Genomic DNA, 56,311 nt, shown 5'->3' with positions numbered 1-56,311 from the left:
CGGTTTGGAGATGCAAGCGTGACCGTGGCGCCAGCATCGAGCAGTGCCGAACGAGGGCTGTAGAGTTCGGCATCCTCAAAGCCATCGGTGGCCAGGATCAGGATACGGCTGTTTGCAATATTGGTCATGACGGTCTCCTCGGTTAAACAGCGGACGCCACATCGGCTCCATCTGACTGACCAATTTATCTCTCATCACGCCGGTGCCGTGTTGCCGGAAACTCCTGTAGTCTTGCCTAATCATCCAGACCGGCTTGCATGGGAACCCGGTTCGCGTTTTATTATGCTCATCGATCCCGAGCATCGGATGACACACTGTGAGCAGTACCCTTCTTGAATGCGTCCGCCGCTATGCTGATGCCAATGCCGACAGGTTTGGCGTCGCGCAAACACCGATTCCGGGCCTGTTTGCCATGCGCGCGACGGCTCCGAGCGAAATGCAGTATGCGATCTCGAAGCCGCTCGTGGCGCTTGTCCTGCAGGGAGCCAAGCGCGTGACCATGGGCAGCACGACCTTTGATTTCGGCGCTGGCGACTCACTTCTCATTGCGGCCGATGTTCCGAACGTCAGTCAGATCACCCGCGCGAATGCCGGCGTGCCCTATTATTCGCTGGTGCTCGACATCGATCCAGCGGTCACGCAATCACTAGTTCTGGAGATCGGTGTTGCGCAGACCGAGACGGGCCTTCCCGTTCGCGTCGATCCGACCGAAGCGGAAGTCGCTGACGCGGCACTTCGGCTTATGCGTCTCCTTGATCGACCGCAGTCGATCGCGATCCTCCAAGACCAGTTGGTGCGGGAAATGCACTACTGGCTGCTGAGCGGCCGTCACGGAGCGGGCATTCGTGCGCTCGGCTTTGCCGACAGCCATGCCAACCGTATCGCACGGGCCGTGGCTGTCATCAGAGCCGAATACGCTGAGACGCTCCCGGTGGAACGTCTGGCTGAAGTCGCCGGGATGAGCATCTCGTCATTCCACCAGCACTTCCGCACGGTGACCTCTCTTGCGCCTTTGCAGTTCCAGAAGCAGCTCCGCCTGATCGAGGCCCGGCGGATGATGATCTCCGAGGGCGCAGCGATCAGCAATGCCGCCTATGCGGTCGGCTACGAGAGCATCCCGCAGTTCACACGCGAATATGGTCGGTTGTTCGGTTCATCTCCGGCCAAGGATGTTCGGGAGAGTATTGGGAAATCGCAAATCGCCGCTTAAGCGGATAACACGGCACATATCGAGGCTAATCGCTCATCCCCGTGAGGAGGTGGCCGCTAGCAGCGCTGCTGGTCGAGACAGGGAGAATGTTTCCTGCACACCGTGAATGATTGGCTGTACAGCTGTCAGGGTAAGGGCAGCGGTCGATAAATCGTTTGCCCGGAGTACTGGTGCGGATAGCGGTCGATGTGGTCGGCTTTCAATCCGACGCGCTCCAGCAGTTCAATGACCTTGCCGCGCCAAGCATTGCGCGGCAGGTCAACCCCGCACCCATCAAAGTGCCGACGGCCAGGCACGCGATTGGGCGACAATGGGAGCCTTCTCATCATCAGCGCCAACCAGGCCGTAAGAAGGACGACAGCACCGAGGATGGTCAGAGTGACGATATTCAAATCCATTCACCCTGCCTCTGCCGGTCATTCAATTCTTTCTGAAGTTCGGTATTGTGTCGCGAATGTGACGACGACAAACGGTTTCAAGCGGACTGCACGACTTTCTCGACATCCTGAACAGAGTGGCCCGTCAGATCCTTGGGGATTTCCAGAAGCACTTTGGCGGAAAGGAACTTGTGATAATGCTTTCGCAGTTCGCCCAGTGAACGCGGCGCCGAAATGACCACGAGATTGACAATCCCGCCCTCCAGCACCTGCTTGTTGAGGTATTGAGCGACACCAGCGGAAAATCCGTCTTCCGCCATCTGGCTTTCATCCGGGTTCGCCGAGGTGCTTCCGTGGCGACCGCCCGAGCCTTTGGCCTCGTCCTCTATGGCAACGTCAGGCAGTGCGGTTAGACTGAGTTCGGAGCCAGTCCCGGTGTTGTGATAGAGGTCTAGTTTCTCACCGTCGGTCACGGCGACGACTGTACCTTGCGGAAGTATCATTGATTTCCCATAAAGTTGGCTCGAGGCGCTTCACGAAGAATTTCGCGAACGACGAGAACGTCGCGTTTTCCGCGAAGAAGTACTAGAGACGGCGATTGTGGCTTTTCGACGTGAATTGGTGCTCCCGGTCAAGCACGTGCCACATCGCCCGCACCATATGCCGCGAACGAGGACACGCACCCTTCCCGATCTTTCTGGCTTCCCTCCATATTGAGTGGGCTCGCTGACGCGCTGCTGGGCGGTGAAGAACGTCGGCAGGACCTTGCCCTTGTCGCCGAGCAAGCAGACGAACCTGTCCGGCTTTCCGGTCTTTTCCTTCCGGGCGATGTAGGCCTCTCCAAGAATGACGGTCTTCACGGCCACATCCTCGACTTTAGTATCAGACTTGCTGATGGCGAGGCTTTCCACGTCCATGACAAGATCCCTGACCTCCGGCGAACGCTCCCGAAGAGCGAGGAGGCCTGTGTTCTTGCAGGCGTTGACGCCGGATCCTCAGTTGTCTGGGCAGATGCGCTTTCTGTAAGAAGCCCGACAGCGACGGCCGCAATGGCGAGTGCTACACGTTTCATGGTCGCTTGTTTCGTGAAAAAAAGCCCGCGACCAGCGCGGGCGAATATGGCTATGCCTTATCGACGACCTTTTTCAGGGCGTCCTTGACATCGCCCTTTGCAACTTGGGCCTTGCCCTTGGCTTCCTTTAGGGCACCCTTTGTCTGTTCCTAGAGAAAGAAGTGCCAACGTCCAGGCGCCTGGTTCCTCAGTCGATGATTCTGTTGCGGAAAGCGGCGGCGATCAAGGCAGTGTCCTTATAAACGTTGAACTCGTCCTTTAAGCGGCCGATGTGTGTGCGCACCGTATAGACGGAACAACCCAGGATCATCGCAATTTCCTGGGCGCTTTTTCCCTCGCACATGAGCGTTAGTACTTCCTTTTCACGCGGCGTTATTCGAGGCTCCATAAACCACATATGGTGCTTCCGTTGCCCCTTTGACAGCCGATTCCTGTGAACTCGACATGGCCGTCATAGGCGACTGTGATCCCAGCAAAGAGGTGCCGTCGAAGACGACGGCGGTCACGTTGTCGAACCTCCCTTGCCGTTTAGGGCATTGTGCCGCGGGCGAGCCTGACATGGATTGCTAACTTTAAAAGGCGGGGTTTGCATCAGTTCGCTCCTGCGTTCGGGGCTGGTTGCTCAGTCGATATGGCATCCGTCGTCCGTCCTGGAAGTTCCGGAGATCCGTCGGCATGTTCGATGGTGATGAGAACTGGACCGGCCTCCATCTCGCCGAACGGAGATGCAAAGGCGATCTCCGCTGCGTCACGCCCTACGCCGATGCGTACGAGACCGTCGAGATTGGCCTGCCGCGTGGCATCGAACAGCCACCATCGTCCATCGAGATATGCCTCGAAGACCGCGTGGAAATCCCGTGGCTCGAGGCCATAGGCGTAACAGGAGACGAACCGCGCGGGAATGTTGAGCGCCCGGCAGAACGCGATGCCGATATGCGAGAAGTCGCGGCAAATGCCCGCACGCTTGATGAGGCTCTCAGTGGCAGTCGTTTGCTCGTTCGAAGAGCCTCGCTGATAGTCGATGTTATCGTAAATCCAGTTACAGATCGCCGTGACCCTGCGATGTCCTTTGGGCATGGCGCCAAACTCCTTTTCCGCGAACGCAGAGAGGCGGTCAGACGGCACGAAGCGCGACGGCAGCAGGAATGGCATAATGTCGAGCGGGATGGCGTTCAACGGAACCTCGTCGATCGTGTTCGGATCGGCCCGGAAGACGTCGAGCGTGACGTCTGCCTGATATCGGACGTTCAACGGGCCGGGCTGCGCGTAGAGGCTGAAATACCGGTTGTGGATGTCGGGAACGACGTGGGCGCGCCGTTCGTGGCCAGGCGTGATAGTCAGCTGCTCGACCAGATCGTGGTGGCGCATGAGCTTCGCGACCTCTAGGTTGAAGATGAAGACCGTAGGCGACTTAACGTCGTACGATAGGTCGCAGCCTAGGGTGTAGCGGACGGTCATTGGAAGCCTATCGCGTGAGAGGTCCCTGCGAAACTCCGAAGGAACCGACAAGTTCCGACGCAGCTGTGAAGCCGCCGCCTTCGCGATCTATTCGAAGTCAACGTCGGCGACGGGTGTGTCGGGCCACTGGCTGTCGAGGCTCTCCATGTAGGGGACGCAGCCCCGCATGGACCTCAGCTATGGCCTATCGCGGCACCGCAATGTCGGGCTGGCTAGGTCGTAGTGCATTGAAATCATTACAAGCATGATACCGCCATTCAGTTCCGCGGTGGAATGGGTTGGCAGTTGTTTATCGATGGTAGATTGATTTCAGAGCGCAAATCTCCGAAATACGTGCCCCGGACGGCTTATGCGGACGAACGCATTCTGCGCCCTCGTTTTGTTACCTAGCCGGTTGCCATGAGAGTTGCATTGCCTCCGGCAGCCCAGTGTCAATCGACGTCGACACTTGCTCCAGAACGAACCTGCTTGGGGCCGCCCCCCCGCCTCGAGACCGCAGCGCTTGTCCGCCAGGCGTTGGAGACCCATGTTCGCGTGGAATCGGGAAAACGCCTCAGTGCGCTGGGAGGAACCATGCCCGACGCCAAGGCAGCTCCGCGCCGCCGGAGTACGGCGTCTAAGTGATACTCGCAGACACCTCCATTTGGATTGATCACTTCCGCTAAATGAGTGCCGAGCTGCGCTGGGTCATCGAAGGCGATCGACTACTTTGTCACCCGAGCGTCATCGGCGAACTGGCTCTTGGCAGCTTGCGGGATCGCCGCAACGTCCTAGCTTTCCTTACGGCTCAGCGCAAAGCGATCGTCGCCACGCATGACGAAGTCATGACAATGATCGATCGGCATGGCATTTTCAGCATGGGTATCGGCTACACGGATGCCCGCTTGTTGGCTTCGATCCTCCTGGAGCAGCGAGCCACGTCGTGGACAAGAGACAAGCGCTTGCGAGCAGCCGCCGAAAAGGCGGGAATTGCCCTGCATATACCGGTCGAAAGATCCCATTGAGCTCAAGCCGATCCTCCCTCGAGAGCCGGTGTTTCAGCTATGGCAGCGATCGACATGCGCTGCTCCTGGCCGGTCGAATTCTCGTGTCGACGCCCTGCCGGCCACGGCAGGGCAACCCGATGACGCGAGCTACATCGCCGGTGCTGAATTATGCGTTGACGGCGGCTTGCGGCAATTCTAAGCGGTCGCCGAAACGGTGTTTCCGATCTCGAATAGGTCGGGTACATCAAAACGCTCTCGATGACAGAACGACTTCATATTGAAGCTAGCTGAAAGAGGCAAAAGTCAATGAAATCTGCTCTGGGTGTTACGCCTATTCTGGTTTTCCTCAGCACGGTCCCGGCTTTGGTTGCCTGCTCCGCAGGCTCTGAAGTTCCCAGTGGTCGGTGTGATCCCATAGCTGCACGGGCACTTAATGGGCAACCAAAGCCGACCGACGAGCAAGCCAAGCGACGAACTGGAGCGACCATCGTACGCCAGATCGCCCCCGGCCAACCCGTCACCCATGATTACCGAGATAACAGGGTGACCTTGGAGACCGATCCCACCTCGGGCCGCGTGGTGGGGGCGACCTGTGGGTAATCGTACGAGAGAAACATGACTAAAGCGGTTCGCGCGGGTTATCGACCTTAGCGTCTTTTACGGGCGCTTGCGCCGAAAAGTCTGAATTTTTTATTCGACCAGAGCGGTACCAGTTTGTCCTCGGCAGTCGAATGCCCCGACCGCTGAGAGTTCAAGACTGGATATCTGATCTAGGCATGAAATTCTGAGAGAAGCGGCCCTGGAAGGCTCGGAAATCTCCTATGCGCCGGAATCGTTCGCCCGGAACTTCCTGGCCGTCCCGAAGCTCGCGGCTGTTCTAGCGGACTGGTCACCGTGCCGTCGGCTCTTCGGGTATTCATCGACTTTCTCCAGGAGAGAAGCCGGCGGTCGCAGTCGCAAAAGGGTGAGATTTGATTTAGTCCCGATTGCCTGGATTGGCGCCTTCGAAGAACGCCGTTCAGCCCGGCATGAGTTTGCGGCAATCATTCCATAGTGGTCATGAACGCAGGGACCTGCTGCTCGAAGAACTTAGAGAAAGACGCGATGCGCGGCGGCAGCGACTGGTATGGCGGATAGTAGAGGGTCAGCCATAGATCCGGCGGCGACCAGTTTTTCAGAATATGAACCAGCCGCCCGGTGCGCAGATGCTCGGCGATATGGAATTTAGGCAGCATGGCGACACCGAGCCCGTCGGCCGCCATGCTCGCCAGGACTTCGCCGCTGTTGGCGCTGAACGCCCGCCCCGCTGAGATGTTGGCACTGCCGCTACCGTCCGACAACACCCAGTTTTCCCGCCGGCTCTCGCCGCTATATGCTAGGCAGTCGTCTGGGGTCAGCTCGCTTGGATGCTTCATTTCCGTAAATCGGCTGCCTGGCGCAGCCACCAGGATACGCCGGACCATGCTGATTTTCCTCCAGATCGTGAACTTGTCGGACGGCGCCGCAGAGATCCGGATCGCGAGGTCGTAGTCGTCGTCGATAATGTTGACGAGCGCGTCAGCGAGTGAAATCTCAAAACTTATCTTCGGGTACAACTCTTTGAAACCGGCCAGGATCGGGGGCAGAGCCTGCTGCCCGAACCAGGTCGGTGCACTGATCCGCAGGCGACCATGGTCAGCCTTGTGCGTGTTCATGAGGTCGGCACGTGCCTTCTCCAACGCCTCCATCGCCGGCTTAATCTGGGCTGCATAGATCGCACCGTCGGTCGTCAATGAAACCTGCCGTGTCGTCCGCACGAAAAGCTGCACTCCCAACTCGTTCTCGAGTGCGGCAATCGCTCTGGTGACCGCCGCCGGCGTCATATCGAGCTCCCGCGCGACTTGCGCGAAATTGCGCTTTTCCGCAGCCATCAAGAACGTCCTAAGCGCCCTATAGTCGTTCATTTATTATTTCATCCTGAGCAATTCACTCGAAATCTTTATTGCAATTCCGGAGAGCAGGCAAGCGAACTAGATTTCAAGCACGCACAACGAACGACATCGGCGATGAAAGGAAAACATCATGATCAAGGATATCAAAGGGCTGCACCACGTCACCTCGATGGCTTCGGACGCCCGTCAGAACAATGCGTTCTTCACCGACACACTCGGGCTTCGCCGTGTGAAGAAGACCGTGAACTTCGACGACCCGGCGGTCTACCACCTCTACTACGGTGACGAGAACGGCACTCCCGGCACAGTCATGACCTACTTCCCTTTTCCCGACGTGATGCGCGGCCGCGCAGGCGTTGGCGAAGTCAGCGAAACGCAGTTCGCAGTCCCCAGGGGCTCGCTCTCGTTCTGGCAGGATCGACTGTCTGCAAAGGGAGCCGACAACCTGCAAACCGACACTGCCTTCGGCGCTGCCCGCCTCCTGTTCAAAGGGCCTGATGGCGAAGGGTTTGCCCTTGTCGAAGCGGAAAACGACGGTCGCAAGGCCTGGGACGGCGCCGGCATCGACGAAAGCGTCGGCATCCGCGGCTTTACCGGTGCCAAGTTTCGCCTGCATGACGCCGCTGCCACGTCCGAACTGCTCGGTTTCATGGGTTACCAGCGTGTCGAGACGGATGGCGATGTCACCCGCTTCGTCATCCCCGGCGGCAATGGTGCGGATACGATCGATCTCGAGGTTCTTCCGAAAATGCCTTTCGCAAGGCAGGGCGCGGGTTCGGTGCATCACATCGCTTTCGCCGTCGAGAACCGCGCAAAGCAGCTCGAGGTCCGCAAGGCCCTGATGGATACTGGATACCAGGTGACACCTGTCATCGACCGCGATTACTTCTGGGCCATCTACTTCCGGACACCCGGCGGCGTGCTCTTCGAAATCGCCACGAACGAACCCGGCTTCGACCGGGACGAAGACACGGCACATCTTGGCGAGGTCTTAAAATTGCCGGCACGCTACGAGCCCTATCGTGACCAGATCGAAGCCGGCCTGACCCCGCTCGCCGCCTGAGGTCGCTTTCCAACAATACGGCGGCATAACTTTCAAGACGTGCCGCCTTCCCTGCCCCATTACCTACCTTCAACCTAGTCAAAGGAAGACACGAGATGTCCAGCAAGCTTCAGGTCCTCACCCCGCAGAACAGTCAGATCATCTTCATCGACCAGCAGCCGCAGATGGCCTTCGGTGTTCAGTCGATCGACCGCCAGGTCTTGAAGAACAACGTCGTCGGTCTTGCCAAAGCGGCCAAGATCTTCAACATCCCGACCACCATCACCACCGTCGAGACCGACAGCTTTTCGGGCAACACTTTCCCGGAACTGCTCGCGGTCGTTCCTGAGAACGATATCCTCGAGCGCACGTCGATGAACTCCTGGGACGACCAGAACGTCCGGGACGCGCTTGCCAAGCATGCCGCCGACGGCCGCAAAAAGGTCGTGGTCGCGGGTCTGTGGACCGAGGTTTGCAACACGACTTTCGCGCTCTCCTGCATGAACGACACCGACTATGAAATCTACATGGTCGCAGATGCCTCCGGCGGCACCTCCGTCGATGCGCACAAATATGCGATGGACCGCATGGTGCAGGCCGGCGTCGTTCCGGTCACCTGGCAGCAGGTCCTTTTGGAATGGCAGCGCGACTGGGCCCGCAAGGAAACCTATGACGCGGTCACGTCGCTGGTGAAGGAGCATTCCGGCGCCTACGGCATGGGCATCGACTATGCCGTCACCCACGTCCACGGCGGCGCCGAGCGGGTCAGCCATGGCAAGCGTATCGGCCCGAATCCCGCGAAGTAGAACCGTCATTACACCGGCAGGCCGCCGCCTGCCGGTGTGAACTGCTTCTCCCCAAGCAAAGGTGATCCGCGATGAAAATCTATCTCCTGTCCCTCGGTGCCGGCCTGCTGGTGGGCGTGATCTACAGCCTGCTCAATGTCCGCTCGCCTGCCCCGCCCGTGGTCGCGCTTATCGGGCTGCTCGGCATCCTTGTCGGCGAGCAGCTCGTGCCCCTGGCAAAGAGCATCTGGGCCCGCGAGCCTGCCGCCGTCTCCTGGCTTCACCAGATAAAGCCGCACATGTTCGGGCACCTCCCGAAGGGCGGCGAAAACGTGGTGGCGGTGAACCCGCCCCGTCAAGATTCGACATCGAGGAAAAGCTGATGACGACGCGCCGCACATTCCTGGGCGCAGCATCGAGCCTCGCCTTTTCGAACCTGTTTTCGACGGCCAATGCCGCCGATCCCACCAAAACCGGAGCCGCCGCCATGCACGCCGACATCGTCCTTCACAACGGCTTGATCACAACGCTTGATCGCACAAATCCGAGCGCCACCGCAGTGGCCGTCAAGGACGGTCTGTTCCTGGAGGTCGGCAGCGACAGCGACATCATGGCGCTGGCTGGGCCTGATACAAGGATCGTCGACCTCAAGGGCAAGCGCGTGCTGCCCGGCCTGATTGACAACCACACCCACGTTGTGCGGGGCGGCCTTAACTTCAACATGGAACTCCGCTGGGACGGTGTTCGGTCGCTTGCCGATGCGATGGACATGTTGAAGCGACAGGTCGCCATCACCCCGGCTCCGCAATGGGTGCGTGTCGTCGGCGGCTTCACCGAGCATCAGTTTGCCGAAAAACGCCTGCCGACGATCGACGAGATCAACGCGATCGCACCTGACACCCCGGTCTTCCTGCTCCATCTCTATGACCGGGCCTTGCTGAACGCTGCGGCACTCAGGGCTGTGGGCTACACGAAGGACACGCCGAACCCTCCCGGTGGCGAGATTACGCACGACGCCAACGGCAATCCCACCGGCCTGCTACTGGCCAAGCCAAACGCCGGCATCCTTTATTCGACACTCGCCAAGGGACCGAAACTACCCTTCGATTACCAGGTGAATTCCACCCGCCATTTCATGCGGGAACTGAATCGGCTGGGCATCACCGGCGTCATCGATGCGGGCGGCGGATTTCAGAACTATCCAGACGACTATGCAGTCATCCAAAAACTATCGGACGAACATCAGCTGACCGTCCGGCTTGCCTACAACCTCTTCACCCAGAAGCCGAAGCAGGAGAAAGAGGATTTCCTCAACTGGACGGCCTCAGTCAAATATAAGCAGGGCAACGATTATTTTCGTCACAACGGCGCGGGCGAGATGCTGGTGTTTTCCGCCGCCGACTTCGAGGATTTCCGTCAACCACGGCCCGAAATGGCGCCGGAAATGGAAGGCGAACTTGAGGAAGTGGTTCGCGTGCTTGCCGAGAACCGTTGGCCCTGGCGCATGCATGCCACCTATGACGAGACCATCTCCCGTTCGCTCGACGTCTTCGAGAAGGTCAACAAGGACATTCCGCTCGAAGGTTTGAACTGGTTCTTCGACCATGCCGAAACGATCTCGGATCGTTCGATCGACCGGATCGCGGCGCTCGGCGGCGGCATCGCAACTCAGCACCGCATGGCCTATCAGGGCGAATATTTCGTTGAGCGCTACGGCCACGGTGTCGCCGAAGCCACTCCGCCGATCCGGCGCATGCTCGACAAGGGTGTCAACGTCTCGGCCGGCACGGATGCGACCCGCGTTGCCTCCTATAACCCCTGGGTCTCGCTGTCCTGGATGGTCACCGGCAAGACTGTCGGCGGCATGCAGCTCTACCCGCGTGCCAATTGTCTCGACCGTGAGACGGCGCTGCGGATGTGGACCGAAAAGGTCACCTGGTTCTCCAACGAGGAGGGCAAGAAGGGGCGCATCGAAAAGGGCCAGTTTGCCGATCTCGTCGTCCCGGACAAGGACTTCTTCGCCTGCGCCGAGGACGAGATTTCGTTCCTGACGTCGGACCTCACCATGGTGGGCGGCAAGATCGTCTACGGTGCCGGCACTTTTGCCACCCTGGATGAAAGCGACATTCCGCCCGCCATGCCGGACTGGTCACCGGTTCGCAAGTTCGGCGGTTATGCCGCCTGGGGCGAGCCCGACGGTGCAGGCAGACACTCGCTGCGCCGTACGGCGATCACCTCCTGCAGCTGCGCCATCGATTGCGGTGTCCATGGCCACGATCATGCCAGTGCCTGGACATCGAAGCTGCCCATTGCCGACCTGAAGGGCTTCTTTGGCGCCCTTGGCTGCTCCTGCTGGGCCGTCTGAGAACGCGGCCTATCGATACAAGCTCCTGTCCGGCACGATCTGGAGAGGGGCTTCCCGCAAACGAAGAGGCCAGGCGAAATGGCCGCAGCCCGGAGAAATCATGTCCGCTATTCCACTCGTTGAACCGGCTCAGCCAGTCGTTCAGATGATCGATCGACAAGACGGTCTCGCCTTTTGGCGTCGGGTCGACGGATCGTCAGCTCCTTCTCGGCAACATGGTCGCGCTGGCAAGGACAGAGAAAGCATTCAAGCTCCCGGTGATCGCTTCAACGTCGGCGCGATCACAAGTGTTTTGAGGATACTCCTATGACGACCATACATGCTCGAGAAACCTTCAGCTTCGCCGGCAAGGCCTTCGTCGCCGAATTCCTGGCATTGCTCGCGCTCTGCTCCGCCTACATCCAGGGTCCGCTGACGAAGGTTTTCGACTTCCAGGGGGCAGTCGCCGAGATGAACCATTTCGGGCTGGCTCCGGCGCCACTTTTTGCAGTCGGCGTGCCGATCTTCGAACTCGCCATGTCCGCCCTCATCCTTTCGGGGCGCTTGCGCTGGCTGGGAGCTCTTGCCCTGGCGATATTCACATTGATGGCGACATTCCTTGCCCTGCGGTTCTGGGAGATCCCGGCCGGATTCGAGCATTCGGCAGCCATGAACGGCTTCTTCGAGCACGTCGGTCTTAGCGGTGCCTTCGTCTTCGTTGCTATTTTTGACCTGCGCAAACGCGCGAGAGGAAAATAGAGCGCATCGTCCTATGCCTGCCATGATGACGTCAAATCCCTCCATTGCTGAGCCGTCCTTGCGGCCAACAAAGCCGGGCTGAGATCTTGAAAACGCACCGCGCTGGCGAGATCCACGAGGCCGTCATGCGACAGCTCGAGTATGAACTCGACCTCAAAAAAATGGCGGCGCGAAATCGCCGGTAGCCAGCGATCGAAAATACTTGCCCGGCGGACTTTCGCGGCCCTATTATTGCGAAAATGGCAATTCAATTGACGGAATTATTGCAATTTTCCACCTTTGACGCTTGGACCACTATCCCTTCACAGACAGATGCCCGCCGGAACCGACCTAACCATGAGGATGTATCCATGAGTTTTCCATCAGCTGGATTGAAATTCGCCGTCGCCGTTGCCGTAGCCACGATCATGGCCTCTTCTGCTACAGCCGCAGGGGCTGCCGGCAAGAACGTGGCGGTTGGCGCGCAATACGACACGACCCATGTCTATGTTCCGGTCACCGACGTCGATGCCTTCGCGGCGAGCTTCGTCGCCACGTTCGGCGGTGCATCGACCAAGCAGATCGTCGCCACGGTGACGCCGACACCGAGCAGCACGACCTCGCAACTGATCCAAACGCCCGCGGGCACAGTCTCGCTGTTCGGATTCAAGACGCCGATCCCCTATCCCTTCGGCAAGGAACGGACAGGATACCTCGTGACGGACATGGACCGGGCGATCCGCGATGCTCGAAATGCCGGAGCCTCAGTCATTGTCGATGCCTTCCCTGACCCGATCGGCCGCGATGCCGTCATCCAATGGCCGGGCGGCATCAACATGCAGCTCTACTGGCACACCAAGGCGCCGGATTATCCCAAGTTCGATACGGTCCCTGAAAACAGAATATATGTTTCAAAGGATTCCGTCGGCGCCTTCATTGATGATTTCCTGACCTTCTCGAAGGGCAAAATCGTCTCCGACGACAGAAGGGCACCCGGCGTCGAGATCGGTCGCCAGAGCGACACCTACCGGCGCGTCCGTATCACATCGGACTTCGGCAACATGTCGATCCTCGTAACCGATGGCCACCTTCCTTACCCCTATGGCTATGAGACCACCGGTTACGCGGTGAAGGAGCTCGATTCAACCCTCGCAAAGGCCACCGCTTCCGGCGCGACCGTGCTCGTCCAGCCTTACAAGGCAGACAAGCGTCAGGCAGCCATCGTTCAGTTCCCCGGCGGGTACATCGCCGAGATCCACGCACAACTTGTCTCGGAATAACCGACCGCTCGGGCCTGGTGTGGCGGCGGACGACCAAGGATGCCGTCCATGTCGGTGGGACATCGAGGGGCGCTTACATCGAGGCATGCGTAGACAACGCCTTCAATACCAACCTAGCGGGTGCCATCGAGGCCATTCCTTAAGAGGTCGGCTAAACGACCCGCCAGGCCGGCGGCCACAATAAAAGCTGTCTCGGCGCCAAGCCGAGACTCTCCCGCAGCGGGACGGCAAAGGAAAAGCACGTATGAAAAAAATCTCTCTCGCAACAGTCTTGAGCTTCGACGCCGGATATGTCGATACAGCAGGCTTTCTGGCGCTTCAGGGGCTGTTCACGGCGCATGTCACAGGCAATTTCGTGACATTCGGCGCAGCCGTCGTGCTCGGCACGTCCGGGATCATCGCCAAGCTTCTCGCTCTGCCGGTCTTCTGCGCTGTCATCCTCGTAACCAGACTGGCGAGCTTCTGGCTCGCCGGGCGCAAATACCCGGTTTTAAGCACGATGATGAGGGTGAAGCTTCTGTTGCTGGTCGTGGCGGCAGTCCTTGCGGTTTCCTATGGTCCTTTCCCGAAGGGAGACGGATGGCCGGCGATCCTGACGGGGATGGTGCTGGTGGCCGCGATGGCTATCCAGAACGCCGCCCATAAGATCCATCTGGCGAAGGCACCACCGACGACGATGATGACCGGCAACACCACCCAGATCATGATCGATTTGGCTGATGTCATTCGCGGCGAAAGCCTGGAAGCGAAAAATGCAGCCAAGAAGCGGATGATCAAGATGCTGACGAGCGTCTGCGCATTCGCCCTCGGCTGCGGTGTCGCCGCCGCGGCCTTCATGTGGCTTGGCATCTGGTGCCTTGCGATCCCGCCACTGCTCGGTCTCTTGGCGCTGATCGCCGAGATCGAGACACCGGAAGGCGACGCGAAATAGCTGCTCACCCGCGATCGGCGGCGAACATTTTCCACCCCCACCTCAATCAAGGAGACAAGAGAATGGGCTACATCACCACCAAGGACGGCGTCGAGATCTTTTATAAGGATTGGGGGCGGAAGGATGCCCAGCCGATTGTCTTTCACCATGGCTGGCCTCTGTCGTCGGACGACTGGGACGCGCAGATGCTGTTCTTCCTGTCTAAGGGTTACCGCGTCGTCGCCCATGACCGTCGGGGTCACGGCCGTTCGGCACAGGTTTCCGACGGACACGACATGGACCACTATGCCGCCGACGCCTTCGCTGTCGTCGAAGCGCTCGATCTGAAGAATGCCGTTCATATCGGCCATTCGACCGGCGGGGGAGAAGTCGCCCGCTACGTCGCAAAATACGGCCAGCCGGCCGGGCGCGTCGCCAAGGCGGTCCTGGTTTCCGCCGTACCGCCGCTGATGCTGAAGACCGAGACAAATCCCGCTGGCGTTCCGCTGGAAGTGTTCGACGGCATCCGTAAGGGCGTCGCCGAAAACCGCGCGCAGCTGTTCATCGACTTCCCCACCGGTCCGTTCTATGGCTTCAACCGGTCCGACGCGAAGGTCTACCCGGGCGTCATCCAGAATTGGTGGCGCCAAGGCATGATGGGCAGCGCCAAGGCCCATTACGATGGGATCAAGGCCTTCTCCGAAACCGATCAGACGGAAGACTTGAAGGCAATCACCGTTCCGACGCTCGTCATGCATGGCGATGACGATCAGGTCGTGCCGATCGACAATGCCGGCCGGCTGTCGGCAAAACTGCTGCAGAACGGCACCTTGAAAGTCTACAACGGCTATCCGCACGGCATGTTGACCACCCATGCCGATGTCCTGAATGCCGATCTTCTGGCATTCGTCGAAGCCTGATCCGTCAGTCCGGGTGCGGCTTCAGTGCCGCATCCGGACCGCGCAAAACGCGTCTGAAGCTGTTTTCACCATGATGTTATCGGCGACTTTCCTTGAAACCGAGGTCGAGTGAAAAGATCGCGTTGCAGCGTCGCTCCAACTTCAACTCGCCTAGTGCCGATTGCGTGAGCGCCACTCCGCCGGAGCCACTCCCACAGTCTTCGAGAAGGTGTCGATGAATGTGTCCTCATCAGCAAAACCGCACGCCGCGGCCACCTGCGCGATGGTATCACCGGTCCTGCTCAGCTGTGATTTAGCCCTGGTCATCCGGTACGCCGACATCCATTCGCTAACGGACTGCCCGGTTGCATTCAAGAAGCCTGAACAGAGCTCATTCACCGAAAAACCTGTGGCGTCGGCAATCTGATCGACGGTCATGTTGGCCGACAGGTTTGCGGCCATGTACGTCTTGATGCGCTTTTCCTGCAGGGGAGACAGCCGACCGCTCGTCGACAGTCGCTGCGCGGGTGAGCGTCCGTAACGATGGGCGAGATGGGCGTTCAGCGCCAGCCCTATATGAGGAAGCAACTGATCCCTGACTTCGTCCGGCATGTCAAACATCGGCATCAGTGCTCCACCAATGTTGCGGATCACCTGATCGTCGATCCCTCGGCAGGTCGCGAGGTCTTCGACGTGCGGTTCGCCTGCTTCCTCGGCGAGCTCGGCAAAGTGAGAGTTCGGGATATGAAAGGCAAGCGCCTCGAAATGACCACCAACCGAGATCGCGGCGCCATGCCTCAGACTGATGAGACAGACGGAACCCTTGGGATAGGTCTTCAAAGGTGTGACGGTCTGGTCCGCACAGATGTCGCGATGATCGACATCGACGAGATAAAGCATGACCAGGAAGGCATCATCGGCCGGGAGGAAGACGGGATGCCCCGCACCTTCATAAACGTGGTCAAGATGAACGACAGAGAGCTTCGCCTCGCGAAGAGGCCTGATAACCAGGGCCCTCGCAGCACTGATGCCAAAACATGCTGCAATCCTGTCGCTGACCGCCAACGCTTCACTCAAATGTGTCTCGATCCTCCGGGCTGGGAACGGTATAGCCCGACCGTGGCGATGCCACGATTTGCGAGTTTCTATACATCTTCGAAGCATCTATCTTGCACAAAAGCATCCTCGTCGATGAGATTCGGCGAATTTCCAGAAGGCTGCGCTGAAGGGCTGAGCCGCGAGATTGGCCTTAGAAAAACGAAAGCTGGGCGTCTTGGTTCCTATGTCCGACAACCACGTGAAATCACTCGGCGCAACGGCAACCGACACCTTCGGATGTCCACTAAAACAGTTGTCGATCAACCAGGCGCTGGCAGGGTCCGATATTGCGGTCTTTCGCAAGGGAACGAGCGTCTTGGGGCTCGATCAGGTCAAGACAACGGCAAGCGACCGGGGGTTCGTCGTTGGTGTCTCATCGATCGGCGGTCACACACGGCGCATCCATCACCAACATCATGTGACGACCCACGACTTTGCGGAGAACTCGATCTACATTCGCGATCTGTCCGAGGCCTACAAGGCAGATCTAAGCGGTTCTTTCGATTTTCTCCTGTTCGAAATTTCGCCTGCGGCTCTCATCCGGATTGCCGATGGTGCGGAACTTTCCGGCATCACCTCGCTCGCGGCCGAAACCGGTTCGAAAGACATCGTGCTTGCCAACCTCGCTCGGGCGCTGATCCCGGCACTCGAAAAACCGGAGGAGGCAAGCGCGCTGTTCATCGACCAGATGACCACTGCCATCGGAACCTACCTGGTTCAACGCTATGGCGGCCGGGCCGTTGCAACTCCCAACAAATCACGAAGCCTGTCGCGCACGCACGAGCATCTGGCGAAAACTCTGCTTCTCGAAAACCTTGACGGGGACATCTCGATCGAGCAAGTGGCGCAGGCCTGCAATCTGTCTCGCGGCTATTTCATTCGCGCCTTTCGCGAGACGACGGGCATGACGCCATATCAATGGCTTCTCAGCCAACGAATAGATCGCGCCCGCACCCTGCTGCGTACTTCAAATGCTCCGCTCGCCGAAGTGGCGATCGCCTGCGGCTTCGCCGATCAAAGCCACTTCACAAGGGTTTTCGCAACTGTCGTTGGCGCAACGCCCGGCAATTGGCGGCGTAACGTGTAGTCTATTTGAAACGGACCCGACCAAGGAATTACAGCTGACCGGCAGAGCAGAAGGCAGGACAATCGGGCTTGTGTCCTGCTGTTCGGTCCGCCAGACGAGCACCAGGCCGGAGCGGAAGCGAGTTTAAGATGGGGATCTTGGCAGCTTGCGGGATCGCCGCAACGTCCTAACTTTCCTTACGGCCCAGAGCGAAGCGATCGTCGCCACGCATGACGAAGTCATGACAATGATCGATCGACATGGCATTTTCAGCATGGGTATCGGCTACACGGATGCCCACTTGTTGGCTTCGATCCTCCTGGAGCAGCGAGCCACGTCGTGGACAAGAGACAAGCGCTTGCGAGCAGCCGCCGAAAAGGCGGGAACTACCCTGCATATACCGGTCGAAAGATCCCATTGAGTGCTCAAGCCGATCCTCCCTCGAGAGGCGGTGTTCAGCTATAGCGGTGATCGTGCGCTGCTTCTGGCCGGTCGAATTCTCCCGTCGACGCCCTGCCGGCCACGGCAGGGCAACCTCCAAACAATGAGCATACCAGGCGAAGGCGCGTCCGCGCCGGCGCCAGTTCGCGCACGGCTTGACCGGTTAAAAGGGCAGCCGCAGGAGAGTTAGCGGAGCGCCGCTCAACGAGCGGAACCCGGGACCGACTGCCCCCGGCAAGCCGTTCCGCTTGAGTGGTACCCGTGGGCATCCCTCGCCTCACCGGCCCGGCCGTGCCAGTGACCGTGCGATATCGACGATGTCGTCACGCGAGGCGGTTGGAACGACAAATAGGGCTTCTGCAAAATTCCTGATTTTTTGATGCGGATGATTGTGCGAAGAGCGGACTTGCCGCAGTCGACTAAACTTGCGTGCCTAGAATGAGCTGCTGATGGTCAAAGGATCGGCGTCTGCAATCTTGTCGTGTCCGGCAGCAAAGTCGTATAACGCGCCATGACGTCTGATTCAAAGATTTTTGTCGGCCTGAGACCGACGCGAAACAAACCGGCTGAACATCGCGAAACAAGTGGCCCGAGATGCCAATGGGACGGATGCGACAAACAAGGCATGCATCGCGCCCCCGTGGGAGCGGATGCTGAGGGACTGTACCTGCTGTTTTGCCGTAGCCACGCAAAAGAGTATAGCGAAGGCTACAATTACGTGACGAAGCTCTCGAACCCCGTCACGGCCCGCTATCAGAGGGAAGCGGCAAGTGGGAGCCGCCCTAGCTGGGGAGTTAGAGTCAATCACTCTTCTGGAACGCCCCTCCCCTCCTCAATTCGCTCCGGGACCGCGAAGACGATCAATGCAAGAAAAAACGCCACTCAAAGGCAAGCGGCAAGAGTTGCCCTTCAATCCCGCAAACCTAGGGTGCTAGAAGCAAAAGCATTCCAAACGCTCGCTCTCTCACCGGACGCAACGCCGGATGAAATTAGAAGCCGGTACAAGCAGAAGCTTAAGATGCACCATCCCGACGCAAACGATGGAGATCGCGCGTCAGAGGAGATTCTGCAGGCGACGATCGATGCCTATAAAATCCTGAAGCTCAATGGCTTCTGTTAGGTGCGATACACACTGGCCGCCTTGAACCGATACGAACCGGTGATACCCTACCCAAGTCGGCTACATGACTGATTTGATTACCACTAAGATTTTTGCTAATCTTCGGACCCATTCTCCCGAAGTTATGCGCGCAAGCGACCGACGCATGGCCTCATATGCCATCGCTAACCATCTCTGGCTTGATGCGCGCAATCGGCACGGATATGCGCGGTCATCTGAAGCGGGGGATGTCCCTTGATGATATCGCGCGGCACTGAAGCATTTCACGTCAGATACTGGTACCCGAACTGGGTTTAAGCGACATGAAAACGCGCCTGTCGCACATGTGGCTGATGTGGCGCCGAGCGCGACGGGTGTGCGGACATTGCATCGATAAAGGTCGAGGGTGTCTCTAGATATTGCTCCAGCTTGTCCTCTCTCATCAATGATACGAACAACGCGCACGACTTTGCCTGACAGTTAATCGATCTGTTTGGATTAAATTCGATGTCTGTAAAACCATCATACCGCTTCTCACCGTCCACACGATTTTTGAGCCATTGGCGGTGTGGGAAAATTGCGTTGAGATAGAGCCAGTCGTAAAACACCGTCGTAGGTTCTAGGGGAAATCGAAATCCATTGTATTCGAAACCAGTGAGGGCTCCAGAACTGCGAAGGCGCGGGTCCCGTTTCGCTTCTCTTGGATCAACGTCATAGAGCTCAGTATAGGGGCCACCGTGCTCAAACACCTTGCTGCCTTGAAAGGCGTTCTCAAGCGGCATCTCGCCGCCATCGCTGGTAACTCGGAGATGAAACGCACTCAGGTGACGTCCCGCCACCTCGTCGGATTTGGTCGAAACCTCCAGGAGAGATTCATATCCAGCGGCCTTGGCGGCGTCATGGAGCGAACGAATGTTCTTCTTTTTTTGAACCTCGGCAAACCCGCCCGCCCACGGAATCTCGAAATCGATGCGCCTGACGTAGCCATCTTCCTCAGACGTGGGAACGAAGATCGGTCTCTCTGCCATGCTATATGTTCCTTATATAGGCGAGCGGAATGACATGAGGGACAAGCACCTCATATTTCTCCACTTGGGAAAGACGCGCTTTAATGGCAGGGTCTTTCCAGTCTGTTCGAGTGTACAAAACTTCGAAGTCAATGAGAGCTTCAGCATCTGCAATCGCAACTGATTCGACCCCGGCCTTGTTCGCTACGTCATTCGTGAAGCGGACACCGTCAAACTGCATGACCGACGGGTGGATTTGCAAAAAGATTGTGTCCGTAATCCGCCCCTCCTGACGTGCCACAAATTCCATAGGATGGGAGCTGCGAAAGCAGAGATGGACGTAGTTGCCCATTCCCTTTAACGCGTCCGCGTCCCGGCTCCACTCATTGCCACCAGGTGCAGGAACCTTGACCCTTCTCTGATCAAGCTGCGCCAAAGGGTAGAGACCCCCATCTCCTTGATGATCGATAGGTTTCTCCGGTCAGTAAAATGATAAAGTAGAGGCACTTTCTCTAGACTATCAATAGCCATTCATCCTCCGAAGGACCACTGTCTGGTCTCATTCAGAAGAATGTTAATGGAAAACGCCCACAATTCGAAGTGCGAAAAACACAGATGTATCATTTACCTCAGTCTTGCAGGGAGACCAAACGGCTGTAGGGGCCCATCAACATCAGCCGACAAGGATCGTTCTACCTCTAGCAATTTCTGACGCTTCTCCGCCAGCTTATCGACGAAGGCGAAGGTGCCGGCTCTCCGCGACTTTTAGGACGCCAGACGACGCTGGCATGCCTCCAGCCGCTGGCGATAACCCTCGCGCGCCAAACCCGTTGAGTTCATTTTCGAGTTGGAAGATGGGCCCGCGATGCGCCGGGTCGCGGTTTCGATCTCCCGTTCCGCTTCATGGATGTGGCGCCGCACCGCATACTGGTCATCATGGCCTGCTCGCAACCACTCCAGGCGGCCTATATCGGTTTCAAGTCCTGTTTCTGCATATCGCTCATCGCTACTGGCGAACGCCTTTGTCATGGCGAACTGCCTTGCCTGCCCCTCGCCCATGTCTTCCAGACGCAGGATCGACGGGTCGCCGGAAAGCGCCGCCCCTAGGGATGACTGTGGCTGGCATAGATTGGCAGCCGGCATTAGCAGCAGTTTGACTTCTTATCTGTCGTTTGCTATCGGTACATGTCAATTGGTGGGTTCAGACATGGCAAACGAGACATCTTGGCTTTCGCTCGAAGATACTGCTTCCTACCTCGGCATGGGGAAGACTGCTCTTTACGCGTTGGCACGCGAGGGCAAGATCCCTGCGCGGAAGCTGGGCAAGAAGTGGACATTCGAAAAAGCGGGCCTGGATGCCTGGGTTCGGTCGAGTCGCCCTCTGCAGGCATTCTTTCTCGACTTGGAATTCAAGATCGATGGGAACGAGAACCTGCGCGACCCGCAGAGGGAAGGCTACCTTCGGACGTATGAGTTTTTCAGAGCTGGCAAGAATAAGGCGATACTGCAGATACCTGTCGGGTGCGGCAAAACGGGCCTAGCGACAATCTTGCCTTTGGGCCTCGCAGAGGGCCGAGTCATCGTGATCGCGCCGAATCTGACGATACGTGACGGCTTGTATGAAGCGATGGACATCACCAACCGTCAAAAGTGTTTCTGGCGGAAAGCGGCAGTGCTGAGCCAAGATCAGATGATCTCAGGTCCCCTGGCGACGACCCTGGATAGCGGGAACATTACGGTCGCTTCCAAGTCGCACGTGGTGATCACGAATGTGCAACAGCTTGCAACCAACGTGGACAAGTGGTTGACGCAGTTCCCCGATGATTTCTTTGACATGATCATCGTCGATGAAGCCCACCACAGTGCCGCGGCAAGCTGGCAGCGCGTCATTGAGAGGTTCCCGAAAGCGAAGGTTGTCTTGCTGACCGCCACACCGTTTCGCAGCGATCGTCAGGAGTTGGACGGCCAACTCGTGTTCCGGTACCCATTCAGAAACGCGACTTTGAAGGGCTACATCAAGCGACTGAAGGCGAGCTACGTCGCGCCATCGACCATCCAGCTTAGCTTCACCGATGAGGGCGGAAGAACTTACACACTCGCCGAAGTCGAGAAGCTTAAGGAAGAGGATTGGTTCAGCCGTGGCGTCGCTCTGGCGCGGGTTTGCAACCAGCATATCGTCGACAGCAGTCTTCAGAAGCTCGAGGAGCTTCGACAGAGTGGGACACAACATCAGCTCATCGCGGTCGCGTGCTCGATCAATCACGCGAAGGAAATCCGCTCACTGTATCAGGAGCGCGGCTTCACGGCCGATGTGATACACAGCAAGCAATCCTCCGACGAACAGGCCGACATCCTGGCGGCACTGCGTAATGGGACGCTCGATTGTATCATCCAAGTTCAGATGCTCGGCGAAGGTTTTGACCACCCAAAACTGAGCGTAGCCGCCATTTTCAGGCCGTTTCGCACGCTCGCACCATACATCCAGTTCGTCGGTCGAGTGATGCGTGTGGTGGTGCAGAACGATCCTACCCACCCGGATAATATGGGGCACATCGTTACGCATCTCGGCATGAACCTCGATCAGCGGCTGAAGGAGTTTAAAGACTTCGAGAATGACGACCAGTCATTTTGGGACAAGGTGATCGGTGGAGAGGAGCCGGAGGTTCCGCAGGAGGTGCTGGATGGAACCAAACGGCTCCGCGCCGGAGAAAACGTGGTCGTCCATGGTGAAATCGTAGAATCGCTTTGGGAGGAGGACTTCACCAGCCTCGAGGACGCTCAGATCGTGGAAGACATTCGCGAGCGTTTCAAACTCCTAGGGCTTGACCCAAGCCAGGTCGAAGAAATGGTGAAGCGAGCGATCAAATCGCCGCTGCGCAAACAAGCCCCGACGGCCCCGTTCCTTGTTCAGCCGCAACGGGAGTGGGAGGAGGCGAGAAAAAGACTTAACGAGCAGTCGAAACGCTTGGCAACGTTGCTGCTCAATCTTGTTGAGTTGAATGTGAATGGGACGGAACTGACCTACAAGTACCGCTCGCTCAAGCTCTCTGGGCGAACAAATTTTATCTCGGCACTGACGATGGTCAATCACGAGATTAACAAGCGTCTGGGAAAAGACCGGGGCGAAGCATCGATTGAAGAGTTCCGAGAGATACTCGATAATTTAGACGATATATTGCAAACGCTGGCCCGCCGAGTCCGAAAGGCAAAGTCTGATTATGACAAAGAAAATACCTAGGGGGCCCACTCCATCGCTTATTGGTGGCGCCAATGGACGGCCACGCAGGGTCGACGTGTTGCGTAAGGGCAAATGCTACCGCTGTGAGGATACGCTGCCATCCGGCACGCAGTGCATTGAGATTCCGAAGCTAGGCACCGGGTTTTCGGATTCAAAACGGTGTTGCGACGAATGCTATGAGAAGATCATCGCCAAGACCATGAGCGATCTGGAGGGTCTGAAGGTTTTGTAGCGGCGGGGGAAATCGATGGGTGATGGCTACAATTTCAAACAACTGAAAGAGCGTATTCTCGCGCTCAGCTTGGCGACCGACTGGGAGGTTGCACGGAAAGAGTGGAGCCTCGTTGGAATCCATGAATCGGACGCCCCTGAAACCTGTATTTGTGGGCATTTCCCGATTGTTGAAATCTGCGAAATTCACAACAGTATAACGAAGCACCGCACCGAGGTTGGTAATCAATGCGTCAAGCGCTTCCTTGGCCTCAGATCGGATCTGGTTTTCACCGCGATTAAACGTATCCGAAAGGACATCACCAAAAGCCTGAATGCCGATGCGATCGCTTTCTTTTACGAGCGCGGCCAACTCAATACTTGGGAATACACATTTTCGCAGGACACTATGGCCAAGCGAAACCTTTCGGCTCTGCAACTCCTAAAAAGAAGGGTTATCAACGAGAAGATCCTCGCCGTAATTGGCCGTCGTGGATTCCAGGGGCCGGAATAAGAAGGGGTCGATATGTTTTGTCTGCGGAAGAATTTAGGGCCTGCTTATAATACGTCGTGATAAGAGGGCATGAACAAATTCTCAAAACGGGTGCATAACTGCCCGCGCCCGGCCGAAGCTAGCGAGCGTCATGGCCCATAAGCTTCGACCGGCACGGAAATCCTGTGTAATATGAAGGGGGACAGCACCATGGATACGGAAAGATCAAGCCAGGGCGTCCTGTTTGATGACCGGTTTCTGGACAAATACGCCGGGCCGATTATTTCCGATCCCGCAGTGGCCATCGTTGAGCTTGTCGCGAATGCTTGGGACGCCTATGCGACGAAGGTGGATATCGTCTGGCCGAAGCGAAGCCAGGACATCCCATTTTCCATCACCGACAACGGCAAAGGGATGACGCCGGCGCAGTTCGAGAGGCGCTGGAAGACCCTTGACTACAATCGCTTTGCCGACGAGGGCACCAAGTCGGCGCCCCCGGCTGATCTGCCAGACTCCCCTCCTCGAAACCCCTATGGCCGAAACGGTAAAGGCCGCCACGCGGCCTTCAAGTTCTCTGATCCTTATCATGTTCGCACGTGGCGGGACGGTATCGAAACCGTCTATGAAGTTCGTCGCGGCGTGACCCAGCCATTTGACGTCACGGTGATCAGTTCTCGCGACAAGGTCATTGGGCATGGTACGGAGATAGCGGCGACCGCCTCCGACGGCACTTCTATGGACGCGGACACAGCCCGCGAAATCATCGGGACGCGGTTTCTCGCAGACCCAAACTTCGTCGTTACGCTCGACGGAACTTTGGTGACATTCGATGACATCCCGACGCGCAACATCCAGAAGGTCAATGTCGAAGTACCCGGCTTTGGGGTGGTCCAGATCGTCATGATCGATAGCCAGAAAGCCGATCGGACCACGAGGCAGCACGGCATCGCGTGGCGCGTAAACTCGCGGCTGGTCGGAAACCCAGGCTGGGTTGGGTTCGACCATGAGCGTATCCTGGACGGGCGAAGCACCGAAGCAAAGCGTTTCCAGTTTATCGTCTCGGCAGACATACTTGAGAATGCAGTGCAGCCGGACTGGAGCGGGTTCCTACCCGATGACCAGGCATGGCAGGCCACGCGGCCGGCCGTCCATGCGCAGATCAAGCAGTACCTTTCTACCTTTTCTGCAGATCGTCGCCGCGAGGCAAAAAATTCGGTTAAGGAACAGCTGGTCAAAACGGTGCGGCAAATGCCTCCCGTTGGGCGCGAACGCTGGAACCAGTTCGTGGATGAGGTGATCGACAATTGCCCCTCGATCTCGACGGAGGAGGTCGGCAAGGTCGCCAGCATCCTTGCCAATCTCGAATTGAGCACATCTAAATTCAGTTTGGTTGGGAAGCTCAATGAGCTGCAGCCGGGCGATCTCGATGCCCTCTACGAGCTCCTAGACGACTGGACACTCAGGCTCGCGAAGGACGCGCTTGATGAGATCCAGACGCGGCTGAAGCTGATCGAAGACCTCGATAAAAAGCTTCGCGATGAAACTATGGACGAAGTCGGCGACCTGCAGCCGCTGTTCGAGCGATCGCTGTGGGTTTTCGGCCCTGAATTCGAGAGCCTCGAGTTCACGAGTAACAAAGGTATGACGGAGGTCATTCGCAAAATATTTGGATCGACTGAGGGCGGCAGCCGGCAGCGGCCCGATTTTGTGATGCTGCCCGATGGTAGCGTCGGGCTCTATAGCCGCGACGCGCATGATCTCGGACATGAAGTGAATGGCGTGTCACGCCTGGTCGTCGCCGAGATCAAGAAACCCGGTGTGGGTATAGGCTCGGAGCAAAAGGATCAGGCGTGGCGGTATGTGAAGGAGCTCAGGAACAAGGGGCTCCTGACCGAAGCGGCCGTGACAACCTGCTACATCCTCGGATCAAAGATCGATGTCGCCGAGGGCGGCAATCGAACCGAATGGGACGGGCGCGTTACGATCATCCCGATGACTTACAATACTTTCATTCGTAGAGCAGAAAAACGAATGCTCGGCCTTCGAGAAAAACTCAAGGAGGCTCCCTTCCTCAAGGAACACGGTGTAGATGGTGATGCCTTCGTCACACCGCCGGTGGATCCACAGCGGGACCTACTTGGAGCTTTCGGCTCGGGTTCGCCGGCACACTCATAGGATCAGCATGGCGAGCTTCGGCCCACGATTTGGGGAGGACGACCAAGGCACCTTGTCCCTTGAGGCACGAGGAGCTGGCATCGTGGAAGTGTTTTTTCAACCTTCAGCCACGCGATTAAAGATCGCGCATCGTGAGGGGGACCCTGCGACACGCGTCCTGCTTATGAGGTTCGATGCGAAAATGGACACGACCACGCTCTATCCCGTCAACACCATGCCCACGTCCGCGAGCTTCCTAGCGCCTAAGCACGATCCCATCGTTTCGATCGAGCTGGTGCTAAAGAACGGGTTCGCCTACATCGTCGATGATGCCAACGGAGCCGAACATTTCCTCGTACCGAACACTCTCGACGAGGTGCAGATGTACCTTGAGGAGTGCATGCCTTCGGGTTTCACCAAGGACCCGAATTTCGGGCTGGGGCTTGACCGCACACTCTCCTTCATCACCCAAGCGCTGTCAGAGATCGACGGTATCAAGCATTTACGCTTGACTGACGAGAAGACTCTTGAGGTCTCGCGATCGCCCGATAGCAAGACTTTCGAGATGGGCTATCGCCTTTTTGACGAGTTGCGCCGCGGGGCCAACCGCTTTGATGATAAGGCGCGCGCCTCGAGCAGGAAGAAGAAGCAGCAATCCGCCTACACCAACCTTCTTACCAGGCTCGATCGAACAAAGTTTCCGCTGAAGCTGCTCGAACGTGCACCTGATGATCTGGCGGAAGTCATCGGCGAGACCATTGTCGATGACCGCCTTTCCGAAAATGACCGGGCCGCGGTCGTCAGCCTCGCCGGCGCGACTGTGCGCAAATCGATAAAAACTCAGCGCGCAGGGCTTGTGAAGCTTCATGACGAAATCGAGCTTGCGTCCCTCGACGAACTGATCGTTCATATGGAGACGCAGTTCGCGGCGAAAGCCACCGAGCCACAATGGCAGAAGCTGTTCGAGGCCAATCCGTTCATTTTGGACATGGCATTTAACGTTCCGGTGCTTTTGCTGCAGGGGCAGGCCCATGTGGGGGGCAAGATCCTAGATGGTTCAGGCGAGAAGATCGCCGATTTCCTGTTCACCAACAAGCTGACCGACAGTATCGCCATCCTTGAGATCAAAACACCCGGGATGGAGCTTGTCAGCAAGAAGCAGTACCGCAGCGGCGTTCTGGCGCCCTCCCCTGAGCTGGTCGGCGCGGTCGTGCAGACCCTGGACCAGATCGACAAGCTCCGCAGTGATATCTACCGGGTGAAGGCTGTTAACCCCCAGCATAAGCTGGAAACGTATGGCGTCAAAGGTGTTGTGCTGGCAGGTCTGATCCCAGATGCCGGGCGGAAACGCTCTTTTGAATTGTACCGAAACAGCGTATCTGGCTTGTCCATCATTACGTTCGACGAACTGCTGGCGAAGCTGAAATCCCTTCGCGAGCTGCTGACGGCGAAGCCGGCGTAGCAGCCGTGACGCGGGGATGCCGCTGGGGTTCAGCAAGAATGAGATACGCCGCTCAAGGGTCCACCTGGGAAAGACATGGTCCCGGCATAAGCCCTCGTTTTAGATCAGCAACGAGCATTCTTAGAATGCGATTTTTTTAAACATTCTTCAAGGCATCGACACATTGCTTTACGGCACTTGTCGCGGAACCAATGATCGGCTCACATCGCCCCCCACGCGCGAAACCTCCCCCTGCCCGTCATCTCTCTCAATCCCAGCTCCAAAACAATCCGCCGCGCCGCCTGCGGCGTCACATCCAGCGTCTTCGCCACCATCCCAGCCGACACCAACGGTTTTGCCATCACCAGCTCGACCAGCTCCGGCAGCTTTGAAGACGTCCGGCGTCCGTCCAGCTTTCGCTCGAACATCGTGCGCGCCAACGCAAGCCGGTCATGCTCTTTCCGACCGAGCTCGGCGGCCGCGATCAGACCGTGAGCAATGGCGAACAGCCGGGTCTCCCGATCTCGGTGCCGGCGCCGATCGACGGGAATGGTTTTGAGGCCGAGATTGATGGCGGCCAGATGGGCGCCGCTGGTGATACCGGCCCGCCGTAGGATCGAGGCGGCCAACAGCCGGCCGAGCCAAGGGGCGTGCTGAAGGACGAACAATTCGTTCCAGGCATCCAGCGCGACGATCGCTTGAAACATCGCCGGCAGGTCTTGCGCCTGCCGCAGCACCCCGCGCCATTCGTCCAGCCGCGCATCTTCGTCCCAGTCGAGATCATAGACCAGTTCGTCTCTATCCGCCGCGCCACTCCGACCGGGCCGAGTTGCGTTCTCGATCGCGGCCTCCGATCGGGCGAGCACCGCATCGATGGCGGCATAATCAACACCGGGGAGATTTTCGATGTCGTCGACATCTTCCGCCTCCCCTTCGGCGTCGATCGTAACCGCCGGCCGAATAACTCCGGCCGTCGTCGCCTCGTCCCCGCCGCCCGACCCGATCTCCGAGGTTTTCCGCAGCGAGCGGATGCCGTCGGCAGAGAGCGCCCAATCCGGTGGTTGGGCGGCGATGCGCCGGCGGGTGCGCAACACGTCGCGGGCGATCGTCAGCTCATGGGTGGGCGTGCGGATGTCTCGAAAAGCGTCGTGGAGGACCAGGTCGTCGAGATGGACGAGTTCGCCGTCGATCCACAGCGAAGCGCAAGCGTCGGCAAAATGGGATCGTTCGATCCATCCCTGGCCGACCGGTGAACGGGCGATGCGCTCGTCCAAACGCGTCAGAGCGATACCGGCGTCGAAAGCCGGTCGCATCAGGGCTGTCATGCTGGTTTTCGCGAGATCGTAAGCCATTGAAATCATGGTAAATGATTTCTTATACGAACTCTATTAGAATATTGCGGTTCCTCACATGGTATGACTGCGGGGTGGTGCGATAACCATCGATAAGTAGCGCTTATCGATGGTAGATTGATTTCGCCCCGCAAATCACCGAGAATCGCAGCAAAGCAGGGCCGACACGGCCGCCGAAACCTGCCATTTGGAGGGTCCGTGGCCAAAGCCAAGACATCACTGACCGCCGTCGAGCGGCGCGCCGAAGAACTCGACACCATCGCCGCCGTCCTGCCGATCGAACGCCGCGACGAGTTGGCTGAGCTGCTCACCGACCAGGATGTCGAGACGCTGCGCCATCTCGTCAACCAGGGCATGGGCGACAACACGCTGCGGGCGCTGACTTCCGACCTTGCCTATCTGGAAGCCTGGGGACTGGCGGCGACCGGACAATCCCTGCCCTGGCCGGCACCCGAGGCGCTGCTTTTGAAATTCGTCGCGCATCACCTCTGGGATCCGCAGCACCGTGAGACCGATCCGGATCACGGCATGCCGGCCGACGTCGACGAAAACCTTCGGAGCCAGGGTTTTCTCAGATCCGCCGGCCCGCACGCGCCATCGACGGTGCGCCGGCGGCTGGCGAACTGGTCGACGCTGACCAGATGGCGCGGTTTTGACGGCGCCTTCGCCTCCCCTGCCCTCAAATCAGCCATTCGCCTCGCCGTTCGCGCCGTCCCCCGGACGCGGCGTCGCAAGAGCGCCAAGGCCGTCACCGGCGATGTGCTGGCAAAACTGCTGGCGACCTGCGCGACCGACAGTCTGCGCGATCTCCGTGACCGTGCAATCCTGATGGTGGCCTTTGCCTCCGGTGGTCGGCGGCGTAGCGAGATCGCCGGCCTGCGCAGCGAGCAGCTGACCGTCGAGCCGCCAATCCCGGGGGACGATTGCCCTCCCCTCCCCTCTCTCGCCATCCATCTCGGACGCACCAAGACGACCAGCGGCGACGAGGACGACGTTGTCTATCTGACCGGTCGGCCGGTGGATGCGCTGAATGCCTGGATGGTGGCCGCCAAGATCGAGAGCGGCAGCGTGTTTCGGGCGATCGGGCGATGGGGGACTGTTTCGCGACGGGCGATCGATCCGCAGTCGGTCAATGCGATCATCAAGCAGCGGGTGGAACTGGCTGGATTGGAGCCGGGGGAATTTTCCGCTCATGGGCTGCGGTCAGGCTATCTGACCGAAGCGGCAAATCGCGGAATCCCGCTTCCTGAGGCGATGGAGCAATCGCGACATCGATCCGTTCAGCAGGCTGCAGGCTACTACAACAACGTTACAAGGCGGAGCGGGCGCGCTGCACGGATGCTGTGAAAACAGTCGGCCCAAAGAGGATGCTGAGGCTCGCCGATGTAGAGTAAGACGAGGGCGTTGCCGTCAATCAGCCGCCCGCGGAGCTCCTCCCTCGCAAAACTCCAGAAACCGCGACGCCGGATCAGGGGTCTCCTCGAGCCCGACTAGAAGCAACTACGTGCAGCCCCTGCACCTTCACACCGCTTGGTGTCGGTCACGTTAATCGTCCCTCAGCGGGCGCAGATGGAGCATCACGAGGGAACCTAGTACTCGCGAAACGGGGATGCTGCTGACGTCTCTAAGCTTCTGGTCTGCATCCTCTCAGCCGCATCGAAATTGAATGCGTCGATGGCGTCGTTGGGGCCGGCCGGCTCTAAGAACAGATCCGTCAAGACAATTGGGGCGATCTCGTGAGGCCTTTATCGACAAGGATGGCAAAAATCGTGATGAGGGATGTGGCGGTCGTCCTGCTTGCGCAACAGAAAGCCCAGCTCGGGATGAGGGGCGCAGGGGTCCGATAGTGACTGGCAGCCTGCTGTCCGTCGGACTCAAGCGGTTCGGGAGGAGGTGAACCGCTTGAACACTCTGAGGGTAATACTGCAAGTCAGAACATTGAAGTCCCGCGCTTGCACCGCGCACATATCTCAGCCTGCAAAAAAGAATAGTCCGGGCGAACCCGGCCTATCCGACCATTCACCTGCAGTCGGACTCAGGCCTGCAGGTTGTCCGCAGACATCTTGCGGGACTTGCGATCCTTTACCAGCTCATAGGTAATTTTCTGGCTGTCGTTGAGGCCGCGCATGCCGGCCCGCTCCACTGCGGAAATATGGACGAACACATCGGCGCTGCCGTCGTCCGGCTGGATGAACCCGAAGCCCTTCGTTGCGTTGAACCACTTTACCGTACCGGTCGCCATGACGTCTTCCTTTGATCAATCGCATTGCCGAAGCGTGCTTGGCTGACAGTTTTCTTTGCGGCAGCACTGATAGACGCTTCTTGCCGCGGGGGAAAGCCCATACTCACCGTCGAGGTGTCCCGGTACTCCCTCGCTCTATCGCCTCGACGATGGTGCTACTTGTTGCCTCGTTGTTTCACCCGGATGCTGATCGGACCGCCCTCGGCCTGGCGAATCTCGAACTGGTTCGTCTTGCGGATAAGATCGCTGAGTTTTCGGAAGCCGAATGTACGCGGGTCGAAATCCGGCGCCAGGTTCAACAACTGCTTGCCGACGGTGCCCAGGTTGACCCAGCCGTCATCGCTATCCTCCTGGGACAGTACCTTCTTGATCAGCGGCACGGCCGATGTTGCCGGCTGCAGCGGCTTGTCGGTGGAAGCAGTATTCTGCTCGTCCTTGATCGCGCCAGGAAGCAAATTTTCGGTATAGACGAACCGCCGGCAGGCCTGGCGAAAACTCTCCGGTGTCTTCTGCTCGCCGAAGCCGAATACATCGACACCCTGTTCACGGATCCGGGCGGCAAGCCGCGTGAAATCGCTGTCCGAGGACACCAGGCAAAAGCCGTCGAACCGACCGCTGTGCAGCAAATCCATTGCATCGATGACCAAAGTGATATCGGAAGCATTCTTTCCCGTGGTATACGCGAATTGCTGCTGCGGGATAATCGCGTGCTTTGCGAGTACGTCCGCCCAACCCTTGGAGCGCGTGCCGGAAAAATCACCGTAGATGCGACGCACGCTCGCCTCCCCGATTTTGGCTACCTCTTCGAACAGCCCGTCGGCGATTTTAGCGGATGTATTGTCCGCATCAATCAGAACAGCCAGGCGCGGAGATCTAGTTTCAGACGGCATTGCTCTTCCTCATTTTTAAAACGGTCTCGAAGGCCAGCAGAGCACGGCTCGGACCAGGCAAGCAACTTCATTTAACTCGCCCATCGGACCGAGCGAAAACCTGCCTCGTCGGATGATGTCAGTAGCCGCCAGCCGAGTTGATCTACCCTTCCCCGCTCCAGCATCCGCCGATCGCAAAACCCTGACAGCTGTCAGGGTTTTGACCAGCCGACCACAAGCATAGGCAACCAACTATCCCGTCCTGCGATTGCTATCGCCATCGACCCGAAGCAGCGCCATAAGCGCCGGGCCAAGTGAAAATTCGCCCCGTGCCGCCTTCCGTGTCAGGTCTCGCAGATATCCGCCAGGCGAGTTGATGTGCCCTGCCCGCTCAAGGATGCAGGCGATCGCCGTGGCCGCACTTTCCGGCCCCATCACCTCGCAGGCCTCCTGATAGGCTGAGGGGCTGACGCCCAGCATCGACCGGACGACCACCGCTGCACCCATCATCTCGCGCCAACTTCCGATCGTACCGCCCGGGCCATATATCGCGATCTCGGGGCAAGCCCGCATCACCATGCCAAGTGGAAAAATCCGGACTGGCTCCCGCTTCGGCCGATCATCGTCCACCGCCTTTGCGCCCTGCTCGTTTTCAGAGCTAGGTTCAAGTTCATTGATGGATTCGGTGTTTGAATTCTGTATGTGACGCTCACTTTGGTCACCATTGGTGCTATTATTTTCGTCTTTTTGCTGCACTTCCAGGATGTTGACCGCCTCCTGCAGCAGGAGCTCCATCTCGTCCAGGATTGAATTCACATCGCTGAGCGTCGGAGCGCGCGGAATCCTGCCTACGAGACCGACGTACATCGCTTCGATGTTTTCCCAGTTGCCTGACGCACCTTCCTCGATCGCGGCAGAAATGAGCTTTCGAACGTCACGCCGGCATATTGTCAAATTCTCCTTCGCCCGACGGAGGGCGAAACGATCTGCAACGACCTGTTGCGCCATCATGGCAAGCTCATCTGTTCGCATGAGCAACGGTGACAGATCAAAGCCGAATGCGCTATCGATCGCACCCGCCTTGTCCTTCCGGGCGTAGCGCTTTCCATTCGCGCTGTCCTTCCGCACGATCAGTCCTGCCTCAACGAGAAGGGCCAGATGTCTGCGAAGGGTAGCGCCGGCGATACCGTGCGCCCGAAGTGTCAATTGTGTGTTGGACGGAAAAACGATGAGTTGCGCATCCTGGCGCAATTCGGTGTCTGGATGAAAGCTCAGGAGCGCGTCAAGGACGGCCAGGCTGCGATCCTGCAGGCCAAGCAGCTCCCTTGCTTCGGATGCGTCCCGAAAGACTTTCCACTTGTCCGCTGTCTTGCCCGGCTTAATCTTACTCGTCTCGATTTGCCGCTTCACCAGGGCAAGCGTCGCCGGCCGCCGCCCAAAGGGCGTCGTCACACTTCCAATCTGCATTTTCTTCACCTTCAAAAAGGCAAAAGAAACCTGCTCACCAAATTACGGTGCCAAAGACTCTTGACTGGGATTCGGGGAAATGCGATTCTCTAGTTGTCACACATTGAGAGAGGCTTCCACGACGGCAACGTTTGGGGGGCCTTTTTCTTTTGCAGTTCGTCCTTTTTTTATCTCCAAACCCTGACAGCTGTCAGGGTTTCTCGTCTTCTCGCAGGCGGACAAAGCGCTCCGTTAGCGCTGGGAGCTCCGCTTCAACAAACTTCAAAAAGTCGACCCCGAGTGAACCCTCAGCCGAAATTCGAACCTCTTTCGAGGATATCAACAGGGCGCCAAGCTTCGTTCCGCTTTTGTCTGTAATCGGGCTTGGCTCTCTCCGACCAGCCGATACTGGCTTGATGGCGTTCAATGCACGCTGAAACCTTTGATCGGACGTCTCAACCGCATCGCCCCTCCTAACCAGTGCCGCCCTTAGGGCATCGAGCGCTCCCGTGTCGCCCGCAACCGCCTTGGCAAGGTCGAGCCAACGTGGCCGCCCGATCCTCGGCGCCCGCCCAATGGCCTCGATGATATCCGCGGGAACGATCCTGTAGACATTCCGCATCCGAGCCAGTTCTGCGTCCTCGATCGAAAGGGCAGCGTAGATGTGCCGAGGCTTGATCCCCGCATCATCCATTCGGGAGGCAAACAGCGCGCGCTCGATCCAGGTGAGGTCTTGGCGACCGGCGTTTTCGATGCCTTGTGCAAGAACTAGGTCGAGGTCGGAAATCTCGACTTCGAGAGCGCGAACAGGCCTGTCAAGCTGCATGGCAGCGAGCCAGCGTCGATGACCGTAAACGATCTGATAGCGACCTGGGGACGAAGGGTGTTTGCGAACCTGAACGGGAACCTTTTGCCCCTCAGTCTCGATCGACCGTTTGAACGCCTCGAAGCTCGTTGCGTCATCGTCCGGCAGCCGGTCCGGATAAGGGGAAGGGTCAATGAGCGACGGATCCAACTCGCGAACAGCACCACCGCCCGACTCCACGATAGCCTTCAAGCGATCTCGCTCTGTTCGAATGTCGTCGATTGCTCGGTGAGCAGCACCGATCACACCTGCTCCGACACGATTTCCGGGAACCGGGGCAGGGGCCTGCGACGGCTGCTGTTGATCCGCAGCCTGATCACTCTCCAGCTCGGCAGAAAGCAACCCGAAACTGGCGACAATCGACTTTCGAGAGGATTTGCTCATGTCCGCCCCCAGCTCTCATTGATGAGGCGAACAATCGCCTCGTTCACAGCATCTACCGCCTCGCGAGCACGCTTGTGAGTATCGCGCCCGATCTGCCCCAATTCGAGCTCGTATACCGAGCGTTTCGCCAAGCCGGCTGCCTCAACGGCGGTGCTTTCAATGGCGGTGGGCAATAATACATCGGAGCCGAACAAGTGCCGAAGCATCGCAACGACTTGCGACTGTGGCGCGTCATTGGGGTCGTGTCGTGTGACCAGATACCGAATGAAGTCCTGGTCTAACTGAGCGCCGCTCTCGTTCAGAACACTAATCAGATCGCCCATCATGAGAAGGAACTGGCTCATTGACGCAACGTCCAGCATAGCCGGATGGACAGTAATGATCATGCTAGTCGCGGCGTATATCGCGCTCAACGTCAGAAAGCCGAGCGACGGCGGAGTGTCAAGAATCACGATGTCGTAGTCCGCCGCGACTTCCGAAAGGGCGAGTTTCAGCCGCTCAAAAAAGATTGCGCCGGAGTTGGCCTTGTTCGCCAAGATCCGTGGCGTTTCGTGCTCATACTCCATGACTTCAAGATTGCCAGGAATGAGGTCGATGCCATCGAAATATGTCCTGCGAATTATATCGCGGATGGGACGACGCTCGGCGTCATCGTAACGCAAAGCGGCATAGATCGTTTCATTCGACCCGACATCAACTTCTGGCTGAGCGCCGAACAAAGCGGACAAGGATGCCTGCGGGTCCAGGTCGAGTGCGAGGACGCGATACCCATGAAGGGCGAGATAGTGGGCAAGGTGGACACAGGTTGTCGTCTTCGCGCTGCCGCCCTTGAAGTTGGCTATCGCAAGAACCTGGAGGTGCTCGCCGGCACGTCGACGAGGAAGGAATCGCAAGGCGTCTGCAGGTTTCTGAATCGCGAACAATTCACGCAGTTCATTGATCTGGTCCAGCGTGTAGACGCGATGGTTATTTTCCAGCCTACTCGGAATCGGCCCACGTCCCTCGGTGGACATGAGCTTCAGGGTGGAATCGGGTATAGAGGTCAGCTTCGACACTTCGTTGGTCAGAAAGGGACGCAGGGTCTTTTCCGATTTTGGCGGATACATACGAGTTCTGAGCTGCTGCAATTGCCCGGACAGAAGCCCGGCATGGCGCATGATTTTGCTGCCGGCATCTTCCTTCGAGCCAACACTTGCTTCTACTCGGTTTGCTATCGCCATCTGTCCCTCTTGGCGGCTTTTCGCCGGTTTACCGGCCATTGCCCGCTAAAAATAGAACACGATTCTCCGAACTGGTCCAGAGGTTTAGGGTTAACAAAAGGTTAACGACCGGGGACAATCTGCATAAGGCTGTTCGGATTTTTGCTTTTCCGCCCCGGGAGTTAGCCTCAAATGCCCGGCTCCCTGATCCCGGAATGTTCTCCTGTGAATCCTACAAATCCGAACAGTGTAGCAGCAAGTAGATTGGGCGGCTCTGTAGCGCCACACCCCTCATGAGCCGCGACTCACCTCGCTACGTGCATGTTGAATCCTACAACTGCCCTCCGATTCCAAACTGTGCTGATTTCCCGCCGACCAACAACGACGGAGAAAGATCATGCGGACTTTCGCGCTCTCAACACCCCGGACGATCCAAGAGGCGCATCTCCTACACATCCACTATCAGCTTCGTGCTCGGGTCTTTTCCGATCGCCTGGGTTGGGAAGTCGATGTAACGGCGGGGTGCGAGTCCGATCGTTTCGACGCGCTTCGGCCGACCTATATTCTCGCCATCGCAGAGACCGGCGAATTGGCGGGGTGCGCAAGGCTTCTTCCTGCGCTCGGACCGACAATGGTGGCCGACGTTTTCCCGTCGCTGCTCCCCGACGGCCAACTCAAGCGGCATGCCGCGATGATTGAGAGTTCTCGCTTCTGCGTCGACACGGTACTTGCGGAGGGGAGGGGCGACGGTTCGGTTCATGAAGCCACGCTGACCATGTTCGCTGGCATCATCGAATGGTGCATCGCTAATGGCTATACCGAGATTGTCACGGTGACCGATCTTAGATTCGAGCGAATCCTCGCTCGCGTCGGATGGCCGCTGCAGCGTTTGGGCGAACCCAAGAAGATTGGCGTGACGATGGCCGTAGCGGGCACGCTGGCCGCCAATGCGGCCACGTTCCTCAGGCTTCGCCCCTCCAACTACCGTTCTGAATTCGCCCCCTGTCAGCCAGGCAGCCTAAGGAGAAATCCGTGAACCAGCTTCGCTCTCACCCTCGGCTCGTCCGCAAACTTCAGGAGGCGCTCGGCGATCAGCTTTGTGTTGCCCTGGACGACGCGAACGTCGTCGAAATCATGCTCAATCCGGACGGCAAATTATTCATCGAACGGCTCGGTCACGGCGTTGCGCCCGCTGGCGAGATGTCATCCGCTGCCGCGGAGATGGTCATCGGTACAGTGGCGCACGCGCTTCAGTCAGCGGTCGACACGGAACAACCAATCATCTCCGGCGAGCTGCCAATCGGTGGCCACCGATTCGAGGGACTGTTGCCCCCCGTTGTCGCCAAGCCTGCCTTCACAATCCGGCGCCGGGCATCGCGCCTCATTCCGCTCGAAGACTATATTCACGCCGGCGTGATGACAGAATACCAAGCCGCTACGATCCGCAGTGCCATTTCCACGAGGCTGAACATCATCATCTCCGGTGGAACGGGCTCGGGCAAGACGACGCTAGCGAACGCGGTCATCCACGAGATCGTCAAATCTGCGCGCCAGGATCGTCTCGTCATTCTTGAGGATACCGCGGAAATCCAATGCGCGGCCGAAAACGCCGTTCTCCTCCATACCAGCGGTTCGATCGACATGGCGCGGCTCTTGAAGAGCACCATGCGCTTGCGCCCCGACCGGATCGTCGTTGGCGAAGTTCGCGACGGTGCGGCCCTGACGTTGCTCAAGGCCTGGAACACCGGTCACCCAGGCGGCGTGGCGACCATTCACTCGAACACCGCCATGTCAGCGCTACGCCGTCTTGAGCAGCTCACGGCTGAGGCAAGCCAGCAACCGATGCACGAGGTGATCGGGGAGGCCGTCGACCTGGTCATTTCGATTGAGCGGACGCCCGGCGGCCGGCTTGTTCGCGACATCATTCAAGTCGAGCGGTTCATCAACGGACGGTACGAGATCGAATCCGATCAGCTTACCGAAGAACAGGAGGCGCGCCATGTCGCGTAAGCATACCCTCATCGCCGCTGCGCTCGTGGCGGCGCCAATCGTTCTTGCCTCTGTCGCGCCGGCGCTCGCCAGTTCCGGCGGCAGCCTCCCATGGGAAGGGCCACTGCAGCAGATTCAGGAGTCGATAACCGGCCCGGTCGCGGGTGCGATCGCGCTTGCAGCCGTGGCCATTGCCGGCGGCATGCTGATCTTCGGCGGTGAGTTGAACGATTTCGCACGGCGTCTTGTGTACGTCGTTCTTGTCGCCGGCATCCTGCTCGGCGCCACCAACATCGTCGGCCTGTTCGGTGCCACCGGCGCTTCGATCGGGCTGACCGACGAGCAGATCACATCAATTGGTTCGAACGGGGGAGGGGAGGGAGATCATGGCTGAATCCCTGCCCGGCCTGCGGCGTAACCGCATCCACCGCGCACTGTCGCGCCCAAACCTGCTGATGGGCGCCGACCGGGAGCTGGTGTTGATCACCGGTCTTGCGGCCGTGATCCTGATCTTCGTTGTCCTCACGGTCTATTCGGCGCTCTTCGGCATCGCCGTGTGGATCGTAATCGTCGGGGCGCTCAGGATGATGGCAAAGTCCGACCCGCTCATGCGACAGGTCTATATCAGGCACATTGCCTACAAGCACTACTACAAGGCGACCACCTCGCCGTGGCGGCGGTATTGAGGAGGCGGCCATGGTAGCTCTCAAACGCTTCCGGGTGACCGGCCCGTCCTTCGCCGATCTCGTTCCCTATGCCGGCCTCGTCGACAATGGGGTCCTCCTCTTGAAGGACGGAAGTCTGATGGCCGGCTGGTACTTCGCTGGCCCGGACTCCGAAAGCGCGACCGACCTCGAGCGCAACGAGCTGTCGAGGCAGATCAATGCCGTTCTGTCGCGGCTCGGAAGCGGCTGGATGATCCAGGTCGAGGCCATCCGCATTCCAACGGTCGACTATCCAACGGAAGACCGTTGCCATTTCCCCGACCCGGTGACCCGCGCGATCGATGCCGAGCGTCGGGCGCATTTCGCGCGCGAGCAGGGGCATTTCGAGAGCAAGCATGCACTGATCCTGACCTATCGACCGCTCGAGTCCAAGAAGACTACTCTCAGCAAATACATCTATTCGGATGAGGAAAGCCGGAAAAAATCCTACGCGGACACGGTGCTCTTCGTGTTCAAGAACGCGGTGCGCGAGCTTGAGCAGTATTTTGCCAACACTCTTTCGATCCGGCGAATGGAAACCCGCGAAACGTTTGAGAGGGGAGGGGAGAGGGTTGCCCGATATGACGAACTGCTCCAGTTCGCCCGGTTCTGCACCACCGGGGAAAGCCATCCCATCCGGCTTCCCGACGTTCCCATGTATCTCGACTGGATCGCCACCGCGGAGCTTGAGCACGGACTGACGCCAAAGGTCGAAAGCCGTTTCCTCGGCGTCGTTGCGGTCGACGGTCTGCCGGCCGAAAGCTGGCCCGGTATTCTGAACAGCCTAGACCTGATGCCGCTGACCTATCGATGGTCATCGCGCTTCGTTTTCCTTGATGCCGAGGAGGCCCGACAAAAGCTCGAACGTACGCGCAAGAAATGGCAGCAGAAAGTCCGGCCGTTCTTCGACCAGATATTCCAGACACAAAGTCGATCCGTCGACCAGGACGCGATGACCATGGTGGGCGAGACCGAGGATGCCATCGCACAGGCCTCGTCGCAGCTGGTTGCCTATGGCTATTACACACCGGTGGTCGTGCTGTTCGACAGCGACCGCGAAGCACTCCAGGAGAAGGCCGAAGCGATCCGGCGGCTGATCCAGGCGGAAGGTTTCGGGGCGCGGATTGAAACGTTGAACGCCACCGACGCCTATCTCGGCAGCTTGCCGGGCAACTGGTATTGCAACATCCGTGAGCCGCTGATTAACACCAGCAATCTCGCCGACTTGATTCCGCTGAACTCGGTCTGGTCCGGAAACGCGGTTGCGCCATGCCCCTTTTACCCACCGAATTCCCCGCCCCTGATGCAGGTTGCAAGCGGATCGACAGCGTTTCGTCTGAACCTGCACGTCGATGATGTCGGCCACACGCTGATCTTCGGCCCAACCGGCTCAGGCAAGTCGACGCTTCTGGCCCTGATCGCTGCGCAGTTTCGCCGGTACGAAAATGCTCAGATCTTCGCCTTTGACAAAGGCAGTTCACTTCTGCCCCTGACGCTCGCAGCCGGCGGCGATCACTATGAGATCGGCGGCGACAATGTGGAAGAGGGGAGGGCGTTGGCCTTCTGCCCACTCTCCGAACTCAAAAGTGATGCCGACCGGGCTTGGGCGACGGAATGGATCGAGATGCTCGTCGGCCTGCAGGGCGTCACCATCACCCCAGATCATCGTAACGCCATCTCTCGGCAGGTAGGACTGATGGCGAGCGCATCCGGTCGCTCGCTCTCGGATTTCGTCAGCGGCGTGCAGTTGCGCGAGATCAAGGACGCACTGCATCATTACACCGTCGATGGCCCGATGGGCCAGCTCCTTGATGCGGAAGAGGACGGCCTGACGCTCGGCGCCTTCCAGACTTTCGAGATCGAGGAGCTGATGAATATGGGCGAACGCAATCTCGTGCCGGTGCTGACGTACCTGTTCCGCAGGATCGACAAGCGCTTGAATGGGTCCCCCAGCCTGATCGTGCTCGACGAGGCGTGGCTGATGCTTGGCCACCCTGTATTCCGCGACAAGATTCGCGAGTGGTTGAAGGTACTGCGCAAGGCGAATTGCGCTGTCGTTCTTGCGACCCAATCGATCTCCGATGCCGAGCGGTCCGGGATCATAGATGTACTAAAGGAATCCTGCCCGACAAAGATATGCCTCCCAAATGGCGCCGCTCGCGAGTCGGGGACGCGAGAATTCTACGAGCGCATCGGCTTCAACGAGCGACAGATCGAGATCGTCGCTACCGCCATGCCGAAGCGTGAATACTACGTCGCCACGCCAGAAGGCCGGCGGCTCTTCAACATGTCGCTTGGGCCAATCGCGCTGAGCTTTGTCGGCGCGTCGGGCAAAGAGGACCTCAAACGCATCCGCGCACTGAAATCCGAACATGGCCACGACTGGCCGATCCACTGGCTTGAAACGAGAGGAGTTCACGATGCCGCATCGCTACTCACGTTCGAATAGATGGCTCGCCTGCTTGGCGGCCGCCGCTCTCACGATCGGAGCTGCAGGCTCTGTGCAAGCCGGTACAGCCACCGGCGCTGCGACCGAATGGACGCAGCTCGCCAACAATGCGCAGCTCGTGGATCTCATGAAAAGCTCCGGCATCCAGGTCGACAATCAGCTGACCCAGATCAGCCAGCTTGCAGAGCAGATCCAGAACCAGCTGAAGATCTACGAGAACATGCTGCAAAACACGGCGCAGCTTTCTGACCATGTCTGGGGTCAGGTCGAAAGCGATCTCAACCAGCTGCGCAGCATCGTCGACCAGGGACAGGGCATCGCCTTTTCGATGGGGAATGCGGACGACGTTCTTCAGCAGCGCTTTCAAAGCTATGCCGATCTCAAGACCAACTTGCCGGACAACGCGACGTTCTCCTCGACCTACCAGTCCTGGTCGAACACCAACCGCGACACGATCGCCAGCTCGCTGAAAGCGGCGAGCCTCACGGCCGACCAGTTCGATAGCGAGGAAGATACGATGTCCTCGATGCGGTCGATGTCCGAGACGGCTGACGGGCAGATGAAGGCTCTGCAAGTCGGGCATGAAATCGCCGCTCAGCAGGTTGCCCAGATGCAGAAGCTTCGGGGCCTTGTCTCGCAGCAGATGACGATGATGGGAACCTGGCTGCAGACGGAACAGACAGACAAGGACCTGGCACAGGCGCGGCGGGAGAAATTCTTCAACGCCGAGGTCAAGAGCGTTCCGGAAGGCCAGAAAATGGAACCGCGATGGTGAGCCGCCCCGTCCTGATTGCCTTGCTGTTGGCTGTCGCCGCTGCATCGTCTGCAGCGATAGTGCTGATCGTCAATTCCCGAAACACAGGAATACCCGCGCTCACCGAGGAGCAGCGCGCCGTCCGGGAAAAATTCTTCGGCTCCGACAAAGAGCTGCCGCCGATCGAGGAAGGTCAGGAGATGCGCCCGAGATGGTGAAGGTAACTGTCGCACGCTCGTTCCTGATTACAGGTCTCTTTTTCCTCACCTATGCTGTTCCCGCATTCGCGCAGGAGGGACAGGTTCTCACGGAACTGGAAAACCAGGTCTCATCCGCTGCGAAGGGGTGGGAGACCACCATTATGGAGGCAGCGAAATCCCTATTCTGGATTCTTGCAACGATCGAGATCGGCATTGCGGCCGTTTGGTTGGCGATCCAGTCAGCCTCACTGGACAGCTGGTTCGCCGAACTGGTGCGGCGGATCATGTTCATCGGGTTCTTCGCATTCGTTCTGACCCAGGGTCCGACCTTTGCGCGAGCGGTGGTCGACAGCCTTTTCCAGATTGGCGCCGGCGGTGGTTCAGCTTCGCCTGCTGAAGTGTTCGATGCCGGCATCCGCGTCGCCTCCCAAATGTCGCAACAAGCACAGTTCGGGGTGTTCGAAGACAATGCGCTCGCGATTGCCGCCGTTCTTGCCATGGGCATCGTTGTCATCTGCTTCTCGCTGGTTGCCGCTATTTTCGTGTCGGTCATGGTCGAAATGTATGTCGGCTTGCTCGCCGGCATGATCATGCTCGGGCTGGGTGGTTCGTCCTTCACGAAAGACTTTGCTGTTCGATACCTCGTCTATGCCTTTGGCGTCGGCATGAAGCTCATGGCCTTGGTGATGATCGCCAAGATCGGATCGAACGTCCTGCTTGGCCTTGCTCAAGCACCGACTGCCTCGTCGGATCAGTTCGTCACGACCTTGGCCATCGCCGGTATCTCCGTCGTCGTCTTCATCATCGCCATGTATGTCCCGAACATCATCCAGGGCGTCGTCCAGGGCGCATCGGTATCCGGAGGAATGGAAGCGATCCGCCACGGCGGGCAAACGGCGTCTTTTGCCGCCGGTGCTGGCTTCCTCGCCGCCGGCGCTGCGGGAGCGGGGTTTGCGGCGGCTCAAGCCGCACGAGCTGGCGGTTCATCCATTGCAGGTGCTGCTCTTCGCGGCGTGGGCGCGAGCTTCGCTTCCGGCGCGCAAGCAGCCGGATCTGCCGCGAAGGAAAAGGCAATCGGCTCTCCGGGCGCTTATGCCGGGTCCATTCTCGGACTGGCCAATGCGAAGCTCGATGAACAGCGCGGCGGTCATAGCGGACCGAAACCTCCTCCCGAACGCAACGACAAACCGTAATCGAGACAAGGGAAGAATAAATGGCAGCGAACCGCGCCCCGGAAAACCCGTATCTTGCCGCCCGCCAGGAATGGAGCGAACGCTATGGCTCCTATGTGAAGGCCGCAGCCGCATGGCGCATTGTTGGTGTCCTCGGTCTGGTCATGGCCGTCATCGGCTTCAGCTACGCGATGTATCTGAGCACGCAGGTGAGGCTCGTGCCTTACATCGTCGAGGTCGACAAGCTCGGAACCGCAGTCACGGCAGGCTTTCCGGAACAGATCGAGTATGCCGATGTCCGCGTGGTGCGCGCCACACTCGGTAACTTCGTCACGAGCTTTAGATCGATCACGCCGGATGCGGTGGTGCAGAAGCAATATATCGACCGCACCTACGCCCTTCTTCGCACGTCCGATCCGTCGACGGAGAAGGTCAACGCCTGGTTTCGAGGCAATTCTCCGTTCGAGAAGGCGAAGTCTTCGACAGTTGCCATCGAGGTCAACAACATCGTGGCGCTTTCGAACCAGACCTATCAGATCGACTGGACGGAATACGAGCGAGACCGCAAGGGCAAGGAGATCGGCACGCGGCGGTTCCGCGGGATCGCAACGGTGACGCTCACCGCGCCACAGGATGAGGCGACGATCCGCCTCAATCCAATCGGCCTCTACGTCCGAGATTTTGACTGGACGGCACAGCTTTAAGGGCAGGGATTCTTTCAATGAAAAAAACGGGATTAATCGCAGCCGCCGGCTGCATAGCCGGACTCTTGCTAGCGGCGGGCGCGCAGGCGCAAAGCATGACGAGCAACGAGGTGAAAGGAACAAATCTTTCCAGAAAGTGGCGCGGCACGCAGGGACTGGTCACGACAGGTCCGGACGGAAAGGTCATCTTTCTGTTCGGCGAGACCCAGCCGTCCGTCGTCTGCTCTCCTCTACAGGTCTGCGACATCGAACTTCAGGGTGGCGAGATCGTTCGCGACGTCCTCGTCGGCGACACCGTGCGCTGGAAGGTAGAGCCGGCCACCTCGGGTGCCACAGGCGGACAGGCCATCCATCTCATCGTCAAACCATCTGAGCCAGGGCTTCTCACCTCGATGGTCGTCACCACGTCACGTCGAACCTATCACATCCAGCTCAAATCCCATCCCAGCCAGTACATGGCGCGCATTGGCTTCGAATATCCGGAAGACGTGTCCACCAAGCTCGCCGACATAAACGCCCGTCTCGAAACGGGCGGCATTCCGGGCACAGCGCCGGACAAGCTGAACTTCTCCTACTCGGTGAGCGGGAGCGCGCCCTGGAAACCGAAGCGGGTCTATTCTGACGGGGTGAAGACCTACATCCAGTTCCCGAAGTCGATCTCCGGTCAGGATGCACCTGTACTCTTCGTCGTCTCCGGCGGTCAAAATCGCATCGTCAACTATCGCATGAAGAACGACATGATGACCGTCGACTATGCGATCGACAAGGCGATCCTCGTTTCCGGCGTCGGTTGGCGGCAACAGAAGATCACCATCCGGCGGGGAGGCTGACCTATGGGCAAGCTTCTTGGATATTTCGTCGTGGCCGCGCTGCTCTCCGGTTGCCAAACGGCCGACGACGCCCTGACCACCAGCTCAACCCCGGTGGCCGTTACTAGACCAGCCGCGAGCGCCATCGCCGGCGACATGGCAAGCCGCCTGGCTGAACAGATCGGGCCAGCCGGTGCTACGACGACGATCAAAATGGCGAAAGACACGTCGGAGTTTGCGACCGCCCTCGAAGCGGCCCTGAAGGGGTGGGGCTATACGGTCGTCACGGACAGCAAAGTCGCCAAAGACATCAAGCCGGTCGAGCTTTCCTATTCGATCGAGGGCTTCGACGGGCAGGTTTTGGCGAAGCTCTCGACGCCATCCATCGCTCTCGGCCGTGCTTACACGCCGACGGCGGCGGGTGCTGTGCCGGCCAGTCCCCTTTCGATCATGCAGCGCAACTGACGGAGATTAACATGGTCCAGTCGCTCCAGCTTGGCACGTCCAGCCAAGCCGATGATCAGCAGGGCATGCGCCGGCTCAACCGCCTGCCGATCATCGTCGCCATCATTGTCATCGTGCTGTTCGTTAGCATCGTCGTGATTGGTCTGTCGCTGCGCGGGCTTTCCTTCAATCGTGGCGACATCGAGGGTGCTTCCAATAGCCCTGCGACCAGTTTCGGCGACCAGCTTAAGCGGGGTGTCACGGACGGCATTATCGGTGACCCAGAAAAGCAGGAGGTGTTTCAGCCGACACCAATCGTCATCGAGAAAGAGGAAAAGCAGGAACCGGTCGTCGAGCGCCAACCGACAGATCGACAAGATCGCCGACAAAGGCTCGAATCCGAAGAGGAGTGGAAGGCTCGACTGAAGCGAGAGCAGGATGAGCAATATATGCGCGAGGCACAACGCCAGCGGATGGCGCGTCTCCAGGCCCGTTCCACGGCGCTCGATTCGCCACTGAAGGTCGACATCTCCGATGTCGAGAAGGCTGCAAGCTCCACCAATGACACGGGCCGCCAGCCGACAAACGTCGCAGCAAACAGCGCCTCAGACCTTTATGCCGCCGCCATGAAATCCGGCCTGACGGGAGAGAACGTCGATCAGAACGGGCAGACGTCGAAGGAGGACTTCTTCAATCAGGACATCAAGGATCTTGGCTACCTGCCAAACCAGGTGGTGCCGCAGATGTCACCCAATGAATTGAAGCGCGGCTCAGTCATTCCCGCCACCTTGATCACCGGCCTGAATTCCGATTTGCCAGGGCGGATCACGGCTCAGGTCAGCCAGAATGTCTACGACAGTGCGACCGGCTATCGCCTTCTCATCCCGCAAGGCGCAAAGCTGTTCGGCCGTTACGATTCCAAGGTGTCTTTCGGCCAGGCGCGCGTTCTTGTCGTCTGGACCGACCTCATTTTTCCGAATGGGTCTACACTGCAGATCGGTGGCATGGCCGGCACGGACGCCGAAGGATATGGCGGCTTACAGGACATGGCCGACCGCCATCTCTCGAGGACGTTCGGTTCGGCGGCGCTAATGGCAATCATCGGGACCGGGATCGATATGTCGATGCCTGAGAGTTCGACGCTCGCGACGCAGGACACCGCCTCGGATGCAGCTCGGCGGAATTTTGCCGAGTCATTCGGACGGGTAGCGGAAGAGACGATCTCGAAGAATCTGAACGTTCAGCCGACAATTCGCATCCGGCCGGGCTACAAGTTCAACGTCCTGGTCGATCAGGATATTGTTTTTCCATCTGTCTATAGCGGCCGCTAACCAGGTAAATGATCCTCAGATTTTCGCGACATCACTGAACGTCGCAAGGTCATTCCGCGTGGCGACGCAGGTGTGACTAAAATTCTCTACAAAAATCATCGTCTTTAGATCAGAAAGAGTTGAATACTCGGCAGAGGTGAATAGACCTAAGCGAGGCAACGAACGTGGATCTGCTTCGCGTAGAAGCAACTGCCGTATCGTCCAATGTCCCATGTGGCTCCGGCTGGCCGAACGGTGGCAACCGGTACCTCGCGGCGTCAGAACGGCGCGACGAGTGGGAGGCTTGCACCGTCGCAAAAGGAGAAAAGTTAGTGGACGGTGACCTTCGCTCTCTCATCGATATGACAGAAGCCGCGCATGATCAACGTATGATCAAAAGTGCTTTGAAGACCTTTGCGCACGCATGTGGCTTCGACCGTTTTGCTTATCTGCAGACCGAGGGGTTGGAAATCCGCACATTCAACTCCTATCCGGAGGAATGGCAGGGCGTTTATCTCGAAGGCCAGTACTCCCGCATCGACCCGGTCGTTACTGAATCCAAGCGTCGCATGGAAATGTTTTCCTGGACGGCCGACGATTGGCCCGCTCGTGGAACCTCCGAACTCAGGCGTTTTCGGGACCAGGCGATCGATTACGGCATTCGGAGTGGGGTGACTATACCCGTCGAAGGAAGTTTCGGGTCGACGATGATGCTGACGTTTGCATCCTCAGCGCAGACGGCTGACGTTAAAAAGCTGCAGGATGCGCAAAAAGCGATCCAGGCGGTACTGGCGATCCACTACCGCCTGAAAATCATAGCTGCGACGACGATTGTCGCGCCGAAACGGTTACTTTCACCAAGAGAAGCAACGTGCCTAATGTGGGCGGCAAAGGGCAAAAGCGCTCCGGAAACCGCAATGTTGACAGGGATCAATCCGAGGACAGTGCAGCACTACCTCGATAAAGCGCGCGAAAAGCTCGAAGCAGCAACCGTTCCGCAACTTGTCGCGATCGCCAAAGATCACGGTCTGGTATGAGCGTCAGGCTTCGCCATCTGGGGCAACTTTAGGGACGTAGCCAAGCGCATCGATGATTTCCGACAACAACTCCTGCTGGGCTTCGGATTTTTTCTGACGTGCGACATACTCATCCTGCAGGCTTTTGAGTACGGCGGCGGAGACCGACGGATCGGCGCTCGCGCGAGTCCATTCCTCATAGACAGCCTCATCGGCGGCAATAAGATGGCGGTGCTCACGGATCGCAGCAACTGCCAGCACCTCTAGTTCTGACCCTTGCATCAAACTGTGGCGAGATGAGCCCACATCGTTCATCCGCTTCTCCCTAACTTCATTCTGCTGCCCGAACCTAAGGCTGCGGCCTTATTATATCGGTTGAGCGCCATCACAATATCCGCTGAGCATCATCTGGGTCCTGTGCAATTCATCTCGCGCCTCTCCATACCGACGTCGAAGAGTGCAGGGACTTGAACGACACTGTCTTGCTTATTTGCTCAAAAGGATTCGACCCCCGCTTGTGCTGTAGAGAATACTCCGTGGTAGGAAACTCATCAAGCCGCTGTTCTCCGGATCATGGAGATTCGAGAGGTATTTGCGCGTAATTTGCGAGCTGCACGGCAGGCTAAAGGCTTGTCCCAGGAGGAACTCGCCCATCGCGCGGACATCGATCGCACCTACGTCAGTTCGCTTGAGCGTAGCGTCTACAATGCAAGCATCGATGTCGTTGACCGTTTGGCGACAGTCTTGGGCATCGAAGCCTGTGAGTTACTGAAACGGCCCCCGGAGGAGTCACAGATGCCAACCGCCGAGCTTGACGACTAAGAGAAGTTGTCCTGCGGACTGACGGGATCATGCCCGGCCGGCAATGCTTCCACGTCAATTGGCTAGGTCCGTCGGCAAGGCTACATCTTTACTCTTGACGACCACTGGATTTGTCAGCTCTCGAGCCAATCGAGGCAACTATTCGTGGTGAAGAATTCACAAGGCGATGATGGCTTTCTCGGCTTTAGGGATTGTGATACAAATCCTAGGATAATAGATCCAATTCTCCGAGCTTTTATATCAATGCCCCGGCCCGTCACGCAACGCCAAATTGCCCGCACCGTGCTAACTGAGCGCGGAATAGCACGTTTGGTGGAACTGCGGAACGCAGGTGTGACGGCTGCCACCATGAGCCGAATGGAACGAGATGGTGAAGTGCTCCGGCTTGCCCGCGGTCTTTATCAACTTCCTGATGCGCAGCTCGACGTCAACCACAGTCTGGCGGAGGTTGCCAAACGCGCGCCAAAAGGCGTTATCTGCCTCGTTTCAGCATTGGCGTTCCACGGCCTGACAGATCAGCTCCCGGGACAAATCTGGCTTGCCATAGCCCGTAAGGACTGGGCTCCGAAACTGGACAGCCCCGCTATGCGCATCGTGCGTTTCACAGACAGCCTTCTCAACGAAAGCGTCGAAACCCATGTCATTGAAGGCGTTCCTGTGAGGGTGTTTGGAATTGCCAAGACAATTGCCGATTGCTTTCGCTATCGCAACAAGATCGGCCTTTCAGTAGCGATAGAAGGGCTGCAGGAGGCGCTGCGGCAACGAAGGGCTACTCCTGGCGAAATCGCCAACCAGGCCGAACGCGGTGGCGCCGGATCGGTGATCCGGCCGTATCTCGAGGCGCTGACCGCCAATGGCTAAAGAAATCAGAAACGTCGGTGCTTCGGTTCGCGCCCGCCTGTTGCAACTCGCCAAGGCAAGCGGACAAAGCTTCGATCTGGTCCTGACGCGTTTCGCTCTTGAACGGTTATTGTTCCGGCTTAGCCAGTCGCCCCACGCCGGTCGCTTCGTTCTAAAAGGGGCGATGTTGATGATGAGTTGGTTCGACAATCCGCACCGAGGCACCCGCGACCTCGATCTTTTGGGTTTCGGTGATCCGAGTCCGGACCCGATGCTTGAGACATTTCGGGAAATTCTGGCGCAAGAGGCCGACGATGGCGTTACGTTTGACGCTGATACGCTGCATGTGGATCGTATTCGCGAGGCATTGGATTATGGTGGGCTCAGGCTGCGGGTGATCGCTTCGATCAGCGGAGCCCGGATCAACCTGACGATCGACATCGGTTTTGGCGATGCGCTTGAGCCTGGGGTGGAGGTTTTGGATTATCCTTCTATGCTCGATTTTCCGATGCCGCGGCTTCGGGCCTATGCGCGAGAAACGGTCATTGCCGAGAAGTTCCAGGCAATGGTGATGCTGGGGCGAGTAAACAGCCGCATGAAGGATTTCTACGACATCTGGATCCTCAGCAGGTCTTTCGACTTCAGCGATGATCGGCTGGCGCGCGCAATAGCCGCTACCTTTGATCGCCGCGCGACATCGATCCCCATTGACCTCCCCGACGCCCTAACGGACGCCTTTGCCAAGGACCAGCAAAAGCAGCGGCAATGGCGAGCTTTCGTTGAAGGCGTTGCACACAATCCTGGCGATCTGACAGACGTCATCGCGGAGATTGCCACATTCCTGATGCCGCACGCGGTCGCGGCTGCGAGGCTGGACTAGTGAGCGGTTTGCTCGCAATCTGTCTCACTTTAATTTCATGCGTCGAAAGCACACTAATTTCATGCTTTGGAGCCGCGCTAAATTCTGGCTTGGCCGGAAGATGCCCCGCGAATGGGAGGTGAACTCAACGCTATTGCTGACCACCAATGCGGGAAAGATCGATCCGCATCCCCGCGCGTCCAACATCCTGTACCGTCCCTGGCTGTACGTCTTTCGGCGTCGCTTCCTCACCATCCACTGACTCGGCGGGACGCGTCTCATCGCTTTGCTGCGGCGCTTCGATGGGTATTCCAGGATCCTCGGCCTGAAACACACTCACGCCCTCGAACTCGCCGGTTTTCCATGCGTAGACTGCATCATCAAAAATCTGCGGGAAGACATCTTTGCTCGTGGGGTTGCCATACCATTTCGCAACGATCCTCAGAACCTTGGCGAACATCGTCGTGCCTTTGCGGAGGTTCTGGCAAGGATCGACGAAATCAGGCTTCAAATCAGCGGGCTGCTTGACTCCAACCCCAGCAGGAAACTGAGTCAGACCGACTCGGACGACCGCCTGACCAACGTATTGGCGCATGATCGCCATCGCCTCCTCAGTCGATGTGGCTTTCGGAACGAGTATTAACCGGCCGCCCGATTTAACAGTGACGGCGAGGGGATCATCCGAGCCCGCTGCCATCACGAATTGCTCGATGATCGCGGGCTTGAGAGAAGGGTCTGCACATTCGTTTATCAGGGCTGCGTCGATCATGGTGTCTCCTGGGCACTCAAGTGTTGAAGGCAATAACAAGCGGCTTTGCGAAGAGCTTTGCCCAAGCCGTGGCAGTAGTCCGCTGGATGGCGACGATCGACGTCCCATCGGTCCACCAACCGTTCCCGACGGCAATGATGAAGCCCGGATCGTGCAGCATGGACTGAAGCACCGGCCAAACGATCAGTTGCTCGTAGCAGATCAATGGCGCCGCGCGGCCGGCACCGATCGGGACGATCGGGTTCGCAAAAAAATCCGCCCTGGCACCGCCACTCTCCCCGAACAAGAAACGCCACGGCTGCCACATCGAGCCGGGAACCGGCATGCGTTCGCGATAGAGGATGCGGCTGCCCTTCCTGTCGATCGCGACCAGAACATTGTTGTAGCCCCCGGGATCGACCACCGCGGCCCCGGCCATCACTGTGGCATTGCTATCGCTGAGGGCGCCTGTCCAAAGCCGCGCCACGGTCGGGGTCCAGAAGCCAAGCGCACTTTCCGGCAGCACGACATAGCGGGCACCGTCGCTGGCGGCGTTACGCACCGTTGCGATTATGTCACGCTGGCGTTGAAGACCGGCCTCTCGGCCGAGCGAAGCGCCCAACTCCAGATCAACGCCGCGCCAGCCTTCCGGTAGTTTCGGATCGGTCCAGATCGCGGCGAACCACAGCCAAAGGCCTGCAAAGGCGATGGCGACAGCTGGCCAAATGCGTGTTGCGAGGCCCGCAAGGCCGGCTGTCATGAAGCCAAGGCCCCACCATCCCCATCCCGGGAACAGAACACCCGCCGCCGTGACAGGATGCGCCCAGCCTGTGATGCCGAATGGTGGGATGGCCATGATGACGGCCGCAAGGAGATAGCGAGAAGGACGAACGCGCGTGTTCTTTGTCCAGAGGACAGCATGCACCACCACAAAGCTCAAAGAGGCGCACAGCCAGAGCAACAAGCCCGGCCAGATATCCGACGAATAGAAGGCGGCCACGCCTTGCGGCAAACCACGTGATGCGGCCAGAAAATATCCGGCGGAGACAAGTGCCGCCACTGATCTCGTTCGCGCGATTGACCAAAGAACCGGAAACCCCAGCGCGACAGGTAGAAGCAACACATGGCCGCTCCAGCCCACCACGCCGATCGCGATCGAAGCGAATATCAGCAGCGCCGGCCGAAGGTAATCACGGCACATAGGTGAACACCTCCTGCGCCAGCCCGAGAATGCCGGAGATCGGCACCGGGCCAAAATATCGGGAGTCATAGGAGCCGGGGAATGCGGAATGCAAGAAGACATATCCTGGCGGTACGATGCCGCTTGGAAAGGGCGTCAACGGCCGGCCTTTTCCATCTCGTAGTGCGAGACTGGAAGAGGAAACCCTCCACCCATCCACGCTCACTCTGACGCCGATTTCGACATTTTGTCCTCCTACGGCGATCACTGTCTTGATCAACGGTGCGACGCCGCCCGGGCAGGAACCAGAACGAAAATAGCCACGCGCTCGTGCCTCCCGCATTTCCGCGGTAGCCGGTGGGCAGATGAACACCAGATCATTGACAGCAACGGGGCGATGGAGCGGAACGATACGCCATACGCCGAGTGGCTCGCTCGGCGTCAGATTGATGCGGTAGCCGCCGGCGAGGCCGGTGCCGATCGCCAGTATGACCACCAATGCGGCCATAAAAATGATTCCAGCCGCTCGTCGTTGTTCCGCGGTCATCGCCCGCCGCGTTCCAGCTCCCGCGGTCATTTCAGCGAGAGCCCCTGGCTCTTCGTCTGACGCAGCGTCTCGGCCTGCTTGAGCGCTTCGGTCGTACGCTCATGAGAGCCAAGTTGCTGGACCGTGCGCATGGAATTCCACGCGGACTGGACCTCGGCCTTCTGGCCAGCCGTCATGCCCGATGTGACGGTCTCGAAGGTCTTGCCACTCGTGTCTTTCGCGGCCAAAGGCAAGAATGTCCGTTCCCCGAAACGCTCGGACACAGCCTTGGCAAATCCTTCGAGTTCGGCTTTCACCATCTTGTCGGCCAGCGCATATTCGAGGCCGGCCGGAAGATCGTTGCGATCGATCGCATCGCGCACGCGTTCGAGCGTTTGCTTGGCGGCTGAAGATAGCGCCGGGATGTCGACCGAAACCTTCAGACGGACTGCGCGCTCCTCTGTCTCGTGTTTCAATTCGGCCTCGGTCCGCTCACGAAGGTAGCGTTCAAGATTTCGGGCGAGCGCCGGTACATTGGCGAGCGCTTTTTCCCGGTCCTGCTTGTCGCCACGGCTCGCGAGAAGACCGGTCTTGCCCTTGAGCGCGCCAAAGCTCTCCGGCTCGCCGGCAATCCTTGCCAGGGTGGACTGCGCGACCGACTGGTCCTTCAACATGGTATCGACATTGATCGCCTTGAAGGCAGCTTCCGGCTTCGCGTAGACAAGCTGGAAGCGGGTCGAGACGTCCTCCCATTGCTTCTTGAGCCCGGGATCGGCGGCTAGCTTGTCTTCGACAGCCTGGTCGAGCGATTTCGGGAAGGTGGTGATGCCTGATACCATGGGCTTGGCCTCCTTGATTGTGTCCGGGATGGAGTGTTTGTTGCTGCCGCGAACCAGTCCTAGCGCCGGGCCGATGGCGGCAAGACGTGCGCCGAGATCGGCGAGCTTTTGTTTCTGCCGGACGGTCCATTCGAGCCGATCGCGAGCGATCGTGCGGGCGACGTTGACAAGATGAAGGCCCCGCGCTTCCGCGAAGCGCAGCGCTTGGCCGTAGAACGACGCCTTCTCGTAATCGAGGGTCGTCTCCTTGGCATTCCTGCGCGACAGGATCGGGATCAAACCGCCGGCTTTGGCGAAGGAGCGCCGGCCGTAATAGACGGCGAGATCCTCACGGTGGCGCGTCATGGCCACATAGGTGAGATGCCTGTCCAATGAAAGGGAAGCAAGCACCTTCACCCGGTCGACGGTCGCGCCCTGGCTCTTGTGGATCGTCGTCGCATAGCCGTGGTCGAGGTTGTTGTAGAAGCGCTGTTCGATCGTAACCTGACGGCGGTGCTCGGCGTCACCGATCTCAGCGACGATCCGGCCGGGTGCAGCCTCAAGCACCTTTGCGAGCATGCCGTTCTTGACACCAAGGCTGCCCTCGTTCTTGAGGAACACGACCTGGTCGCCGGCCGCGAACATGCGAGTTCCGCCCTCTGTCTTGAACGCAAATCCGTCCGCGACGACGCCGCGTTCGACCAGCTTGGCGCGGGCCATATCGTTCAACATCCGGACGTCGCGGCGAAGGTGTGCGAGGATCAGGCTGGTCTTCGAAGGGTCGTAGTCCCGGTCCCAAGCTGCGATCAGGCTTTCGACCGCCTCGTCCTTCAGTCTCAAACCAATCATTCGACCATAAGCGGCGTAGGCGTCGACAGCCTTGCGGATATTGCCACGCGCCAGATCGAGCGAGGCATCGCGCATCCATTGCTGGCGCTGACGATAGATTGTCTCGAGTTCGGCATAGCCGATGCGATCGGCGATCGCACGAAAGGCGGCGCCTGCTTCGATCGGCTGCAGCTGTTCCGGATCACCGACAAGGACGAGCTTGGCGCCAGCCTTGGTTATGGTTTCGACCAACAGCGCCATCTGCCGTGACGACACCATGCCGGCTTCGTCGAGCACGAACACCGTCTTGTTGTCGAGCTGGTTGCGTCCCTGGTTCCAGCGAAGCTCCCACGATGACAACGTGCGCGATTGGATGCCTGCTTCCTTCTCCAATCCCTCGGCGGCTTTGCCCGCCAAGGCGCCGCCGACGACACGATAGCCGGCCGCTTCCCATGCCTCGCGCGCAGCCTTCATCATCGTCGTCTTGCCGGCGCCGGCGCGACCGATGACAGCGGCGATCCGCGCGGCCCCGGCGACATGTTCGATCGCCGTTCGCTGCTCATCCGACAGACGGGAATGGCGCGCAAATGTCGCTTGCAGCACCGTCTCACGGACCCCACGGGAGGCGCGACCGGAGAGCCAGATCGCACGGTTGGCCATCTCGGCTTCGAGCCGGATCATCTCGCGCGTGGTGTATTTCGCCGCCTCCCGGACCCCGGTCGCAAGATTAATCCGCTCGCGTTCGAGCCGGAGCGCTTCCGGGCTCTGCAGTATCCTCACCATCAGGCTTTGGAAAAGCCGGGCATCGTCGATGTACCGGTACAGGACCTTCGCTACATCGCGCTCGTCAAAGACGCTCTTCTCCCGCGTGATCAGCTCAAGCACGATCTCGGGACGACGCCGGATGCGTCGAGCATTCTCACTGCGGCGCTCCTCCTGAAGCTCGATGCGTTCGAGTTTGGGAGTCGAGGTCTCCGACTTGTGGTCGGATTGCTCGGCCTTGCGCTCGATGGCTTTGGCGCCGACGCCGAGGTGAATGGTTGGCTCGAGGTCGATACCCTGCTTTTCGAAGGAACGGCCATCGATGCGGATATCGAGGCCGGCAAGCGCCAGATGTTTGTTCTGGCAGGCAAACCAGCCGTCGCGAAACGCATTGAAATCCTCAGTGCTACCGGCCCACAGCTGATAGACGATTTTGCCGGCGTCATTTCGGATTGGCTTGCCATCCGGGCCGAGCACCGCGACCTTCTTCGAACCGAAACCGTCTTCGGTGAGCGGGCGCAATGTGGTCATGAGGTGGACGTGAGGATTGCCCGGGGCGTCGTGATAGACCCAGTCCGCGACCATGCCCTGCGCAGTGATGTGGCCCGCCGCAAAGTCGTGCATGAGCGCGATGTTCTGCACGGCCGTCAGCTCGAGCGGCAGAGCTATGGTGACGTCCTTGGCGAGCTGCGCGTCGGATCGCTTCTCGAAGCCCTCCACCTTGTTCCAGAAGGACTCGGATGCGCCGGCGACCGAGCGATCGGCAGTCATGCTGCACACCCATTCCGGCGCGTCGGCAGGGATCACGAACTCCTCATGCAGGAGCCCCTGCTTTCGCGTGTAGTCGATCGTCCGGGCTTCCCGCTCGAACTCCATCTTGGCGCAGTGCCGGTAGGCCGCCGACAGCACGGCACTGCGGCCGGAGCCACGGGCGACGACGCTGACGGAGAAGTGAGGGACGGCCACGGCGGAGTTCTCTCCCGGTTGCGAACGAAATCAAAAGGTTCGTCGGGAGCGGCCGCCCCACGAGGCTCTCTCAGCAATACGTCGCGCCAGCGACGTATAATTGCGCCCTTGGAAGCCGCTCCTTCGGAACGGCCGGGATCATTCCCGAAAGCATCGCCCTTGGCGATTGTAGGATTCACAGTAGTGCGTTCCGCACTCCGGTCCGAAAAACTGGGTTCGAAAGACAAGCTTTCGCACTCAGGGAGACAGACGGACATGAAGAAGCCATCCGCGAAACTTCGCGACGAAATCGCCAAGCTGCAGGAACAGCTCAAGATCGCCGAGACCCGGGAAGCGGAACGCATCGGACGGATCGCGCTCAAGGCGGGCCTTGGCGAGATCGAGATCGACGAGGCGGAGCTTCAGGCAGCGTTTGAGCAACTGACCAAGCGATTTCGCGGAGGGCAGGGCGCTACGGCCGGAAAAGAAAGGGGAGGGGCAGCCGTCGTCTCGCAGCAAACCGCGCCGGTCACGTCTGGCGCGGGCGCGGGCAGCGCTGGCGAGGCTTGAACGCATGGCGAGGACGATGACATCCGACGCCCGCAAGAAGGACACGCGAGAAAAGATCGAGCTCGGCGGACTGATCGTCAAGGCCGGTCTGCGCTACGAGAAGCGAGCGCTGTTGCTGGGCGCGCTGGTCGATGCAGCGCGCCGCATCAAGAGTGACGATACCGAGCGGTCCAGGCTCACGGCAATCGGCGTGGAGGCCTTCGGCAATGACGATCAATAGGATTGC

General features: G+C 58.7%; 59 protein-coding genes and 2 pseudogenes (2 of these 61 only partly in view). 39 read left to right on the top strand and 22 right to left on the bottom strand.

Going from position 1 to position 56,311, the window contains the following annotated elements:
• On the bottom strand, positions 1-128 hold the 5' portion of the coding sequence (locus GR198_RS19385; protein WP_164069409.1) for a type 1 glutamine amidotransferase domain-containing protein. It extends 430 nt beyond the left edge of the window; 128 of the gene's 558 nt are visible here — the first part of the coding sequence; it begins with the start codon at positions 126-128; its stop codon lies beyond the left edge, outside the window.
• 188 nt (positions 129-316) lie between these two features.
• Here GR198_RS19385 and GR198_RS19380 point away from each other — a divergent pair, with 188 nt between their 5' ends.
• Entirely contained in the window at positions 317-1,210 is an 894-nt protein-coding gene (locus GR198_RS19380; RefSeq protein ID WP_164069408.1) for an AraC family transcriptional regulator, read from the top strand.
• A gap of 125 nt (positions 1,211-1,335) precedes the next feature.
• On the opposite strand, the gene GR198_RS35445 is transcribed toward GR198_RS19380, so the two are convergent.
• From GR198_RS35445 to GR198_RS19355, 5 genes are all read right to left on the bottom strand, one after another.
• A complete protein-coding gene (locus tag GR198_RS35445; RefSeq protein WP_204337166.1) occupies positions 1,336-1,608 on the bottom strand; it encodes a hypothetical protein in 273 nt (90 codons plus the stop codon).
• Positions 1,609-1,685: 77 nt separating this feature from the next.
• Complete coding sequence (locus tag GR198_RS19370; RefSeq protein WP_164069407.1) at positions 1,686-2,090, bottom strand: host attachment family protein; 405 nt, start codon at positions 2,088-2,090, stop codon at positions 1,686-1,688.
• Between the two features lie 30 nt (positions 2,091-2,120).
• Positions 2,121-2,504, bottom strand: a complete 384-nt coding sequence (locus tag GR198_RS35910; RefSeq protein WP_246711110.1) for a hypothetical protein — start codon at positions 2,502-2,504, stop codon at positions 2,121-2,123.
• A 342-nt stretch (positions 2,505-2,846) separates the two neighbouring features.
• Positions 2,847-3,056 (bottom strand): response regulator transcription factor, encoded by a 210-nt coding sequence (locus tag GR198_RS19360; RefSeq protein ID WP_409514055.1) that lies wholly within the window; start codon positions 3,054-3,056, stop codon positions 2,847-2,849.
• A 194-nt stretch (positions 3,057-3,250) separates the two neighbouring features.
• Positions 3,251-4,117 carry a transglutaminase-like domain-containing protein gene (locus tag GR198_RS19355; RefSeq protein ID WP_164069406.1) on the bottom strand — a complete coding sequence of 289 codons (867 nt, stop codon included), beginning with the start codon at positions 4,115-4,117 and terminating at the stop codon, positions 3,251-3,253.
• Positions 4,118-4,606: 489 nt separating this feature from the next.
• Here GR198_RS19355 and GR198_RS19350 point away from each other — a divergent pair.
• The 3 genes and pseudogenes from GR198_RS19350 to GR198_RS19340 form a co-directional block, all read left to right on the top strand.
• Positions 4,607-4,741: pseudogene (locus GR198_RS19350) on the top strand (type II toxin-antitoxin system VapB family antitoxin); the annotation flags it as partial.
• Between the two features lie 41 nt (positions 4,742-4,782).
• Entirely contained in the window at positions 4,783-5,121 is a 339-nt protein-coding gene (locus GR198_RS19345; RefSeq protein ID WP_204337165.1) for a type II toxin-antitoxin system VapC family toxin, read from the top strand.
• 288 nt (positions 5,122-5,409) lie between these two features.
• On the top strand, positions 5,410-5,703 hold the full coding sequence (locus GR198_RS19340; protein ID WP_164069405.1) for an I78 family peptidase inhibitor: 294 nt from the start codon (positions 5,410-5,412) through the stop codon (positions 5,701-5,703).
• 443 nt (positions 5,704-6,146) lie between these two features.
• Here GR198_RS19340 and GR198_RS19335 read toward each other — a convergent pair whose 3' ends face one another.
• Entirely contained in the window at positions 6,147-7,046 is a 900-nt protein-coding gene (locus GR198_RS19335) for a LysR family transcriptional regulator (RefSeq protein WP_164069404.1), read from the bottom strand.
• A 118-nt stretch (positions 7,047-7,164) separates the two neighbouring features.
• On the opposite strand from GR198_RS19335, the gene GR198_RS19330 reads away from it, so the two are divergent.
• The 8 genes from GR198_RS19330 (at position 7,165) to GR198_RS19295 (ending at position 15,053) form a co-directional block, all read left to right on the top strand.
• Positions 7,165-8,097, top strand: coding sequence for a ring-cleaving dioxygenase (locus GR198_RS19330; protein ID WP_164069403.1), 933 nt, complete (start codon positions 7,165-7,167; stop codon positions 8,095-8,097).
• 95 nt (positions 8,098-8,192) lie between these two features.
• On the top strand, positions 8,193-8,882 hold the full coding sequence (locus GR198_RS19325; RefSeq protein ID WP_164069402.1) for a hydrolase: 690 nt from the start codon (positions 8,193-8,195) through the stop codon (positions 8,880-8,882).
• Positions 8,883-8,953: 71 nt separating this feature from the next.
• Positions 8,954-9,244 carry a XapX domain-containing protein gene (locus GR198_RS19320; RefSeq protein ID WP_164069401.1) on the top strand — a complete coding sequence of 97 codons (291 nt, stop codon included), beginning with the start codon at positions 8,954-8,956 and terminating at the stop codon, positions 9,242-9,244.
• Positions 9,244-11,226: an amidohydrolase gene (locus tag GR198_RS19315; protein ID WP_164069400.1), complete on the top strand. Its 1,983-nt coding sequence runs from the start codon at positions 9,244-9,246 to the stop codon at positions 11,224-11,226. The genes GR198_RS19320 and GR198_RS19315 overlap by 1 nt, the downstream gene beginning before the upstream one ends.
• A 306-nt stretch (positions 11,227-11,532) precedes the next feature.
• Positions 11,533-11,964 (top strand): DoxX family protein, encoded by a 432-nt coding sequence (locus GR198_RS19310; protein WP_164069399.1) that lies wholly within the window; start codon positions 11,533-11,535, stop codon positions 11,962-11,964.
• A 350-nt stretch (positions 11,965-12,314) separates the two neighbouring features.
• Positions 12,315-13,223, top strand: coding sequence for a glyoxalase (locus GR198_RS19305; protein WP_164069398.1), 909 nt, complete (start codon positions 12,315-12,317; stop codon positions 13,221-13,223).
• A 244-nt stretch (positions 13,224-13,467) separates the two neighbouring features.
• Positions 13,468-14,154, top strand: coding sequence for a YoaK family protein (locus GR198_RS19300; protein ID WP_064653214.1), 687 nt, complete (start codon positions 13,468-13,470; stop codon positions 14,152-14,154).
• A gap of 62 nt (positions 14,155-14,216) precedes the next feature.
• Complete coding sequence (locus GR198_RS19295; RefSeq protein WP_064653212.1) at positions 14,217-15,053, top strand: alpha/beta fold hydrolase; 837 nt, start codon at positions 14,217-14,219, stop codon at positions 15,051-15,053.
• Between the two features lie 150 nt (positions 15,054-15,203).
• On the opposite strand, the gene GR198_RS19290 is transcribed toward GR198_RS19295, so the two are convergent.
• Positions 15,204-16,097, bottom strand: a complete 894-nt coding sequence (locus GR198_RS19290; RefSeq protein ID WP_164069437.1) for a helix-turn-helix transcriptional regulator — start codon at positions 16,095-16,097, stop codon at positions 15,204-15,206.
• A 286-nt stretch (positions 16,098-16,383) separates the two neighbouring features.
• Here GR198_RS19290 and GR198_RS19285 point away from each other — a divergent pair, with 286 nt between their 5' ends.
• The 3 genes and pseudogenes from GR198_RS19285 to GR198_RS19275 all read left to right on the top strand — a co-directional run bounded on the left by GR198_RS19285 (position 16,384) and on the right by GR198_RS19275 (position 18,757).
• The gene (locus GR198_RS19285; protein WP_164069436.1) at positions 16,384-17,217 is read left to right on the top strand and encodes a helix-turn-helix domain-containing protein; all 834 of its coding nucleotides are present in this window, start codon (positions 16,384-16,386) and stop codon (positions 17,215-17,217) included.
• Between the two features lie 136 nt (positions 17,218-17,353).
• Positions 17,354-17,617, top strand: a pseudogene (locus tag GR198_RS35900) (type II toxin-antitoxin system VapC family toxin); the annotation flags it as partial.
• A gap of 531 nt (positions 17,618-18,148) precedes the next feature.
• Positions 18,149-18,757 (top strand): J domain-containing protein, encoded by a 609-nt coding sequence (locus GR198_RS19275; protein WP_164069397.1) that lies wholly within the window; start codon positions 18,149-18,151, stop codon positions 18,755-18,757.
• 293 nt (positions 18,758-19,050) lie between these two features.
• On the opposite strand, the gene GR198_RS19270 is transcribed toward GR198_RS19275, so the two are convergent.
• The 3 genes from GR198_RS19270 to GR198_RS19260 all read right to left on the bottom strand — a co-directional run bounded on the left by GR198_RS19270 (position 19,051) and on the right by GR198_RS19260 (position 20,886).
• Complete coding sequence (locus GR198_RS19270; RefSeq protein ID WP_164069396.1) at positions 19,051-19,764, bottom strand: DarT1-associated NADAR antitoxin family protein; 714 nt, start codon at positions 19,762-19,764, stop codon at positions 19,051-19,053.
• 1 nt (position 19,765) lies between these two features.
• Complete coding sequence (locus GR198_RS19265) at positions 19,766-20,212, bottom strand: DarT ssDNA thymidine ADP-ribosyltransferase family protein (RefSeq protein ID WP_312876458.1); 447 nt, start codon at positions 20,210-20,212, stop codon at positions 19,766-19,768.
• Between the two features lie 296 nt (positions 20,213-20,508).
• On the bottom strand, positions 20,509-20,886 hold the full coding sequence (locus tag GR198_RS19260) for a hypothetical protein (RefSeq protein ID WP_164069394.1): 378 nt from the start codon (positions 20,884-20,886) through the stop codon (positions 20,509-20,511).
• A 64-nt stretch (positions 20,887-20,950) separates the two neighbouring features.
• On the opposite strand from GR198_RS19260, the gene GR198_RS19255 reads away from it, so the two are divergent.
• The 4 genes from GR198_RS19255 (at position 20,951) to GR198_RS19240 (ending at position 27,300) form a co-directional block, all read left to right on the top strand.
• The gene (locus GR198_RS19255; RefSeq protein WP_164069393.1) at positions 20,951-22,981 is read left to right on the top strand and encodes a DEAD/DEAH box helicase; all 2,031 of its coding nucleotides are present in this window, start codon (positions 20,951-20,953) and stop codon (positions 22,979-22,981) included.
• Positions 22,982-23,228: 247 nt separating this feature from the next.
• Positions 23,229-23,705 (top strand): hypothetical protein, encoded by a 477-nt coding sequence (locus GR198_RS19250; protein WP_164069392.1) that lies wholly within the window; start codon positions 23,229-23,231, stop codon positions 23,703-23,705.
• A gap of 189 nt (positions 23,706-23,894) precedes the next feature.
• A complete protein-coding gene (locus GR198_RS19245) occupies positions 23,895-25,859 on the top strand; it encodes an ATP-binding protein (protein ID WP_164069391.1) in 1,965 nt (654 codons plus the stop codon).
• 181 nt (positions 25,860-26,040) lie between these two features.
• The gene (locus tag GR198_RS19240) at positions 26,041-27,300 is read left to right on the top strand and encodes a Shedu immune nuclease family protein (protein WP_164069390.1); all 1,260 of its coding nucleotides are present in this window, start codon (positions 26,041-26,043) and stop codon (positions 27,298-27,300) included.
• Between the two features lie 200 nt (positions 27,301-27,500).
• Here the strand turns inward: GR198_RS19240 and GR198_RS19235 are convergent, their stop codons facing one another.
• A complete protein-coding gene (locus tag GR198_RS19235; RefSeq protein WP_164069389.1) occupies positions 27,501-28,640 on the bottom strand; it encodes an RHE_PE00001 family protein in 1,140 nt (379 codons plus the stop codon).
• Between the two features lie 189 nt (positions 28,641-28,829).
• Between GR198_RS19235 and GR198_RS19230 the strand changes: the two genes are divergently transcribed.
• Entirely contained in the window at positions 28,830-29,978 is a 1,149-nt protein-coding gene (locus GR198_RS19230) for a site-specific integrase (RefSeq protein WP_164069388.1), read from the top strand.
• Positions 29,979-30,666: 688 nt separating this feature from the next.
• On the opposite strand, the gene GR198_RS19225 is transcribed toward GR198_RS19230, so the two are convergent.
• The 5 genes from GR198_RS19225 to repA all read right to left on the bottom strand — a co-directional run bounded on the left by GR198_RS19225 (position 30,667) and on the right by repA (position 35,657).
• Positions 30,667-30,873 (bottom strand): cold-shock protein, encoded by a 207-nt coding sequence (locus GR198_RS19225; RefSeq protein ID WP_164069387.1) that lies wholly within the window; start codon positions 30,871-30,873, stop codon positions 30,667-30,669.
• 155 nt (positions 30,874-31,028) lie between these two features.
• Positions 31,029-31,763, bottom strand: coding sequence for an NYN domain-containing protein (locus GR198_RS19220; RefSeq protein ID WP_018482017.1), 735 nt, complete (start codon positions 31,761-31,763; stop codon positions 31,029-31,031).
• A gap of 231 nt (positions 31,764-31,994) precedes the next feature.
• Positions 31,995-33,209, bottom strand: coding sequence for a plasmid replication protein RepC (gene repC, locus GR198_RS19215; RefSeq protein WP_131588135.1), 1,215 nt, complete (start codon positions 33,207-33,209; stop codon positions 31,995-31,997).
• Positions 33,210-33,399: 190 nt separating this feature from the next.
• Entirely contained in the window at positions 33,400-34,437 is a 1,038-nt protein-coding gene (gene repB, locus GR198_RS19210) for a plasmid partitioning protein RepB (RefSeq protein ID WP_131588136.1), read from the bottom strand.
• Complete coding sequence (gene repA / locus GR198_RS19205; protein WP_164023946.1) at positions 34,434-35,657, bottom strand: plasmid partitioning protein RepA; 1,224 nt, start codon at positions 35,655-35,657, stop codon at positions 34,434-34,436. Before repA ends, repB begins: the two co-directional genes overlap by 4 nt.
• A gap of 376 nt (positions 35,658-36,033) precedes the next feature.
• On the opposite strand from repA, the gene GR198_RS19200 reads away from it, so the two are divergent.
• The 13 genes from GR198_RS19200 to GR198_RS19140 all read left to right on the top strand — a co-directional run bounded on the left by GR198_RS19200 (position 36,034) and on the right by GR198_RS19140 (position 47,208).
• Positions 36,034-36,672 carry an acyl-homoserine-lactone synthase gene (locus GR198_RS19200; RefSeq protein ID WP_164069386.1) on the top strand — a complete coding sequence of 213 codons (639 nt, stop codon included), beginning with the start codon at positions 36,034-36,036 and terminating at the stop codon, positions 36,670-36,672.
• Positions 36,669-37,646: a P-type conjugative transfer ATPase TrbB gene (gene trbB / locus GR198_RS19195; protein ID WP_131588138.1), complete on the top strand. Its 978-nt coding sequence runs from the start codon at positions 36,669-36,671 to the stop codon at positions 37,644-37,646. Before GR198_RS19200 ends, trbB begins: the two co-directional genes overlap by 4 nt.
• Complete coding sequence (locus GR198_RS19190; protein WP_027681722.1) at positions 37,636-38,019, top strand: TrbC/VirB2 family protein; 384 nt, start codon at positions 37,636-37,638, stop codon at positions 38,017-38,019. The genes trbB and GR198_RS19190 overlap by 11 nt, the downstream gene beginning before the upstream one ends.
• A complete protein-coding gene (locus GR198_RS19185) occupies positions 38,012-38,311 on the top strand; it encodes a conjugal transfer protein TrbD (RefSeq protein WP_131588139.1) in 300 nt (99 codons plus the stop codon). The genes GR198_RS19190 and GR198_RS19185 overlap by 8 nt, the downstream gene beginning before the upstream one ends.
• 10 nt (positions 38,312-38,321) lie before the next feature.
• Positions 38,322-40,778, top strand: coding sequence for a conjugal transfer protein TrbE (locus tag GR198_RS19180; RefSeq protein ID WP_164069385.1), 2,457 nt, complete (start codon positions 38,322-38,324; stop codon positions 40,776-40,778).
• On the top strand, positions 40,750-41,553 hold the full coding sequence (gene trbJ, locus GR198_RS19175; RefSeq protein ID WP_164069384.1) for a P-type conjugative transfer protein TrbJ: 804 nt from the start codon (positions 40,750-40,752) through the stop codon (positions 41,551-41,553). Before GR198_RS19180 ends, trbJ begins: the two co-directional genes overlap by 29 nt.
• Positions 41,550-41,750, top strand: coding sequence for an entry exclusion protein TrbK (gene trbK, locus GR198_RS19170; RefSeq protein WP_164069383.1), 201 nt, complete (start codon positions 41,550-41,552; stop codon positions 41,748-41,750). The genes trbJ and trbK overlap by 4 nt, the downstream gene beginning before the upstream one ends.
• On the top strand, positions 41,744-42,925 hold the full coding sequence (gene trbL / locus GR198_RS19165; RefSeq protein ID WP_131588142.1) for a P-type conjugative transfer protein TrbL: 1,182 nt from the start codon (positions 41,744-41,746) through the stop codon (positions 42,923-42,925). Before trbK ends, trbL begins: the two co-directional genes overlap by 7 nt.
• Positions 42,926-42,945: 20 nt before the next feature.
• A complete protein-coding gene (locus tag GR198_RS19160; RefSeq protein WP_027668115.1) occupies positions 42,946-43,608 on the top strand; it encodes a conjugal transfer protein TrbF in 663 nt (220 codons plus the stop codon).
• Positions 43,609-43,625: 17 nt separating this feature from the next.
• Positions 43,626-44,438, top strand: coding sequence for a P-type conjugative transfer protein TrbG (gene trbG, locus GR198_RS19155; RefSeq protein WP_077988212.1), 813 nt, complete (start codon positions 43,626-43,628; stop codon positions 44,436-44,438).
• Positions 44,439-44,441: 3 nt separating this feature from the next.
• Positions 44,442-44,882 carry a conjugal transfer protein TrbH gene (gene trbH, locus GR198_RS19150; protein WP_077988211.1) on the top strand — a complete coding sequence of 147 codons (441 nt, stop codon included), beginning with the start codon at positions 44,442-44,444 and terminating at the stop codon, positions 44,880-44,882.
• Positions 44,883-44,893: 11 nt separating this feature from the next.
• Positions 44,894-46,192: an IncP-type conjugal transfer protein TrbI gene (trbI, locus tag GR198_RS19145; RefSeq protein ID WP_164069382.1), complete on the top strand. Its 1,299-nt coding sequence runs from the start codon at positions 44,894-44,896 to the stop codon at positions 46,190-46,192.
• Positions 46,193-46,503: 311 nt separating this feature from the next.
• Positions 46,504-47,208, top strand: coding sequence for an autoinducer binding domain-containing protein (locus GR198_RS19140; protein ID WP_131598838.1), 705 nt, complete (start codon positions 46,504-46,506; stop codon positions 47,206-47,208).
• 3 nt (positions 47,209-47,211) lie between these two features.
• Here GR198_RS19140 and GR198_RS19135 read toward each other — a convergent pair whose 3' ends face one another.
• Positions 47,212-47,502: a transcriptional repressor TraM gene (locus GR198_RS19135; RefSeq protein WP_164069381.1), complete on the bottom strand. Its 291-nt coding sequence runs from the start codon at positions 47,500-47,502 to the stop codon at positions 47,212-47,214.
• A 258-nt stretch (positions 47,503-47,760) separates the two neighbouring features.
• On the opposite strand from GR198_RS19135, the gene GR198_RS19130 reads away from it, so the two are divergent.
• The 3 genes from GR198_RS19130 to GR198_RS19120 all read left to right on the top strand — a co-directional run bounded on the left by GR198_RS19130 (position 47,761) and on the right by GR198_RS19120 (position 49,729).
• Positions 47,761-48,009: a helix-turn-helix domain-containing protein gene (locus GR198_RS19130; protein WP_138397159.1), complete on the top strand. Its 249-nt coding sequence runs from the start codon at positions 47,761-47,763 to the stop codon at positions 48,007-48,009.
• 243 nt (positions 48,010-48,252) lie between these two features.
• On the top strand, positions 48,253-48,870 hold the full coding sequence (locus GR198_RS19125; protein WP_077988207.1) for a type IV toxin-antitoxin system AbiEi family antitoxin domain-containing protein: 618 nt from the start codon (positions 48,253-48,255) through the stop codon (positions 48,868-48,870).
• A complete protein-coding gene (locus GR198_RS19120) occupies positions 48,863-49,729 on the top strand; it encodes a nucleotidyl transferase AbiEii/AbiGii toxin family protein (protein ID WP_131714233.1) in 867 nt (288 codons plus the stop codon). The genes GR198_RS19125 and GR198_RS19120 overlap by 8 nt, the downstream gene beginning before the upstream one ends.
• A gap of 130 nt (positions 49,730-49,859) precedes the next feature.
• Here GR198_RS19120 and GR198_RS19115 read toward each other — a convergent pair whose 3' ends face one another.
• From GR198_RS19115 to traA, 4 genes are all read right to left on the bottom strand, one after another.
• Positions 49,860-50,477, bottom strand: a complete 618-nt coding sequence (locus tag GR198_RS19115; protein ID WP_164023975.1) for a TraH family protein — start codon at positions 50,475-50,477, stop codon at positions 49,860-49,862.
• A gap of 16 nt (positions 50,478-50,493) precedes the next feature.
• Entirely contained in the window at positions 50,494-51,657 is a 1,164-nt protein-coding gene (locus tag GR198_RS19110; protein ID WP_164069435.1) for a conjugal transfer protein TraB, read from the bottom strand.
• On the bottom strand, positions 51,647-52,144 hold the full coding sequence (gene traF, locus GR198_RS19105; protein WP_018482041.1) for a conjugative transfer signal peptidase TraF: 498 nt from the start codon (positions 52,142-52,144) through the stop codon (positions 51,647-51,649). The genes GR198_RS19110 and traF overlap by 11 nt, the downstream gene beginning before the upstream one ends.
• A 65-nt stretch (positions 52,145-52,209) precedes the next feature.
• Positions 52,210-55,536, bottom strand: a complete 3,327-nt coding sequence (gene traA, locus GR198_RS19100; RefSeq protein ID WP_164069380.1) for a Ti-type conjugative transfer relaxase TraA — start codon at positions 55,534-55,536, stop codon at positions 52,210-52,212.
• A gap of 255 nt (positions 55,537-55,791) precedes the next feature.
• On the opposite strand from traA, the gene traC reads away from it, so the two are divergent.
• The 3 genes in view from traC to traG are tightly spaced (at most 4 nt apart) and all read left to right on the top strand, a layout consistent with a single transcriptional unit that may run on beyond the window.
• The gene (traC, locus tag GR198_RS19095; protein WP_011654562.1) at positions 55,792-56,085 is read left to right on the top strand and encodes a conjugal transfer protein TraC; all 294 of its coding nucleotides are present in this window, start codon (positions 55,792-55,794) and stop codon (positions 56,083-56,085) included.
• A 4-nt stretch (positions 56,086-56,089) separates the two neighbouring features.
• Complete coding sequence (gene traD / locus GR198_RS19090; protein ID WP_011654561.1) at positions 56,090-56,305, top strand: type IV conjugative transfer system coupling protein TraD; 216 nt, start codon at positions 56,090-56,092, stop codon at positions 56,303-56,305.
• Positions 56,292-56,311, top strand: partial view of a Ti-type conjugative transfer system protein TraG gene (gene traG, locus GR198_RS19085; RefSeq protein WP_018482044.1) — the start only. Its footprint extends 1,912 nt past the window's final position; only the first 20 of its 1,932 coding nucleotides appear in the window; it begins with the start codon at positions 56,292-56,294; its stop codon lies off the right edge, out of view. The genes traD and traG overlap by 14 nt, the downstream gene beginning before the upstream one ends.

The sequence above is a fragment of the Rhizobium leguminosarum genome, from assembly GCF_010668065.1.
Lineage (GTDB): Bacteria > Pseudomonadota > Alphaproteobacteria > Rhizobiales > Rhizobiaceae > Rhizobium > Rhizobium leguminosarum_S.
This window is presented reverse-complemented; position numbering and strand designations above follow the sequence as displayed.

Coding starts and splice junctions, on each gene's coding strand:
- GR198_RS19245 (WP_164069391.1), top strand. CDS start 23,895: ATGGATACGGAAAGATCAAGCCAGGGCGTCCTGTTTGATGACCGGTTT.
- GR198_RS19340 (WP_164069405.1), top strand. CDS start 5,410: ATGAAATCTGCTCTGGGTGTTACGCCTATTCTGGTTTTCCTCAGCACG.
- trbL (WP_131588142.1), top strand. CDS start 41,744: ATGGTGAAGGTAACTGTCGCACGCTCGTTCCTGATTACAGGTCTCTTT.
- GR198_RS19120 (WP_131714233.1), top strand. CDS start 48,863: ATGGCTAAAGAAATCAGAAACGTCGGTGCTTCGGTTCGCGCCCGCCTG.
- GR198_RS19250 (WP_164069392.1), top strand. CDS start 23,229: ATGGGTGATGGCTACAATTTCAAACAACTGAAAGAGCGTATTCTCGCG.
- trbG (WP_077988212.1), top strand. CDS start 43,626: ATGAAAAAAACGGGATTAATCGCAGCCGCCGGCTGCATAGCCGGACTC.
- GR198_RS19255 (WP_164069393.1), top strand. CDS start 20,951: ATGGCAAACGAGACATCTTGGCTTTCGCTCGAAGATACTGCTTCCTAC.
- GR198_RS19305 (WP_164069398.1), top strand. CDS start 12,315: ATGAGTTTTCCATCAGCTGGATTGAAATTCGCCGTCGCCGTTGCCGTA.
- GR198_RS19260 (WP_164069394.1), bottom strand. CDS start 20,886: ATGCCGGCTGCCAATCTATGCCAGCCACAGTCATCCCTAGGGGCGGCG.
- GR198_RS19190 (WP_027681722.1), top strand. CDS start 37,636: ATGTCGCGTAAGCATACCCTCATCGCCGCTGCGCTCGTGGCGGCGCCA.
- GR198_RS19300 (WP_064653214.1), top strand. CDS start 13,468: ATGAAAAAAATCTCTCTCGCAACAGTCTTGAGCTTCGACGCCGGATAT.
- GR198_RS19220 (WP_018482017.1), bottom strand. CDS start 31,763: ATGCCGTCTGAAACTAGATCTCCGCGCCTGGCTGTTCTGATTGATGCG.
- trbH (WP_077988211.1), top strand. CDS start 44,442: ATGGGCAAGCTTCTTGGATATTTCGTCGTGGCCGCGCTGCTCTCCGGT.
- GR198_RS19335 (WP_164069404.1), bottom strand. CDS start 7,046: ATGAACGACTATAGGGCGCTTAGGACGTTCTTGATGGCTGCGGAAAAG.
- GR198_RS19310 (WP_164069399.1), top strand. CDS start 11,533: ATGACGACCATACATGCTCGAGAAACCTTCAGCTTCGCCGGCAAGGCC.
- GR198_RS19370 (WP_164069407.1), bottom strand. CDS start 2,090: ATGATACTTCCGCAAGGTACAGTCGTCGCCGTGACCGACGGTGAGAAA.
- GR198_RS19345 (WP_204337165.1), top strand. CDS start 4,783: ATGAGTGCCGAGCTGCGCTGGGTCATCGAAGGCGATCGACTACTTTGT.
- GR198_RS35910 (WP_246711110.1), bottom strand. CDS start 2,504: ATGGACGTGGAAAGCCTCGCCATCAGCAAGTCTGATACTAAAGTCGAG.
- GR198_RS19240 (WP_164069390.1), top strand. CDS start 26,041: ATGGACACGACCACGCTCTATCCCGTCAACACCATGCCCACGTCCGCG.
- traD (WP_011654561.1), top strand. CDS start 56,090: ATGGCGAGGACGATGACATCCGACGCCCGCAAGAAGGACACGCGAGAA.
- GR198_RS19360 (WP_409514055.1), bottom strand. CDS start 3,056: ATGTGGTTTATGGAGCCTCGAATAACGCCGCGTGAAAAGGAAGTACTA.
- GR198_RS19270 (WP_164069396.1), bottom strand. CDS start 19,764: ATGGCAGAGAGACCGATCTTCGTTCCCACGTCTGAGGAAGATGGCTAC.
- repC (WP_131588135.1), bottom strand. CDS start 33,209: ATGCAGATTGGAAGTGTGACGACGCCCTTTGGGCGGCGGCCGGCGACG.
- GR198_RS19185 (WP_131588139.1), top strand. CDS start 38,012: ATGGCTGAATCCCTGCCCGGCCTGCGGCGTAACCGCATCCACCGCGCA.
- GR198_RS35445 (WP_204337166.1), bottom strand. CDS start 1,608: ATGGATTTGAATATCGTCACTCTGACCATCCTCGGTGCTGTCGTCCTT.
- GR198_RS19125 (WP_077988207.1), top strand. CDS start 48,253: ATGCCCCGGCCCGTCACGCAACGCCAAATTGCCCGCACCGTGCTAACT.
- trbJ (WP_164069384.1), top strand. CDS start 40,750: ATGCCGCATCGCTACTCACGTTCGAATAGATGGCTCGCCTGCTTGGCG.
- repA (WP_164023946.1), bottom strand. CDS start 35,657: ATGGCGATAGCAAACCGAGTAGAAGCAAGTGTTGGCTCGAAGGAAGAT.
- GR198_RS19295 (WP_064653212.1), top strand. CDS start 14,217: ATGGGCTACATCACCACCAAGGACGGCGTCGAGATCTTTTATAAGGAT.
- trbI (WP_164069382.1), top strand. CDS start 44,894: ATGGTCCAGTCGCTCCAGCTTGGCACGTCCAGCCAAGCCGATGATCAG.
- GR198_RS19235 (WP_164069389.1), bottom strand. CDS start 28,640: ATGATTTCAATGGCTTACGATCTCGCGAAAACCAGCATGACAGCCCTG.
- GR198_RS19160 (WP_027668115.1), top strand. CDS start 42,946: ATGGCAGCGAACCGCGCCCCGGAAAACCCGTATCTTGCCGCCCGCCAG.
- GR198_RS19275 (WP_164069397.1), top strand. CDS start 18,149: ATGACGTCTGATTCAAAGATTTTTGTCGGCCTGAGACCGACGCGAAAC.
- GR198_RS19225 (WP_164069387.1), bottom strand. CDS start 30,873: ATGGCGACCGGTACGGTAAAGTGGTTCAACGCAACGAAGGGCTTCGGG.
- GR198_RS19115 (WP_164023975.1), bottom strand. CDS start 50,477: ATGATCGACGCAGCCCTGATAAACGAATGTGCAGACCCTTCTCTCAAG.
- traC (WP_011654562.1), top strand. CDS start 55,792: ATGAAGAAGCCATCCGCGAAACTTCGCGACGAAATCGCCAAGCTGCAG.
- GR198_RS19325 (WP_164069402.1), top strand. CDS start 8,193: ATGTCCAGCAAGCTTCAGGTCCTCACCCCGCAGAACAGTCAGATCATC.
- GR198_RS19130 (WP_138397159.1), top strand. CDS start 47,761: ATGGAGATTCGAGAGGTATTTGCGCGTAATTTGCGAGCTGCACGGCAG.
- GR198_RS19110 (WP_164069435.1), bottom strand. CDS start 51,657: ATGTGCCGTGATTACCTTCGGCCGGCGCTGCTGATATTCGCTTCGATC.
- traF (WP_018482041.1), bottom strand. CDS start 52,144: ATGGCCGCATTGGTGGTCATACTGGCGATCGGCACCGGCCTCGCCGGC.
- GR198_RS19135 (WP_164069381.1), bottom strand. CDS start 47,502: ATGAACGATGTGGGCTCATCTCGCCACAGTTTGATGCAAGGGTCAGAA.
- GR198_RS19330 (WP_164069403.1), top strand. CDS start 7,165: ATGATCAAGGATATCAAAGGGCTGCACCACGTCACCTCGATGGCTTCG.
- GR198_RS19315 (WP_164069400.1), top strand. CDS start 9,244: ATGACGACGCGCCGCACATTCCTGGGCGCAGCATCGAGCCTCGCCTTT.
- GR198_RS19355 (WP_164069406.1), bottom strand. CDS start 4,117: ATGACCGTCCGCTACACCCTAGGCTGCGACCTATCGTACGACGTTAAG.
- repB (WP_131588136.1), bottom strand. CDS start 34,437: ATGAGCAAATCCTCTCGAAAGTCGATTGTCGCCAGTTTCGGGTTGCTT.
- GR198_RS19200 (WP_164069386.1), top strand. CDS start 36,034: ATGCGGACTTTCGCGCTCTCAACACCCCGGACGATCCAAGAGGCGCAT.
- GR198_RS19180 (WP_164069385.1), top strand. CDS start 38,322: ATGGTAGCTCTCAAACGCTTCCGGGTGACCGGCCCGTCCTTCGCCGAT.
- GR198_RS19320 (WP_164069401.1), top strand. CDS start 8,954: ATGAAAATCTATCTCCTGTCCCTCGGTGCCGGCCTGCTGGTGGGCGTG.